The following is a 57671-nucleotide window of genomic DNA, read 5'->3' as shown; positions in this document are numbered from 1 at the left end:
TTTGGATGGCCGTAAAAAGCTTGATGGATACGATGTATTAACATTACTTCAGTATTAAATAGGAACGAGGGCACTCAGCAATTGAGTGCTCTCTTCTTATAGGAATTTAGGGCTACATTTACCAAAATGTTTCGACATTTACGGAAAAATTACGTCAATCTCTTTACATCTTCGTGTTTTTTTTCGATAATAGTAACAATCATTCTAATTTAGGAGCAAGTTTACGAATGATATTTTTATAATAAATGAGAAGAAAAAAAAGGTGATTTTATGGCGAACGATCAAGTGTTAACCGCCGAACAAGTCATCGACAAAACAAGGGCATATTTAAATGATGAGAATGTTGACTTAGTCAAAAGGGCATATGAATATGCGAAACATGCTCATCGTGACCAATATCGAAAATCTGGCGAACCATATATTATTCATCCCATACAGGTAGCTGGCATTCTAGCTGACCTCGAGATGGACCCTGCAACGGTCGCTGCTGGTTTTCTCCACGATGTTGTTGAAGATACTCCTGTAACGTTAAAAGATATGGAGCAGGAATTCAATGATGAAGTGGCCATGCTTGTCGATGGTGTAACAAAGTTGGGGAAAATTAAATATAAATCGCACGAAGAGCAGCAGGCTGAAAATCATCGGAAAATGTTTGTGGCCATGGCTCAGGATATCCGGGTTATTTTAATCAAGCTTGCAGACCGTTTGCATAATATGAGGACGTTAAAACATCTTCCTGCTGAAAAGCAGCGCCGGATTTCAAATGAAACATTAGAAATTTTTGCACCTCTTGCTCATCGACTTGGGATCTCCAAGATCAAATGGGAGCTTGAGGATACCGCCTTACGATATTTAAATCCGCAGCAATATTACCGTATCGTTAACTTAATGAAAAAGAAGCGTGCGGAACGTGAGCAATATTTAGATGATGTCATTGATGAAGTCAAAGGGCGTTTGAATGAGGTATCCATTAAGGCAGATCTTTCTGGGCGGCCAAAGCATATTTACAGCATTTATCGAAAGATGGTGCTGCAAAATAAACAGTTCAGTGAAATTTATGATTTGCTGGCGGTTCGGATTGTTGTAAACAGCATTAAGGACTGTTATGCCGTACTAGGAATCATTCATACTTGCTGGAAGCCAATGCCTGGCCGTTTCAAGGACTATATTGCCATGCCGAAACCCAATATGTATCAGTCCCTTCATACAACGGTAATCGGCCCAAAAGGGGATCCGCTCGAAGTGCAAATTCGAACAACGGAAATGCATCGAATTGCTGAATTCGGGATTGCGGCCCACTGGGCATATAAAGAAGGCAAGTCGTTAAATGACAGTGCCTCCTTTGAACAAAAATTAACTTGGTTCAGAGAAATTCTTGAGTTCCAAAATGACACTGCTAACGCGGAAGAATTTATGGAGTCGTTAAAAATTGATTTGTTCTCTGACATGGTGTTCGTCTTTACGCCAAAAGGTGATGTGATTGAGCTGCCATCCGGTTCCGTTCCGATTGATTTTGCTTATCGAATCCACTCCGAAATCGGTAATAAAACGATTGGTGCAAAAGTGAACGGCAAAATGGTAACCCTCGACTATACACTAAAGACGGGCGATATTGTCGAAATTTTAACTTCCAAACATTCCTATGGACCCAGTCAGGATTGGTTAAAGCTTGCCCAAACCTCACAGGCGAAAAATAAAATTCGTGCATTCTTTAAGAAACAGCGCCGAGATGAGAATGTGGACAAAGGAAAAGAGCTTGTAGAAAAAGAAATTCGGGCAATGGAATTTGATACGAAGGAGATTTTAACTCCTGAGAACCTAAAAAAGGTTGCTGAAAAGTTCAATTTTATGAATGAAGACGATATGTATGCGGCTGTTGGCTATAACGGGGTTACAGCTCTTCAAGTGGCCAATCGTTTAACAGAAAAGTGGCGGAAGAAACGCGACCAAGAGCAATCGGCTAGCATCGCAAATGCTATTACCGATTTGAAATCCTTTCCTTCCTCTAAAAAGCGCGAGTCGGGTGTCCGAGTTCAAGGAATTGATAATCTTTTAATTCGCCTATCAAGATGCTGTAATCCTGTTCCTGGCGATGAAATTGTCGGATTTATCACAAAAGGACGCGGGGTTTCCGTTCATCGCTCTGATTGTACGAACATAGACTCAACCGATGCTCAATCAAGATTGATTCCTGTCGAATGGGAATCCTCCTTGAACGACCGGAAGGAATATAATGTTGATATTGAAATCAGCGGCTATGACCGCCGTGGCCTCCTAAACGAGGTATTGCAGGCAGTAAACGAAACAAAAACGAATATCTCAGCTGTTTCAGGCAGGTCTGACCGCAATAAAATGGCAATGATTAATATGTCAATTGCAATTCACAATGTGAATCATCTGCATAAGGTCGTTGAGCGAATTAAACAAATTCCTGATATTTATTCTGTTCGCAGAATGATGAATTAAAGGGGTATATGTATGCGAGTTGTTGTACAACGCAGTAAAAAAGCAAAAGTGACGGTTAACGGTGAGATTACAGGTCAAATTAGCAGTGGACTTGTATTACTTGTCGGAGTTACGCATGATGACAACGAAGAAGATGCTGCTTATTTAGCCGACAAAGTTGCCAACTTGCGCATTTTTGAGGATGCGGCTGAAAAAATGAATTTATCCTTATTAGATGTTGGCGGGGAAATCCTATCTGTCTCACAGTTCACTTTATATGGGGATTGTCGGAATGGAAGAAGGCCAAGCTTTATTAATGCGGCCCGCCCGGAACAAGCGATTGGTCTATATGAAACCTTTAACAGTTTGTTACGCGATAAAGGAATCCACGTTGAGACAGGCCGTTTTGGAGCGATGATGGAAGTAGAGCTGACAAACGACGGCCCTGTCACTTTAATTGTAGACAGCAAGGCATAGAAAAACCTTGGCACTATATTAGTGCCAAGGTTTTTAGTTATCCTTAAAATAGCGGGTCAGCCCATTATATAGGCCTGTAGCGGCATTTTCTTGGTATTGGTTTGAATTTAAGGTCATTTCTTCTTCAGGGTTGCTTAAGTATCCAAGTTCCATTAAAGCCGCATTTTGACTATTCTCCCGGATGACATGATAATCGCCAAAACGAACTCCTCGATAATTCAGCTTTGTTTGATTAATAGTTGACGAATATAAATATTCAGCAAGCGATTTTTGATAGGTATGATAGTAATAACCAGTCATGCCCCGGACACTACTATTACCATTTGCATCATAATGTATGCTGACAAAGGCATCGGCTTGATAGGTACGTGCAATACTGACTCTTTCAGGGAGAGAAATATAGGTATCGCTATTTCGCGTAAGGATTACGTTCGCACCGCTGGCTGTTAATTTATCATACAAAAGCCTTGCCGTTCGTATGGTCAGATTCTTTTCAAGTGTTCCGCTCGCACCGGTTGTCCCAGTGTCTAATCCACCGTGGCCGGGGTCAAGGACAATTGTTTTATTTCGTAAATCCGAACCTGCTCCTTTTTTCTGAATTGATGGAGAAGTACCGTTAGTGGAAACTAACCAGCCTGCTACATAGCCGATCGAACCATTAGCGAGCTTAATCGCATACCAATCGTTTTCCTCTCTTTTTACGGCAAATGTATCTCCTGCATTTGCTCTTAATAACACATCCGATTGGACATTCGGTCCTTTGCGAATATTGGTTCCATTATTGACTATCGTAACCTTGTTAGCTTTTGCGACTGGCTCGGAACTGACATTCGGTGTCGTTACATCCATATACCAACCAGCTACCCAACCATACCGATTCGGCTCAAATTCAATCTTTATCCAATCATTCTTCTCCCCTAAAATGGAAAAGCTTTGACCTTTATGTACTGAACCAATTATCGTTGCATTTAAGGATGCCTCGCTGCGAATACTAAGGCTGCCTGCTGTTACAGTTCCAATCGTCCCTGACGTGCTTGAAGTCGTGTCATTGCCCTTTTGAGTATTCGTTTGAAAATCAAGAAATTGACTGCTGACCCAGGCAGCCTGTCCGTTAAATTGGATTTGAGTCCAATTATTTTGGGTGCCGTAGACGTTGACTGTCATACCCTTTGATAGTTTTCCTACCGCTGCACTGGCTGACGATGGGGAAGTGCGGACGTTTAAGGACGGTACTGTAACAACACCGACACTTGTTTTGTTGGATGTAACGCTAGTATCATTGTTCGCTTTAGAAACTACCCAATCCGCCACCCAGCCAGTTTGGCCAGCAGATAGTTTTACCTCGATCCAATCGCCTTTTTCCCTAATGATTGAATACTTTTCCCCTTTATTTGCTTGTTTCACCAATGGATAGCTTAATCCGGGACCTTCTCTGATGTTAACAACCGCGGAGGAAATGGTAATTGTTCCACTTGCAGCCATACTATTTCCTTGCGGCAAAAATCCCGCTATCAAAGTAAAACAAAATACGAGAATAATGAATTTTTTGCCCATCTTGTTTCCTCTCTTAATTTTGCACTTTTCTATTATTTTATCGTAAAGGGGAATGGAAATCATTCCTTTCTTGTAAAAAAAGTCCAATATTCCTCTATCAGATGTTGATAATTCTTTCTTTAATCCTGCAATTTTTCTCTATGATTGGTAACAATAGAGAATATAGATGAGGATTCGAGGTGATTGGTTTATGAGAGCAAGTGAAAAAGGAATGAACGTCCAATCGATGGAAGGCCGGATTTTTGGAGTTGATTTTCATGATTTTATTCAAAAAGAGCAGCATGCGGGTACCATTGAACTTGCTTCTGAATTTGGATTGAATATGAGAGATGTCAGAAGGTTAAAAAAACATCTTGGAAGGTCTTAAAACTCACTTGACAATCTTCCTGATGCTCCGTATTATTATATAAATAAAATGTCATATTTAGTGATAACTAATGATGGAGCACAGTAGTTAAGCATAAAGCATGAAAAGAGAGGAAATGCCCCAGGCTGAAAGCATTTCTGCATGAATCTTAATGAAGGAACACTCCGTAGGTTTCTCTCTGAAAAAGGTATACTCTAGTAGGAGAAGAACGTTAACAGGCGTTAACTGTACGAGCGGAAGAGTCCAAATTTGGGCTTTTCAACTAGGGTGGCACCACGGGACTATAACTCTCGTCCCTTGTATTTATACAAGGGATGGGAGTTTTTTATTTATTTTTTTACATATTTGTTAGGAGGAAAATGGAAATGTCGATTAGCATTCCACGGGGAACGCAGGATATTTTACCCGGTGAAATTGAAAAGTGGCAAATGATTGAAGCAAAAGCGCGCGAACTTTGTGAGAAATACCAATACCATGAAATTCGTACACCGATTTTTGAACATACTGATCTCTTTTCAAGAGGTGTGGGTGATACGACCGATATTGTTCAAAAAGAAATGTACACCTTTGAAGACCGAGGCGGACGGAGCATTACACTGAGACCGGAAGGAACTGCTGCGGTTGTAAGGTCTTTTGTTGAGAAAAAAATGTTTGGCTATGCGAATCAGCCAGTAAAGCTTTATTATATGGGCCCGATGTTTCGATATGAGCGCCCGCAGGCCGGACGTTTTCGCCAATTTGTTCAGTTTGGAATTGAAGCACTAGGAAGTAACGATCCCGCAATTGATGCAGAAGTCATTTCTCTAGCAATGAACTTGTATAAAGAAATGGGTTTAAAGAAGCTGAAACTTATCATTAACAGCCTTGGAGATAAAGAAAGCCGGATTGCACATCGGAATGCATTAGTGAATCACTTCCAGCCACGGATTGGTGAGTTTTGCCATGACTGCCAAAACCGTCTTGAAAAAAATCCACTACGGATTCTTGATTGTAAACAAGACCGCGATCACGAGCTGATGAAAACAGCTCCGTCTATTCTTGATTATTTAAATGATTATTCAAAAGCTTATTTTGAAAAGCTGCAGCAATATCTTACACAATTGGATATTCCGTTTGAAGTGGATGCGAACCTGGTCCGCGGCTTGGATTATTATAATCATACTGCATTTGAAATCATGAGTAATGCGGAGGGATTTGGCGCGATTACCACATTATGCGGCGGCGGAAGATACAATGGTTTGGCAGAGGAAATCGGCGGACCTGAAACACCGGGAATTGGCTTTGCCCTTAGTATCGAACGATTCATTGCTGCCCTAAATGCTGAAGGCGTTGACCTCGAGATCAATCAAGGCATTGACTGCTATTTGGCTGCACTTGGCGAAGAGGCAAAGGATTATACGGTAGGACTTTTACAGCAATTAAGAATGGCTGGTTTTTCGGCTGAAAGAGACTATTTGGATCGAAAAATCAAAGCCCAATTTAAAGCAGCTGACCGATTAAATGCCCGCTTTGTTGCCATTCTTGGCGACGATGAGTTAAAAAATAATAAAATCAATGTAAAAAATATGGCGACAGGTGAACAGGTAGAAATAGATTTAGATTCATTTATTCAACACTTTCAAAGGTTGCAACCATAAGGGGGAAAAACAATGTTTGGCAGATCGTATTTTTGCGGAGAGGTTCCGGAAACAGCAGTAGGAGAGAAAGTAACATTAAAAGGATGGGTGCAAACCAGACGCGATTTGGGCGGAGTCATTTTTATCGATCTTCGTGACCGGTCTGGGATTGTACAGGTCGTATTTAATCCGGATTTATCACAGGAAGCACTTGAAATAGCTGAAAAAATCCGTAGTGAATATGTTCTAGATATTCAAGGGACAGTGGTTGCCAGAGAGGCATCGACCATTAATGAAAAAATTAAAACCGGTAAAATTGAAGTACAGGCTGAAAAAGTAACCATTATCAATGAAGCGAAAACACCACCATTTATGATTACTGATACAACAGATGTTTCAGAGGATGTCCGTTTGAAATATCGCTATTTAGATTTCCGTCGTCCGGTTATTTTTGAAACCTTAAAAATGCGCCATCAGGTGACAAAACAAATTAGAGACTTCTTAGATTCCGAAGGTTTCTTAGACATTGAAACACCGATTTTAACAAAAAGCACGCCTGAAGGTGCCCGGGATTATCTAGTACCAAGCCGCGTTCATCCTGGTGAGTTTTATGCGCTGCCACAATCACCGCAGTTGTTTAAGCAATTGTTAATGGTTGGCGGTGTTGAGCGATATTATCAAATCGCCCGCTGTTTCCGTGACGAAGACCTTCGTGCAGACCGTCAGCCTGAGTTTACTCAGGTCGATATTGAAACAAGCTTTTTAAGTCAAGAAGATATTATGGCCTTAATGGAAAAAATGATGACTCAAGTCATGAAAGAAGTTAAAGGTATTGAGATTCCTGCTCCATTCCCGCGGATGACGTATGATGAAGCAATGAGCCGCTTTGGTTCAGATAAACCGGATACCCGTTTTGGTTTAGAGCTTGTTGATCTTTCTGAAATTGTGAAGGATTCAGGCTTCAAAGTCTTTTCAGCTGCTGTGGCAAATGGCGGTCAAGTAAAAGCTATTAATGTAAAAGCTTCTGCGGATAAATATTCTCGTAAAGATATTGATGCCTTAACAGAATTTGTTGCTGTATACGGAGCAAAAGGTCTTGCTTGGTTTAAGGTTGAAGCTGAGGGGATAAATGGTCCAATCACAAAATTCTTCTCTGAAGAAGAAGTAAATGCGATGAAAGCGACGCTTGAAGCTAGTGTTGGTGATTTAATTCTATTTGTTGCTGATAAAAAGAGTGTTGTCGCTGATGCATTAGGTGCACTAAGAATTAAACTTGGTAAAGAATTAGGGTTAATTGACCAAAGCAAGTTTAATTTCCTATGGGTTACAGATTGGCCATTACTTGAGTTTGACGAAGAGGAAGGCCGCTATTTTGCTGCCCATCATCCATTTACAATGCCGTTCAGGGAAGATCTTGAATACTTAGATACGGATCCAGGAAGGGTTCGCGCACAAGCCTATGACATTGTTCTTAACGGCTATGAGCTTGGCGGAGGTTCTTTAAGGATTTTTGAACGGTCCATTCAGGAAAAAATGTTCAAGGTGCTAGGTTTTACACCTGAAGAAGCGAACGAGCAATTCGGATTCCTGATGAATGCCTTTGAATATGGAACACCGCCGCACGGTGGGATTGCCCTTGGCTTAGACCGTTTAGTCATGCTCTTAGCAGGCAGCTCTAACCTTCGTGACACGATTGCTTTTCCGAAAACAGCAAGTGCAAGCGACTTGTTAACGGATGCACCAGGTGAAGTTTCCAAGGCACAATTAAAAGAGCTATATTTAACACTAAATGTAAATAAATAACAATAAAACGCTTTCATGAACCCTTGAATGCCGATTTATTTTATGCTATTATAAAACCAATCCAAAAGAGTCCTGAAGTGTTCGTTGTATTACCTGAAATATTGACCGAACATTATTTCTTCGGGAGTCCAGAGTTTTTCGGCAGCGCAAATGCCTCGGCCCATAGCGGATTAGGGGACTTGCAAAACAGAGAACAGGACACCCACCTGCTAAGTGCGGGATCAATATGAAGGAAGCCAAAAGCGACGGCACGATTGGGACTCTTTTCAAATTGACCTTGATAAACCTCCTATATGGGAGGTTTTTATTTTCCCATATTTTTAATAAATCTTATCTGAATACTTGTTTTTAAATGATGGTATGATATATTTTTATTCGGGAAAAAGATACCTAATGAAATTAACATAACTGGAGTGAAATATATGCTGCATCAATTTTCTCGAAATGAGCTGGCGGTTGGTAAAGAAGGAATGGATATCATGAAAAACAGCACGGTTGCTGTTTTAGGAATCGGGGGAGTCGGTTCTTTTGCCGCCGAGGCGCTTGCTCGTTCCGGTGTCGGCCGTCTTATTTTGATTGACAAAGACGATGTAGACATCACCAATGTCAACCGTCAGCTTATTGCTTTATTATCAACAATTGGCAGACCAAAGGTGGAAATCATGGAGGAGAGGATTAAGGATATTAATCCGGATTGTGAAGTGATTTCACTAAAAATGTTTTATACGGAAGAAACTTATGAAGAAATTTTTAACCACAATATCGATTTTTTTGTAGACGCCTCCGATACGATTATTTATAAAATCCATTTAGCGAAGGAATGTTTAAAGAGAAATATTCCAATCATTTCAAGTATGGGTGCAGCAAATAAAATGGATCCAACCCGTTTCCAAATTGCCGATATCTCTAAAACACATACAGATCCGATTGCAAAAGTGATCCGGACTAAACTCCGTAAGGAAGGAATTCGCAAGGGGATTCCTGTTGTTTTTTCCGATGAGAGCCCGATCGTGATTCGTGAGGATGTCCGTCAGATTGTCGGGAATGACAAAGCGGAGATTCGTAAGGCTAAGATGCCGCCAGCTTCCAATGCCTTTGTTCCGTCTGCCTGCGGTTTAATCATGGCAAGTTATGTGGTAAGAGAATTATTAAAAGATATCAAAATTCAACGCGTGTCAGATGAGAAATAAGCTTAAGGCCCTGAACTTTGTTCAGGGCTTTTGTTTATTTTTAATAAGATTTTATAAAAAAGCGGTGGTGTCTTCTTTTTGAAACACCCTCATCAATTATTTTAACGGTATTGTTAAAACATCTACTTTTGAGCCATCTTTCGCCGAATAAATAAATAGCTCGAATGCTGCCCCTTCTCCTGTTTTTTCAGCAAGTGACTTGTCAAAGGAAATCTCAAAATTTCCCCATGCTGGAGCTCCTTCGGTTTGATAATGGTCTTGTAGAATGGTTTTATTACCGGAAGTTACCGCATATTGAAAGACACCTTCAAATACTCTTGCCTGCCCTTTTACCATGATTTTACCGTCTTTTTCAGATAAGACTACGTTTTTAAAGGAATTGTTTTGGTATACCTTTGGGTCATCCTCCTTAGGAGGCTTCTTGGTCCCGGTAGAAGGCTTATTTGGATCGGCCGGGGGTGTTGTTGTTTCCCCTGAAGGCTTCGATGGAACACTTTTTGGAGGCTTGGTGGTCTCATGTTCGGTTACACTGGGTTTCTGTTTAACATCCACATGGACCCTAACACCCAAACTGTACGCAATAACTCCTAAAATCACGATGATACACAACATTAACAAGTTTGTTAGTTTCATTAGGTTCACCCCCAAAACCGCTTGATTTTTTTCTTCCATCTTACCCCTATTATATTCATCACCCCCTCCCTTTCTACACAATATCGAATCTTTTCGTACGTCGCAGGTCCTAGAATTGACTCATTCTCAAGCCGTTTTAATCAAGAAAGACCTCACATTATAATAAAAATTAGAAGGAATGACATCAAATGCAGGAAAAATTTTCAAATTTAAGTTAAACTGGTAAGGTGGCCTTTTTTCGACAAAAGATAGAGAGAGGAGAAGATGAGTTGGATTCGATTGTAGAATTAAAAGATGTGACGAAAATAATCAAAGGGAGAAAGATCATAGATCAAATTAGTTTCCAGGTAAACAAAGGGGAGGTCTTTGGCTTTTTAGGGCCAAACGGGGCCGGGAAAACTACGACCATCCGGATGATTGTGGGCTTAATGGGCATCACTTCGGGTGACATTACCATTGGAGGAGCCAGTATTAAAAGTAATTTTGAGGATGCTGTCCGCCATATTGGTGCCATTGTTGAAAATCCGGAAATGTATAAATTCTTGAGCGGATATAAAAACCTTGTGCATTATGCAAAAATGTCAAAAGGAATAACGAAAGAGAAAATTGATGAAGTGGTCAAACTGGTCGGGTTAACAGACAGAATCCACGACAAGGTAAAAACGTACTCACTGGGAATGCGGCAAAGATTAGGTTTGGCGCAATGTCTTTTACATGACCCCGAGGTACTTATCCTCGATGAACCCACCAACGGTTTGGACCCGGCTGGAATTCGGGAAATCCGCGACTATTTGCGCCTCCTTGCAAGGGAAAAAAATATGGCTGTCATTGTATCAAGTCATTTGCTTTCAGAAATGGAAATGATGTGTGACCGCATCGGAATTATTCAAAACGGCCGTTTAATAGATGTACAGCTTGTCCAAGAATTTGTGCAAGGTAATGAAGTCACATATGAACTTGAAGTGATTCCAAGTGAAAAGGCACGCTCCATCATCCAAAACCATTATTCAGACGTTAGAGTGTCCCATTCGAGAAATGGCGTATCTTTGGAGCTGGCCAAAGAAGAAATTCCGAATTTAATAAAGTTATTGGTGGAAGGTAACGTTCAGGTCTTTGGAGTTAAAGAAGTGGCAAAAACATTAGAGGACCGCTTCCTTGAGGTTACAGGTGAAAAGGAGGAAGCTAGAATATGATGAATTTAATTCAAAATGAATGGATGAAAATTTTTAAGCGCCCAGGAACGTTTGTCATGATTGCAATTCTTCTTGTCGCAGCGTCGATTGTGGCTGGCTTTTTTAAATATCAGGAGTCAGGAAGTAAAGCCGGCGTTGACCAAAAATGGGAGCAAAACCTGAAGCAGGAGAATGATGCTTTAAAGAAGCAGTATGACCGAAGCGGATCAAAGATCGAAAAACAATTCCTTAAAAGAGAGATAGCCATCAATGATTACCGGATTGAGCATCATATTGCCCCACAGGAAAGCTATGATGTTTGGACCTTTGTAAAGGATGCTTCGCAATTAATATCATTAGCAGGGCTGTTTACGATTATTGTTTCCGCAGGGATTGTTGCAAGTGAATTTAATTGGGGCACGATTAAGTTGTTGTTAATCAGGCCGATTAATCGAACGAAAATTTTACTCTCTAAATATTTAACAGTTTTACTTTTTGCATTATTCCTGCTGGCCGTGCTTTTTGTATATTCAACCGTCATTGGCGCGATTTTATTTGGGATGCCTGACCAGGCTGTGCCATATTTGAATTACAATAATGGTACAGTGACTGAGCAGAATATGGTGGTTCATTTAATGAGTTATTATGGTTTGAGCTCGATTGGAATGATTATGCTGACAACCATGGCATTTATGATTTCGTCTGTGTTTCGAAACAGTTCACTTGCCATTGGTATCTCCATCTTTTTAATGTTTTCCGGAGGAAACTTAACTCAATTATTAGCATTGAAATTTGATTGGGCTAAATATATCTTGTTTGCTAATACGGATCTCATGCAATATTTTGAAGGTTCTCCGATGGTGGAAGGAATGACCTTATCATTTTCCATCATCATGCTAATTGTTTATTTTGTTGTTTTCCAATTTCTGGCCTTCTTTACTTTTAAAAAGAGAGATGTGGCGGCGTAATATTGTTGATACCCGCTAAAAAGTGTTGATAACGGCAGAAAAAAATAGCCTCCGCGTAACGCGAAGGCTATTTTTTTCTGCCTGTTAGTTTTGCATAGACCGTGGCCAGTGCTTGTTCAAACTTTCCAGTCTTTTTTGGTACATAGTATTGTTTATTTTTTAAGCGATTCGGTAAATATTGCTGCGGGACCCAGCCATTTTCATAGTCGTGCGGGTATTTATAGTCAATTCCCCTGCCCAGCTCTTTTGCACCTTTATAATGGGCGTCGCGCAAATGGTCAGGAACTTCTCCAACATTGCCTTTTTGAATATCCTCAAGCGCGGATTGAATCGCAAGCACTGCTGAATTGGATTTTGGTGATAAACATAATTCAATCACTGCGTTAGCAAGCGGGATTCTTGCTTCCGGGAAACCGATTCGTTCTGCTGTTTCAATCGCCGCCAGCGTCCGTGCCCCTGCCTGGGGACTGGCAAGACCGACATCTTCAAAAGCGATGACAAGCAAGCGTCTACTAATGCTTACCAAGTCACCAGCTTCAATTAACCTGCCAAGATAATGAAGTGCAGCATCTACGTCACTGCCGCGAATTGATTTTTGGAAGGCGGAAAGAACATCATAATGGCCGTCCCCATCCTTGTCAGCAGCAAAACTCTTCTTTTGTAAGCATTCTTCTGCTATTGCCAAGTCAATATGAATAACGCCTTCCCCGTCCTTATCGCTCGAAAGGACAGCTAATTCTAGGGCATTTAAGGAACTTCTAACATCACCATTTGATCCGATTGCAAAATGATTTAGAGCTTCATCGGTCAAGACAACCCTTACGTTTCCAAAGCCTCTTTCCGCGTCTTCTAAAGCTCTTGTCAATGCTATTTTTACTTCTTCCGGCTCCAGCGGCTTTAACTCGAAAATTTGACATCGGCTGCGGATCGCCGGATTAATCGCGTGGTATGGATTGCTCGTCGTTGCCCCTATTAAAGTAATTAATCCATTTTCTAAATAAGGGAGCAAATAATCCTGTTTCGCTTTATCGAGGCGATGGACCTCATCCAAAAGAAGAATTACCTTTCCGGACATTTTTGCTTCGGCAACGACAATCTCCATGTCTTTTTTATTATTGGTTACGGCATTTAGGGTGCGGAAAGCATATTTAGTACTTCCGGCAATTGCACTTGCAATCGAGGTTTTGCCAATTCCAGGCGGACCATATAAAATCATCGACGTCAGCTGTTTAGCTTTTACCATTCTGGCAATAATTTTTCCATCGGCAACAAGATGCTGCTGTCCGACAACCTCTTCAATGGTTCTGGGACGCATCCGAAATGCTAGAGGCTTTTGCTGCATAATCATCTCTCCAACTGAATACTGTCTTTTCTTATTGTCTAGCTTCAGCGCCTAGCCCCTCTAGGTCGCTTCGGCCCAGCCGATGAAGTCAAAGAACGACTTCACCGTCTGGGCCTCCAGCGCTTTTCGGGGCTGACCAAGGCGCTTCCGCTTTTCTTATTACGATATCATTTTTTCTGTGAAAAGCATATTAAAGAACAATATGGTATAATAAATAAATGCCTATCAAGTTACTGAGGATTTGATTCCTGTTGACATTATAAAAAATAATTTTAAAATAGAAAAAGTTGAAATGAGGTGCCTTTAAATGAAAATATCGACGAAGGGCAGATATGGTCTGACCATTATGATTGAACTGGCTAAAAAATACGGTGAAGGTCCGATTTCACTAAAAACAATTGCCCAAGCAAATGATTTATCGGAACATTACCTAGAACAATTAATTTCACCGCTTCGCAATGCCGGATTAGTAAAAAGTATTCGTGGAGCATATGGTGGTTACATTCTAGCTGATGATCCTGCAAAAATTACTTCCGGTGATGTGATTCGTGTTCTTGAAGGACCGATTACACCGGTAGAGGGTATTGAGGATGAAGAACCGGCAAAACGTGAGCTTTGGATTCGTATTCGCGATGCGATTAAGGATGTATTGGATAATACAACATTGGAAGATTTAGCCAGCCATAGCGATGATGGTGAGTCAGAAGCTTATATGTTTTATATTTAATGTCAAAGGTAATTGTATAGATTTCATTTGAATGAAGGTGGAATTATGGAACGAATCTATCTCGACCATGCCGCTACAACACCGATGCATCCAAGAGTTATGGAGAAAATGCTTGCAGCCATGAATGAAACCTTCGGGAATCCCTCAAGTATCCATTCTTTTGGAAGAGAAGCTCGGCACAGAATCGACCTCGCACGCGAAAGAATGGCAAAAAGTATCGGTGCAAAAGAGGTAGAGATTATTTTTACAAGCGGTGGAACCGAAGCGGATAATATGGCCCTATTTGGCGTTGCTGAAAGTTATCAAGCGAATGGGAAGCATATTATAACCTCACAAATAGAGCACCATGCAGTACTTCACGCCGGTCATAAATTAGAAAAGATGGGGTATGAGGTTACCTATTTGCCTGTGGATGAAACTGGAAGGGTGTCTGTGGCCGAATTAAAAAATGCATTAAGAGAAGATACTATTCTCGTCTCAATCATGTACGGGAACAATGAGGTAGGGACACTCCAGCCAATTGCTGAAATTGGGGAGCTCTTGAAAGACCATCAAGCAAAATTTCATACCGATGCTGTACAAGCCTACGGTGTTGAAAAAATAGATGTTAACGAATGTAATATTGACTTGTTGTCCGTTACAGCTCATAAAATTAATGGCCCGAAAGGTATCGGCTTTTTATATGCCCGCGAAAATGTTAAACTAGCGCCACGTCAATTTGGCGGAGAGCAAGAGCGAAAAAGACGTGCCGGTACCGAAAATGTTGCCTCAATTGTTGGTTTTCACGAAGCTGTTTTAATTTCGGCGGAAGAACTGTCTGAAAAAAGGAATAGGTACATGGGGTTTAAGGAGACGTTTATTCAAAAACTCCGAGAGCACAGAATCGATTTTGCACTAAACGGAACACTTGAACATTCGCTGCCACATGTATTAAACTTAAGCTTTCCGGGGACAAATGTCGAGCAAATGCTTGTGAATCTCGATTTGGCGGGAATAGCGGTCTCTAGCGGTTCAGCATGTACAGCGGGTTCGATTGAACCTTCTCATGTACTGGTTGCTATGTTTGGAAAAGGATCTGAGCGGTTAATTAATTCGATTCGCTTTAGCTTTGGTTATGATACGACTACAGAGCAAATAGTGAGAGCGGCTGAAGAGACAGCCAGAATTGTAACTCGCTTAAAAAAATAGATGTACGAAACACTTTTATGAGATAGAGAGGTGAAAAAAGATGGAGACTAGAGAGCCAAAAGATATACGAGTGGTGGTGGGCATGTCCGGTGGAGTCGATTCTTCGGTTGCAGCGTTACTTCTAAAACAGCAAGGTTATGATGTTATCGGGATTTTTATGAAAAACTGGGATGATACGGATGAGTTTGGCGTTTGTACGGCGACAGAGGATTATGAAGACGTAATCCGTGTTTGTAACCAGATTGGCATTCCATATTATGCCGTTAATTTTGAAAAACAATATTGGGATAAGGTATTTACCTACTTTTTAGAAGAATATAAGGCGGGCCGAACCCCGAATCCGGATGTCATGTGCAATAAAGAAATTAAGTTTAAGGCTTTTCTTGAGCATGCGGTGAACCTCGGTGCTGATTATCTGGCAACAGGCCATTATGCGCAGGTTGAGTACCGGGATGGAGAATATAAAATGCTCCGTGGTCTCGACGAAAACAAGGACCAAACCTACTTCCTAAACCAATTGACACAGGATCAGCTTAGCAAGGTCATGTTCCCGATTGGTAATCTTGAGAAATCCAGGGTAAGGGAAATTGCCAAGGAAGCTAATCTTGCGACTGCAACGAAAAAGGATAGTACTGGTATTTGCTTTATTGGGGAAAGGAACTTTAAAGAATTCCTAGGCCAATACCTGCCTGCCCAGCCGGGTAATATGGAAACTTTTGACGGAAAAGTTATGGGAAGGCATGAGGGACTTATGTATCACACCATCGGTCAACGTCATGGACTCGGAATTGGTGGTGCCGGTGACCCATGGTTTGCAATTGGAAAGGACCTAAAACGTAATGTCCTTTATGTTGGACAAGGCTTTCATAATGAAATGCTTTATTCCGATTCCATTATTGCGGATGCCGTCAGCTGGGTTTCCAATCAAGAAAAACCTGCTGAATTTGAATGCACTGCAAAATTTCGCTACAGGCAGGAAGACCATAAAGTAACCGTCCATCTTCTTGAAGACAACAAGGCGAAAGTGGTCTTTCATGAGCCAATCCGCGCCGTTACCCCAGGACAAGCCGTCGTCTTCTATAACGGTGACGAATGCCTCGGCGGCGGAACCATCGACGAAGTCTACAAAAATAACGAGCGCCTGACCTACGTCGGCTAAAAAAATCCCTGATTCCCCTTTTGGAATCAGGGATTTTTTCGACAAATTTCGGGCGGTGCCTGTCACCGCCCGAAATTTATCGAATGAACTTACCATAGAAAAAAATATGGTATACTCTCAATAGAATGGAGTTGACTAGTTTGGATAAGAACCAATTGGGTGTTAAATATATGCAGGAGGGTAATTGGGAGGAAGCGGCGAAGGCTTTTAATGAGGCGATTTCTGATAGTCCGCAGGATCCGGTTGCTTATATTAATTTTGGAAATGTGCTTTCTGCTGTTGGGGATGATGAGAAAGCTTTGAAGTTTTATGAGAAGGCGATTGAGCTAGATGAGAATGCTGCAGCAGCTTATTATAGTGCGGGAAACCTCTATTTTAATAAGGAACATTTTGAGCAGGCGAAAAAAATGTTTGAAATGGCGTTGAAAAAAGGGCTTGAATCAAGTGATAACTTTTTTATGCTCGGTATCACCCTTATTCAGCTCGATCAAGGGAAATTTGCACTGCCTTATTTACAAAGAAGTGTGGAATTAAATGAAGAAGATGCTGAGGCACGCTTCCAATATGGATTATGTCTCGCTCAATTACAATTCATTGATGAGTCAATTGTGCAATTGGAAAAATGTTTAGATCTTGATTCCCAGCATGCAGATGCCTGTTATAATTTAGGTGTTGCCTATGGCTTTAAAGAAAATCCAGAAAAAGCAGCAGAAATGTTTGATAAAGCACTTGAAATTCAGCCGGATCATTTGCTTGCCGGCTACGGAAAAAAACTAATTGAGAATGAAAAATAATTATTAACCCTTATGTCTCAAGGCCATGGAAGGAGGGAGTGTAATGGAAAAGCAGGACTCACTTGATTTATTTGCCGAACAAGGAAAGTTCGTGAAGGGGAAGCATCTTGTAACGATTTTTCATAATGAGCAAAATCTATACACCGTCCTGAGAATTCGTGTGGAAGAAACCAATGACCAATATGAGGACAAAGAAGCAGTGGTAACTGGTTATTTTCCGAAAATTCACGAACAGGAAACGTATATTTTTTACGGTGAATTTAAGGAACATCCGAAATTTGGTCTTCAATTTCACACCAATCATTTCCGAAAAGATATTCCTCAAACCGAACAAGGTGTTATTACTTATTTATCAAGTGAAATGTTTAAAGGGATTGGCAAAAAGACGGCGGAGAATATTGTTAAAGTATTAGGAGAAAATGCAATATCAAAAATTCTTAATCAGCCATCATTGCTCGATTCTATTCCAAAGCTGCCTCCTGAGAAGGCGAAAATGCTTTATGATACGTTAATGGAACATCAGGGACTCGAACAAGTCATGGTCGCCTTAAATCAATATGGCTTTGGTCCGCAGCTTTCGATGAGAATTTATCAAGCTTATAAGGAAGAAACCCTTGGTATTATTCAGAAAAATCCTTATAAATTGGTCGAAGATATCGAAGGAATCGGTTTTGGCCGGGCAGACGAACTAGGGTATCAGCTTGGCATCTCCGGAAATCACCCAGACCGAATCAAAGCAGCTTGCCTTTACACGCTTGAAAATGAAAGCATGCAGACAGGACATGTATACATACCTGCCAAAGACTTATTAGAAAAAGTAAAAAACCTTCTAGAAGAAAACAAACGAGATCAAATTGAATTTTTGGATATCTCGAATGAAGTTGTTAAGCTTGAAGAAGAGGGGAAAATAATTGGCGAAGAGCAGCGTGTTTACCTCCCCTCTTTATATTTTGCTGAAAAGGGCCTCGTGACCAATATTCATCGAATCTTAGAGCAATCCGAGTACAAAGAACAATTTCCTGAATCAGAGTTTTTACTTGCACTTGGAAACCTTGAAGAAAGACTCGGCGTGGAATATGCCCCCTCGCAAAAAGAAGCGATCCAAACGGCCTTAATGTCCCCAATGCTTATTTTAACAGGCGGACCAGGCACTGGTAAGACGACCGTCATCAAAGGGATTGTCGAGCTTTATGCCGAACTTCATGGCTGCTCCTTAGAGCCAAAGGATTATCAAAAGAAAGACGAACCCTTTCCTTTTTTACTTGCCGCACCAACGGGCAGAGCGGCGAAAAGGATGAGCGAGTCGACAGGTCTTCCTGCCGTTACAATTCACCGTTTACTTGGTTTTAATGGAACAGAAGGTTTTGACCGAGATGAAACAACACCGCTTGAAGGAAAAATTATTATTGTAGATGAAACGTCCATGCTCGATATTTGGCTGGCCAATCAGTTGTTTAAGGCGCTTCCGGAGCATATACAAGTCATTTTGGTCGGAGATGAAGATCAATTGCCATCTGTCGGGCCAGGACAGGTTTTAAAAGATCTGTTGAACTCAGAAAGAATTCCGACGGTTAGATTAACCGATATCTATCGTCAGGCAGAAGGGTCTTCTATCATTGAACTTGCCCATGATATTAAAAAGGGGTTTATACCGGCTAATGTAACATTCAAACAAGCTGATCGATCCTTTATCCGCTGTTCAACTGCACAGGTTGCGCAGGTTGTGGAAAAAGTCGCATTAAATGCAAAAAACAAAGGATATTCGGCAAAGGATATCCAGGTGTTGGCACCTATGTACCGCGGACCGGCAGGGATTGACCGCTTAAATGTTTTACTACAGGAAATTTTTAATCCCAACCCAGATGGTTCGCGTAAAGAAATTACTTTCGGTGATGTAAAATACCGAATCGGTGACAAAGTGCTTCAGTTGGTCAATCAGCCGGAAAATAATGTTTTTAACGGTGATATTGGCGAAATTATTTCGATCATCTATGCAAAAGAAAATACCGAAAAACAAGATATGATTTACATTTCCTATGAGGGTCATGAGGTAGAATATACAAAGCAGGATTTGACGCAAATTACCCATGCTTATTGCTGCTCAGTCCATAAGTCGCAGGGAAGCGAGTTTCCGATTGTCATTCTCCCAATCACAAGAAGCTACTACCGAATGCTGCGGCGGAATTTAATTTATACAGCGATTACCCGCAGTAAACAATCATTAATTCTCTGTGGTGAAGAAGATGCCTTAAGGATGGGCGTCGAAAGAGCGGATGAATTAAGCAGACTTACGACCCTTTGCCATAAGCTGCAGGAATCCATCCCTGCCAATGGAACCGAAACAAATTCGGAAACACAAATTACCGATGGGTTGACATTAGAGGAAACCTTAATGAAGGTTGATCCAATGATTGGAATGGAAAACCTTACACCTTATGATTTTATGGTTAATAACTGAAACTATAAATGTTCGGAAAGGTGGGACACTTTTTGCGGACATTTTCTTTATTAAAAAATCAACCGGTGTTTGACATCAAATCAGGGACGAAAATCGGTGAAGTAAGTGATTTGTTTATCACAAGCAATGGAGTCGTAAAAGGTTTATTGGTCAAAAAAGGCGTTTTCAAACAAACCGTTTTTTTGGACATTCAGAACATTGCTTCCTTTGGGGCGGATGGTGTCATGATTGAAGATGCTGACCATTTAGAAAAGCTTAAAACACCTCCGGAATATACTTTTTCGCATCAACATCCCTTAAATGGGCACATGATTGTATCAAAGAGCGGAGATTCAATCGGCTTATTAAAGGATGTATATTTTCTGGAAGAATTGGGCACAATCGTAGGGTATGAAATTACGGATGGCTTCTTTTCAGAAATCACTGAGGGGAAACAGGTTATTCAATCCGAAAAGCCCCCGGCGATTGGAAGAGATGCCATCATCGTAGATGTTAACCAAACGTGAGGTGTCTTTTTCATGTTAAAGTGTCCCAATTGCCAGAGTAAGGATATCGGAAAAATTGGTATTAACCAATATTATTGCTGGAATTGTTTTATTGAATTGTCCCTTTCTAAAGGCATTATTAATACCCATCAAGTCGAGGAAGATGGGACTCTTAGTTCCTTAGATGATTTGTTTGAAGAAGAAGAGCGTCGTTACACCATTTAATTTTAATCAGCTAGCACCTGTTCGGAGAATTCCTATCTTAAAGAAGAGGTGATACGTATGAATAAAATGATGACGACTGTTGTTGCTTTTGGGGCGGGAATGGCAGCTTACAACTGGGCACAGCGAAACAATGTTATGTCAGCCCGCAATATGAAAAAAATGCAGAGGAAAGTTAAACGAACGATCTTTTAAACCAAAACCCCCTCCATTAGAGGGGGTTTTTAATGCATAATTCCTACCTCCCCCTCCAACACTAACCAAAAAGGGGTGAGTGGGTTGGATATTCGTATGAAATGGTATTACCGAATTGGGTTCTTGCTCCTTTTATTAGTGGCGATTTATTTGTTTTTTAAAATTCGTTTTGTCTGGCTGCCAATAGTAAAGGTTGTATTTTATATTTTATTACCTTTTCTAATAGCAGGTTTTATTACCTATCTGCTTCATCCGATTATAGAAAAGCTTCATGAAAAAGGACTTCACCGTGGCCTTGCAATATTCCTCATCTACTGCCTATTCTTTGGAGGTCTCGGCTATGCTTTATACAAGGGAATTCCAGCTTTTATCAATCAGTTAAAAGATCTATCGGAAAGTGCTCCACTTTTAGCGGAGCAATACCGTGGCTGGATTCATACTCTTCAATCCCATACACGGGAATGGCCGGATGGACTTCAAGGAAAAATGAATGACGGAATTGATGCATTTGAGGAAAAGTTAAATTCTTTGCTCACTATCATGGTCGAAATTCTCTTAAACTTTCTTAATTCTGCGTTAATCGTGATGATTATTCCATTTATCGCATTCTATATGTTAAAGGATTTCCCCTTAATTAAACGAGTGGTGTGGTATTTAACCCCTCGGAAATGGCGCAGACAGGGAAAACGTTTTTTAAGGGATGTAGACGATTCATTGGGGAGTTACATAAGGGGGCAGCTCCTTGTTTGTGTCATTATTGGCAGTGCTGCATCACTATTATTTTGGGTTTTTCATTTGCGTTACCCGCTCCTTTTAGGATTTATTGTTGGGATAACGGATGTCATCCCTTATTTTGGTCCTATTTTAGGTGCAGTTCCGGCAGTTATTATTGCCGCTACCCTTTCAGTAAAGCTTGTGATTGTTACAATCGTAATTATTTTAGTGCTACAATTTCTTGAAGGGAATATTCTTTCCCCTTATATTGTCGGAAGAAGTCTTCATATGCATCCGCTCCTCATTATGCTCGCCATCACGGCCGGTGGAGAAATTGGCGGTGTTATTGGGCTCATTTTGGCTGTCCCGGTACTTGTTGTCTTAAAGGTGGGAGCTAATCATGCAAAAAATCATTTTATCCAAAAAAATACGAAGGATTCCCCGTCCTAATTGACAAACAATTTTAGAGTGGCTATAATTCGTCATATAGTATGAATAAAAATGTATGTAACATGTTGAAGGATCGAGTATGTTGTAGACCATTTGTAACGCCTAAAGTGCGTGAAGAGAGGAGCTTCCAAGGCTGAAAGAAGCTCTAAATGAAGGATGACAGAAAGCTAATCCAGAGTGCAGCTAATCCCTGCCGTTTTGCCGCGTTAAGGCAGCTGAGAGATGAATACAGCTTTTGTATTCATAATCAGGGTGGTACCGCGAGTCAAGTCCTCGTCCCTGTTTTAGGGATGAGGGCTTTTTTGTATTTTTTTAAATATAGGCTGTGTTAAAGGTCAATGTTGATTTTTTAACCCTATTGATTGGAGCGGAAGGCACGAAGACTCCTCGAAAATGCTAACGCATTTTCTTCGTGCGTGGGCGGATTCAAGGAAGCAATTCAGTGTCCTGTGGGAGTACGGGGCAGGGGAGACCCCGCTTGGAGCAAAGCGACGAGGAGGCTCCCCGGACCGCCCACGAACCGCTTGTGCCTGAGAGCGGAAATCAACAGACAAGTTTAACACACCTAAATATATTAGGAGGTCTAAACAAATGAAAAATTTAACAGGCTCTGAAATCCGCAAAATGTTTTTAGACTTTTTTAAAGAAAAAGGTCATTCCGTTGAACCAAGTGCACCCCTTGTACCGATTGATGATCCATCGCTTCTTTGGATTAACAGCGGGGTTGCAACCTTAAAGAAGTATTTTGACGGCCGGGTCATTCCGGAAAATCCAAGGATTACAAATGCACAAAAATCAATCCGTACCAATGATATTGAAAATGTTGGTCAAACAGCCCGACACCATACATTTTTTGAAATGCTTGGGAATTTCTCCATCGGTGATTATTTCAAAGAAGAAGCGATTATTTGGGCATGGGAGTTTTTAACGGATCAAAAATGGATTAATTTTGATCCAGAATTGCTGTCCGTTACCATCCATCCGGAAGACGAAGAAGCATATGAAATTTGGAACAAAAAGATTGGGATTCCTGAGGAACGCATTATCCGCCTTGAAGGGAACTTCTGGGATATCGGTGAAGGCCCAAGCGGTCCAAACTCAGAGATATTTTATGACCGCGGTCCGGAATATGGTGATGACCCGGCAGATCCAGAGCTTTATCCTGGAGGAGAAAACGAACGATATCTTGAAGTATGGAACCTAGTATTTTCGCAATTTAACCATAATCCAGATGGAACCTACACGCCGCTGCCAAAGAAAAATATTGATACCGGCATGGGCTTAGAAAGAATGGCGTCTGTCGTTCAAAATGTTCCAACAAACTTTGATACGGATTTATTTATGCCAATTATTCGTGCAACAGAAGAAATTTCAGGCGAAAAATATGGTGCAGACAAGGAAAAAGATGTTGCCTTTAAGGTAATTGCCGATCATATTCGGACAGTTGCATTTGCTGTTGGTGATGGTGCATTGCCTTCTAATGAAGGTCGTGGTTATGTATTGCGCCGCTTGCTTCGCCGCGCGGTCCGTTATGCAAAACAAATCAATATAAACCGTCCGTTTATGTATGAACTTGTTTCTGTTGTAGGGGAAGTGATGCATGACTTCTATCCTCAAGTAAAGGAAAAATCAGAGTTTATTCAAAAGGTAATTAAAAATGAGGAAGAGCGTTTCCATGAAACACTTCATGAAGGCTTAGCGATTTTATCAAATGTCATTAAAAAAGAGAAGGAAAAGGGAAGCGACACGATTCCTGGAGCAGATGTTTTCCGACTGTATGACACATACGGATTCCCTGTTGAATTAACGGAGGAATATGCTTTAGAAGACGGGATGAAAATTGATCATGACGGGTTTGAAGAGGAAATGGAACAACAGCGCGAGCGTGCCCGCGCAGCTCGTCAAGATGTTGATTCCATGCAGGTTCAAGGCACTGTGCTTGGAAATCTGAAAGTCGAAAGCCAATTTATTGGCTATGGAAATCTTCAAACAAATGCTAAGGTTGTTGCGATTATTAAAGATGGTGAATTAGTCCAGGAAGCAGCAATTGGCGAAGAAATCCAGTTTATCCTGGATGCTACTCCGTTCTATGCAGAAAGCGGTGGACAAATTGCAGACCATGGTGTACTTCAGGCTGATGGTATTTCTGTAAAAATTAAAGATGTTCATAAGGCTCCAAATGGCCAAAACCTTCATAAGGCTGTGGTTGAAGCGGGAACCCTAAAAACCGGTCAAACGGTTACAGCTGTGGTTGACCAAGTAAACCGTGTGAAAATTACAAAGAACCATACGGCTACCCATTTACTTCATCAAGCATTAAAGGATGTACTTGGAACCCATGTTAACCAGGCAGGATCATTAGTTGAACCTGATCGGCTTCGTTTTGACTTTTCCCATTTTGGACAGGTAAAACCGGAAGAACTTGAGCAGGTTGAGCAAATTGTGAATGAAAAGATTTGGCGAAACATGGAGGTAGATATCAATTTAAAACCAATCGCTGAAGCAAAGGCAATGGGGGCGATGGCCCTATTTGGCGAAAAATACGGTGATATTGTCCGCGTGGTAAAAGTTGGTGATTACAGCCTCGAACTTTGCGGTGGCTGCCATGTTCCGAATACTTCCGTTATTGGTTTATTTAAGATTGTCTCAGAAGGCGGTATTGGTGCCGGGACAAGAAGAATTGAAGCGGTTACTGGTGAAGCGGCATACCTGCTTTTAAATGAACAGGTTGGATTGCTAAAAGAAGCAGCTGAAAAGTTAAAAACTAATCCAAAGGACATCGTATCTCGTATTGAGGGTCTTTCTGCCGAAATTAAGCAGCTGCATCGTGAAAATGAATCATTGGCAGCAAAGCTTGGAAACATTGAAGCAGGAAATCTTGTTTCCAGGGCAAAGGAAATTGATGGTGTTAACGTATTGTTTGCAAAGGTTCAGGCAGCTGATATGAATAACTTAAGGAATATGGCTGATGATTTGAAACAAAAACTTGGATCTGCTGTCATTCTTTTAGGAAGTGTTCATGAAGGAAAAGTGAATTTAATTTCTGCTGTTACAAAGGATTTAAATGAAAAGGGCTATCATGCCGGAAAATTGATAAAAGAAGTGGCAACACGATGCGGCGGCGGTGGCGGCGGTCGCCCTGATATGGCTCAGGCTGGCGGTAAGGATCCTGAAAAACTTGATTCTGCCCTGCAATTCGTCGAAGAATGGGTAAAATCCATTTGATAATGGGACAAAGTAGTGTAAAATGTAGGTAACTGAATTAAAAAGCTCCAGCGACTTATCCAGACACTGGAGCTAGATTAGACAATTTTCTCCTTATCACGAATGCGAGGTGCAATAAAATGAGCTCATTTGACAAAACGATGAGGTTCAGTTTTCCTGAAGAGCCTTTTGAACACGATGTAAACGATGTTCTTTTCCAAGTATACGAAGCCTTACAGGAAAAGGGGTACAATCCAATTAATCAAATTGTCGGCTACCTTTTATCCGGTGATCCTGCGTATATTCCAAGGCATCGGGATGCCCGCAACATTATTCGCAAGCTTGAACGGGACGAAATTATTGAGGAATTGGTTAAATCATATTTAAAACAACAGCGTGAGGTTTAATGAATGCGCATCATGGGATTGGATGTAGGCTCAAAAACAGTCGGGGTGGCCTTAAGTGACGAACTTGGCTGGACTGCACAGGGTTTAAAAACGCTCAAAATCAATGAAGAAAAGAACGAGTTTGGTTTTGATGAAATTGGTCAAATAATAAAAGAGAATCAAGTCAGCCAGGTTGTCATCGGACTCCCAAAAAATATGAACGGCACAATTGGTCCGCGCGGAGAAGCAAGTCAAAATTTTGCAGCGGAGCTTGAAAGACGCTTTGATGTTCCGACCGTTTTGTGGGACGAGCGGCTTTCCACCATGGCCGCCGAGCGCGTGCTTCTTGAAGCAGATGTAAGCCGGAAGAAACGGAAGAAAGTAATCGATAAAATGGCTGCAGTGATGATTTTACAAGGCTATCTAGATAGCAAAAATTAATGAGGTGAAAAAATGGATCACGGCGAAAACAATATTACAGTAGTAGATGAGAATGGAAATGAACAATTATGTGAAGTATTATTTACCTTCGATTCAGAAGAATTCGGTAAATCATATGTTCTTTATTACCCATTAGGTGCGGAGGAAGATGATGCAGATGATATCGAAATCCATGCTTCTGCCTTTATCCCGACTGAGGACGGGGAAGACGGCGAATTAATGCCAATCGAAACCGATGAAGAATGGGATATGATTGAAGAAATGCTCAATACCTTCCTTGAAGAACAAGAGGACGAAGAATAAATGTAAGAAAAATGACCTATTTTATAGGTCTTTTTTTTGCCGAAAATCCTACTTTTTTCTGCAATTTCACTGAAAAATTGACATTTTTCGCTGCGTATGATGAAATTACTACGATATCTTATTATAATATTTTATTTATTATTGGTAATTTTGTGAACGTTTTACTGGCACAGGGGGGAGACTATTGGCAACTGAAAATAAAGGGCCAAATAAAGAAGCAATTAGAAAAAAATTATTGGAACATCAAAGTGAAGCAAAAATTGTCAGACGTATTGTCTTAATCATTTCGATCATCATTATTTTACTCATTGTTGTCATTGGCGGCGGCGGATATTTATACATTCAATCAGCACTCAAACCAGTGGATCCAAAGAGTAAAATATCAAAAAAGGTCGATATTCCAATCGGTTCATCTGTCACAGGAATAGCTGAAAGATTAGAGTCGAATGGAATTATTAAAAATGCAAAAGTATTTAAATACTATGTGAAATTAAAAAACGAGGGCGGATTTATGGCCGGAAATTATGAGCTAAGCCCTTCGATGGATATCCCGGAGATTGTCGGCCGTCTGAAAACAGGGAAGGTTCTCCAGCAGGCAGCCTTTAAGATTACCATTCCGGAAGGAAAGCAATTAAAAGAAATTGCCCATCTTATGGCAAAGGCAATCCATAAAAAAGATCAAGATGTGTTCAATCAATTAAATGATAAAAATTTTGTTAAAGGCATGATGGCGAAATACCCAATGTTATTAACAAATGAAATTCTAAATTACAATATCAAGTATCCACTTGAAGGATACTTGTACCCGGCAACCTATTCCTTTTATAAGAAAAATCCATCTGTCGAAGAAATAGTATCGGCGATGCTCGATAAAACAAAAACAGTATTATCGCAATATACAGCTGAAAGTGAAAAGAAAAAACTTTCAGTTCATCAACTGTTAACAATGGCATCGTTAATTGAAGAAGAGGCTACCGAAAAGGCAGACCGGAAAAAAATATCAAGTGTTTTTTATAATCGGCTAAAAAAGGGAATGCCCCTGCAGACGGACCCGACCGTGCTTTATGCACAGGGGAAACATAAGAAGAAAGTCTATTATGCAGATTTAGAAGTGAGTTCACCTTATAATACGTATAAAAATACCGGTTTACCTCCAGGTCCCATCTCGAATGCTGGGAAAATCTCCATAGAGGCCGCACTTCGCCCTGAAAAAACAGATTATTATTATTTTCTTGCTACAGCTGATGGGTCGGTTATTTTTACAAAAACACTTGCTGAGCACAATCAGGAAAAAGCCAAGCATATTTCCAATAAAAAATAGGTATAATTTAAGGGGGGAAATTAGCATTCCCCTTTTTTTTATGATAAAATAATTCAAGTGTTTTAATAAAGCAACCCATAGCGTTTCTGTGAACGCTATTTTTTCATGTCTAAAGAGAGCATTATGCTTTTATAGGATTGAGGTGAGTAGCTTGCATTACGAAAAGCTACATTCTTATATAGAAAATTTAATTTTGGATCGAATTCCATTGCTGCAGGAAATGGAAGAATTTGCAAAGAATCACCATGTCCCGATCATGGAACTGGCAGGAATCGAAGCGATGCTGCAACTTCTCAGGATACAGGATTCAAAAAAAATCCTCGAGGTTGGTACTGCGATTGGCTACTCGGCACTGCGCATGGCTTATACCTTACCCGATGCCAAAATTGCCACCATTGAACGAGATGAGGAGCGCTTTGCATTAGCAGAGGCCTTTATCAACCGTTCCGGAAAGAGTGAGCAAATTTCCCTTATTAAGGGGGATGCGCTGGAAGTCGAAGGCCTTGTGGCTGGCCATGCTCCATTTGATGCGATTTTCATTGATGCCGCAAAGGGCCAATATAAGAGGTTTTTTGATATTTATTCAAAGTTCCTTTCTTCAGGTGGAATGATTATCACGGATAATGTCCTATTTAAAGGACTTGTTTGTGAATCAGAAATCGAATCGAAACGAACAAGAAATCTTGTAAGAAAAATAGATGATTTTAATCGCTGGCTTATGGCCCATCCTGACTATGATACGATCATACTCCCTGTTGGTGATGGTGTGGCTATTAGTAAAAGAAGAGGTGAAAAAGAATGAAAAATCCAGAAATTTTAGTGACTCCTTTATCTGTAGAGGATATTCTGCCACTTGCAGAAGCCGGTGCAGATGCATTTGTAGTTGGAGAACAACGATATGGTTTGCGGTTAGCCGGTGAATTCAACCGTGAACAGGTTCAAAAAGCGATTGAACTTGCCCATTCTAAAGGAAAAAAAGTATATGTAGCCATGAATGCCATTTTTCATAATGAAAAAGTGGCGGAATTAAATGATTATATCCGTTTTGCTGAGGAGGCTAATGCGGATGCAATTATTTTCGGTGATCCTGCAGTATTATTGGCTGCTCGGGAAACTGCCCCAAACATGAAGTTACATTGGAGCACAGAGACAACCGGAACAAACTGGTATACCTGTAATTATTGGGGGAGAAAGGGCGCAAACCGGGCCGTTCTCGCACGTGAAGTAAATATGGATGCAATCGTTGAAATCAAGGAAAAAGCGGAAGTGGAAATTGAAGTTCTTGTTCATGGAATGAGCTGCATGTTCCAATCGAAGCGTTCCTTACTTGGTAACTATTATGAGTACCAAGGAAAAGTCATGGAAATCGAAAATCGTAAAATGCAAAAGAATATGTTCCTGCATGACAAAGAACGTGAAAATAAATATCCGATTTTTGAGGATGAAAACGGTACGCATATTATGAGTCCAAATGATATTTGTATCATTGATGAATTGCAGGATATGTTAGAGGCTGGCGTCGATTCTTTTAAAATTGACGGAATTCTGAAAAGCTCTGAATATATCCTTGAAGTGACAAAGGCATATCGAGAAGCCATTGATTTATATTTTAAAGATGAAGAGCTTTATGAAGATAAAAAAGAAGAATTATTAGCGGCCATTGAAGAAATTCAACCGCCTAATCGTCCTTTAGATACAGGGTTCTTTTTCAAAGAAACGGTTTATTAAAAGGAGGGAAATTGAATATGAGTATTGTTAAAGATAAAATATCAGAGATTATTGATGGTAAGCGCGTGATTGTTAAAAAACCCGAGCTGCTTGCACCTGCAGGAAATCTTGAAAAATTAAAAATCGCTGTTCAATATGGGGCTGACGCCGTATTTATCGGTGGCCAGGAATACGGCCTCCGCTCGAATGCCGATAACTTTACATTTGAGGAAATGAAAGAGGGCGTGGAATTTGCTAAAAAGTATGACGCAAAAATCTACGTAACCACTAATATTTATGCCCATAATGAAAATATTGATGGATTAGAAGAATATTTAATGGGCTTAAAAGAAGCTGGTGTAGCCGGAATTATCGTAGCAGACCCGTTGATTATTGAAACATGTAAAAGAGTGGCACCGGGTATTGAAATCCATCTTAGTACGCAACAATCTCTTTCTAACTGGAAAGCTGTCCAATTTTGGAAGGAAGAAGGCTTGGAGCGGGTGGTATTAGCACGCGAAACAAGTGCGGAAGAGATTAAAGAAATGAAAGAAAAAGTGGATATCGAAATTGAAACCTTTATCCATGGCGCCATGTGTATTGCCTATTCAGGACGTTGTACGTTAAGTAATCATATGACAGCACGGGATTCCAACCGCGGCGGCTGCTGTCAATCATGCCGCTGGGATTATGATTTATATCAACTCGAAGGCGAACAAACGGAAGCTCCGCAATTTGCTGAGAATGATGCGCCATTTGCGATGAGTCCGAAAGACCTAAATTTGATCAAAGCCATACCGCAAATGATTGAAATAGGAATCGACAGCTTGAAAATTGAAGGACGGATGAAATCGATTCACTATATTGCCACAGTTGTTAGTGTATATCGTAAAGTCATCGATGCCTACTGTGCAGATCCTGAGAATTTTGTCATCAAGCGTGAATGGTTAGAAGAGCTTGATAAATGCGCAAACCGTGAAACGGCACCGGCATTTTTTGAAGGCGTTCCAGGGTATAAAGAGCAAATGTTTGGTAATCATAGCAAGAAGACAACGTTTGAATTTGTCGGCCTTGTGTTGGATTATAACGAGGAGACGCAAATGGTTACCCTTCAGCAGCGTAATCATTTTAAACCGGGAGATGAAGTCGAATTCTTCGGTCCGGAAGTTCAAAACTTTACGCATGTCATTGATAAAATATGGGATGAAAAGGGTCAAGAGTTGGATGCTGCAAGACATCCGCTTCAAATTGTACAATTTAAATTGGACAAACCGGTTTACCCTAACAACATGATGCGAAAGGAGAACTAAAATGCGCAAACCGGTTGTTATTGGTGTAACCGGCGGCTCCGGCTCCGGAAAAACCAGTGTAACAAAAGCTATTTACGATAGCTTTAAAGGACATTCCATCCTTATGCTTGAGCAGGATTATTACTATAAGGATCAAAGCGAGCTCCCTTTTGAGGAACGGCTGAAAACGAATTATGATCATCCGCTTGCATTTGATAATGATTTGCTAATTGACCATATTGAAAGGCTTTTGCGCTATGAACCGATTGAAAAGCCAGTATATGATTACGCGCTTCATACCCGTTCAGATAAAATTATTCCTGTTGAACCAAAAGATGTTATAATCTTAGAAGGAATCATGGTTCTCGAGGACGAACGTCTTCGGAATTTAATGGATATTAAACTCTACGTGGATACTGATGCCGATTTAAGAATTATCCGCCGAATGCAGCGTGATATTAAAGAACGGGGCCGGACATTGGATTCAGTCATTGATCAATATGTGAACGTTGTACGGCCTATGCATAATCAATTTATCGAACCTTCGAAACGGTATGCGGATGTTATTATTCCTGAAGGCGGACACAATCATGTAGCAATTGATTTAATGGTCACAAAAATTCAAACAATTCTTGAACAAAAGTCATTTTTATGAAACAATAACAAATAATAGCCTAATTGATTCCAATTTGGAAAAATATTATTGCGGCGCGCCCTGATAAAAGGACGCGCTCCTATGCATTTACAAAAGATGCATACAACCTACATATATCTCAAACACAATCTTTTGGGGGATTGTGATACTAGAAGGAGTGAGAAGTTTTGGCAGCAGAAAAAGTATTTCCAATGACACAGGCTGGTAAAGAAAAACTTGAACAGGAACTTGAATACCTAAAATCCGTTAAGCGGAAAGAGGTAGTGGAGCGGATTAAAATTGCCAGAAGTTTTGGTGACTTATCTGAGAACTCTGAGTATGATTCAGCGAAAGAAGAGCAAGCATTTGTCGAAGGCCGTATTACCACATTAGAAAACATGATTCGAAATGCAAAGATCATCGAAGAAGGCGAAATGGCAAGTGATTCCGTAACCCTAGGAAGATCGGTAACATTTATTGAACTTCCTGATGGTGAAGAAGAAACCTATACGATTGTCGGCAGCGCCGAAGCAGATCCATTCGAAGGGAAAATCTCGAATGATTCACCAATCGCGAGAAGCCTTATAGGTAAAAAGGTTGGAGACGAAGTCTCTGTACAAACTCCAGGCGGCGAAATGAGCGTTAGAATTATTACCATTAAATAATAAAACAGAATAAATTGTTTGAAATTTCCAAACCTCGTCAAAACTTTTGACGAGGTGTTTTTTATGTGGAGAAGACGAGCAAAAGGATGGCTTTTCATCTGTATTTTCTTTTTAACGTTTTTATTATTCCGGCTTATGCAGATTCAATTAATGGATACAGAGTCTTTCTCCAAGCATCATATTAATTTGTTGGAGGAAAGCGTTAAACAGCGAACTCAGGAATTAGTGATTGACAATGGCAGAGGGGATTTTCTAGACCGGAATGGAAATATGCTGGCCTATAAAAAGGAATCAGTTCTTGTGCTTTTTCCTTTTTTAAAAAAAATGAATTGGGATGTTGAGAAGGTTTCGTCCATTACTGGTATTCCTCAAGAATCTCTTCAGCATGCGGTTGAAACAGCTAAAAAACCATTTGCCTATGGGAATCCAGAACCCTTGGAATTAACCCATTCACAGGTGGAAAGAATTAATGCACTGGAAATTCCAGGTGTCTTTGCGATTGATAAAAAGTTTGAAAGGGCAACTGTTCCCGCTGAGCAATTAATTGGTCTTACAGGTGAGAATCTAAAGGTAATGATGGAGCGTTATCCAAAAAAGGATCTTCCAAGGGAAACCTTAATCGGAGTGTCCGGCTTAGAGAAAAGCTTTGATGAATTTCTGCTTCCTGAAGGGAAATCAAAGCTTGTTTATCATGTTGATGGTGATGGTGCTCCGCTATTCGGGATAAATGTAAAGTATGTTGACCCTGCCAACCCGTTTTATCCTGTTAATGTAAAAACCACTATTGATAAAAAAATCCAGAAAAAGGCAGAAGAAATCGTCGATAAATATAAAATTAAAAAGGGCGGTTTAGTGCTTTTAGATATTAAAGATAACAGTATTTTAGCAATGGTATCCCGTCCTCATGTAAATAAACAGGATCCATACAATGGTTCAGGAGTCGCAAATCGAATGTTGAAGCAGCAAATTATGGGGTCCGTTTTTAAAACTGTGGTAGCTGCTGCTGCTATTGATCAAAATCTAGATAATCCGGCAAGGTTATTTAATTGCAGTAAGAAAATTAATGGTGAGCCTGAGGTGAAATATGATTACGGAGAATTGAATTTTTCCGAAAGCTTTGCCAGAAGCTGTAATCGTACTTTCGGTGAACTCGCAAAAGAATTACAGAAAATCGATCCAAGTCTATTAGAACAATACGCAGCTAAATTATCATTAATTGGCCCTGTTGGCTGGACGGGGGATGTCTATCATACGAACGATTTTAAACAGCTCGGTGAAGAGGAGAAAGGCCGGGTGTTTCTGTCTGATGCAGCTAGAAAGGACCCTAATTATGTTTCGATGTCCGGTATTGGCCAGCATGAGGTAAGATCCACCCCGTTAGCTGTTGCCAACATGATGGCCACTATTGCTAGAGGCGGTAAAAATGAAATGGTCAGGGCAGTGTCTAAGATTCAATATAAAAATGGGACAACAATGGTGAATTTTCCTCTGCAGGAATTGCCAGGTGATACGATTTCCCCTTATACCGCTATGAAATTGCAAAAATTGTTAAGGGAAGTTGTAATAAACCCAAATGGTACCGGAAAATGGTTTCAGGACCTGCGCTATGAGGTTGCCGGGAAATCAGGTACTGCTGAAACGGGTAAGTTTCAGGACGGAAAGCAGCTTCATAATAAATGGTTTGCAGGGTATTTTCCTTATGAGAGCCCTAAATATGCGCTGGTAGCTGTAAATTTAGATGTGTATGACAATGAGGGCGGGGTTAATTTATTATTTGCTGACATGGTCAAAATGCTTTATGCCTATGATCAGGAGAGTGAATAGTCTTTTCGATTGGTTTTGAGTGATATCTCTTCAAGTTCACGGAGAATCATGGTAGAATGTTGACAGCCTTATTTTTAGGAGGAGAGTAACTTGAATAACGATTTTGATTCTCGTTCGGGATACAGAGCAAAACGTAAAAAGACAAATTTAATATTAAATGGTTTGATTGTCGTTGTAATCGTCTTAATAGTTTTCGTTGCTTACAGAATCTTTGCGTCAGGTGATAGCAGCGCGTCACCGAAAAATGATGTTCAACATACAACTGAAAAACAAACAACACAAAATAAGAATCAAACTGATTCAGCTGAGGAAACCAATGCATCTGTAGCAGATGAAAATGCTTCCTCTGATACTGCAACAGACGGTACATCAGTAGAGGATCAAGAAGGCAGTACAAATGATTCCCAGGAAGAAGCTACAGACAAAGAAAGTACCGCCAATGACGAAAAAACTACTGAAAACAAAGATTGGAAACCAGTAGGGACTACGCAAACAGGTGAACATACCCCAGTATATGACACCAGCTCGGCAGATTGGCAGGAGATGCTTAATGCTATATCCTATGCAACGGGCTTAGACCAAAATAATATGATTGTATGGCATCTTGGCAGGGACCGAAGCAAACAGAATGCTTCGATTGGTACGGTATCATCAAAAGATAAAAAACAAAATTATACAGTCTATATTGAATGGGTTGACGGTCAAGGCTGGAAGCCGACAAAAGTAGATAAAAACTAAGGATGGGCCTAGCGGCTTCATCCTTTTTTAGGCTTGTGCTATTCCATGTTGGCTTTTAAACAAAGTAATTGGAACGGAAATCAAAAACCAGGTTTAACCATATATATTGAGTAAAAAAATGTATTATGGTAACATAGTATTCGTCTAATCCATAGTATGCTTATAGGAATTATATGTTTGCATCAGGAGTGTGGAAATAATGGGCAGAGAATTTTTAGATCTATTTGAACAATGGGCAGATTCATATGATGATACAGTCATTGGCCGTGATCAAGAATATAAAGAAGTATTTTCCGGATATGAGGAAATTTTAGAGTTAACAGCTTTCCAGTCTTCTGGTCATGTGGTAGAGTTTGGGGTTGGAACTGGAAATCTGACTAAAAAGCTACTAGCACGTGGTTTAATCGTAACAGGGATTGAGCCTTCCTCGTCCATGAGGGAAATTGCTCTCCAAAAACTAAATAACCAAGTCGTGGTTCTTGATGGCGATTTTCTAGAGTTTCCAGAGATCAAAAACATCGACACATTTGTAAGCACCTATGCCTTCCATCACCTGACAGATGATGAAAAAGCCTTTGCAGTTGAAAAATATAGCAAGCTGCTTTCAAAAGGTGGTAAAATAGTGTTCGCGGATACGATGTATGAATCCGAGGAAGATTACTATCATGCAATAGAAAAAGCAAAAAGCGAAGGCTTTCATAATCTGGCAAACGATTTGGAAACTGAATACTATACAACAATTCCCGTTTTAAAAGATATATTGGAAAATAACGGATTTAGTGTTTCATTTAAAAAGTGCAACGAGTTTGTCTGGTTAATGGAAGGAATAAAACGCTAAGAAAAGCAAAAGCGCCTAGGTGCAGTAGCTGGACTGGAAAGAGGTTAAGGAATGAAAATCGCAATCATTGGAGCTATGGAAGAAGAAGTAACTTTACTAAGAGATCATATCGAGGGAAGAAGTCAAGAAACAGTGGCAGGCTGTGAATTTACATTTGGCCAAATGCATGGGGTAGAAGTGATTTTGCTTCGTTCCGGAATTGGAAAAGTAAATGCTGCCATGTCAACGACTATTCTCCTTGAAAAATATAAGCCTGACTATATTATTAATACGGGATCTGCAGGAGGCTTTAACCCATCACTTAACGTAGGGGATGCGGTGATATCAACTGAGGTTCGTCATCACGATGTAGATGTAACGGCTTTTGGCTATGAATATGGGCAGGTTCCCCAGCTCCCTGCTGCATTTACCGCAGATGAAAAATTAATTTCCATTGCAGAAGAAGCTGCAAAAGAGCTAGAAAATTTCCAAATTGTAAAAGGCTTAATCGCCACAGGAGATTCCTTCATGGAAGATCCTGCACGGGTTGATTTTGTCCGTTCTAAATTTAATGACCTGCAGGCTGTTGAAATGGAAGCTGCTGCAATTGCACAAGTATCCCATCAATTCGGTGTTCCATTTGTCATCATTCGTTCCCTTTCAGATATTGCAGGTAAAGAATCAGAAGTTTCCTTTGACCAGTTTATTGATCAGGCAGCACGGCATTCAGCTACTTTAGTAATGAAGATGGTAGCAGCATTAAGATAGACTTTGAAAGTGGTGGGAAAATGAATGTTTACAATAATGTTCATGAATTAATTGGTCATACACCTATTGTAGAAATTACGCAGTTTCCATTACCTACGGGTGTTCGTTTATTTGCAAAGCTGGAGTTCATGAATCCGGGTGGCAGTGTAAAGGACCGGCTCGGTGTTGAATTACTAAACGATGCCATTAAGAGTGGAAAAATACGTGAAGGCAGTACCGTCATCGAACCAACCGCAGGGAATACGGGGATTGGCCTGGCACTTGCAGCCATCAATAAAGGCATCCAGATCATTTTATGTGTACCGGAAAAATTCAGTATTGAAAAACAGGAGTTAGTGAAGGCGCTTGGCGCAAAAATTGTTCACACTCCAACGGAAAAAGGAATGAAGGGCGCTATTGCAAGAGCGGAGGAACTTCTTAAGGAAATTCCAAATTCTTATTGCCCACAGCAATTTGGTAATCCGGCAAACCCTGAGACGTATTATAAAACACTCGGCCCGGAAATTTGGGAGCAACTGGATGGCCAGGTGGATGTTTTTATAGCTGGAGCAGGAACCGGCGGAACTTTTATGGGAACGGCCCGGTATTTAAAGGACCAGAAAAAAGAAGTAAAAACAGTTATCGTAGAACCGGAGGGGTCCATCTTAAACGGAGGAGAATCCGGTCCGCATAAAACGGAAGGAATTGGAATGGAGTTTCTTCCAGGATATATGGACCCAGCCTATTTTGATTCGATTTATACGGTTTCCGATGACGATGCATTTGCCCTTGTAAAGGAATTAGCGGCAAAAGAGGGCTTACTTGTCGGAAGCTCTACAGGTGCGGCATTTTATGCTGCCTTAAAAGAGGCAGAAATAGCAAAACCAGGGACAAATATTGTTGTCATCTTCCCTGATGGCAGTGAACGATACTTGAGTAAAAAGATTTTTGAAGGGGGACTTTAGGGTGAAAAGGAAAACAAAATTAATACATGGCGGCATTAGTGAAGACCCGGCAACAGGTGCGGTATCATTTCCAATTTATCAAGTAAGTACGTATAAACAAGAGGGGGTAGGAGGCCATAAAGGCTTTGAGTATTCTCGAACCGGGAATCCAACCAGACACGCACTTGAAGAGCTGATTAAAGATATTGAGGGTGGTAAGGCAGGTTTTGCCTTTGGCTCTGGTATGGCGGCGATTACTGCCGTTTTCATGCTGTTTAACAGCGGTGATCATGTCATTCTAACAGATGATGTATATGGCGGTACCTTCCGTGTGATGACCAAGGTCTTAAACAGAGTCGGGATCGATTCCACTTTTGTTGATACAAGTAATTTAGAAAATATTAAAAAGGAAATTAGACCAAACACAAAAGCCATTTACTTAGAAACACCAACCAATCCGCTTTTAAAGGTAACCGATATTGAAGCAGCGGCTATGATGGCAAAAGAACATAATCTGTTAACGATTGTTGATAATACCTTCTCAACACCATATTGGCAAAACCCTCTTGAGTTTGGAGTAGATATTGTCCTTCATAGTGCGACTAAATATATTGGTGGGCATAGTGATGTCGTTGCAGGTCTAGTTGTTGTGAACGACGACCAGCTTGCCGAAGACCTTCATTTTGTTCAAAATTCCACTGGCGGAATTTTAGGGCCTCAGGACTCATGGCTTCTGATTAGAGGGATAAAAACATTAGGAATTCGCATGGAAGAAACGGAAGCAAATACAAAGGAAATTGTTGAATTTTTGCAATCACACCCTAATGTGAAAAAGGTCTATTATCCTGGGCTTGAAACCCATCCAAATCATGCTATTGCGAAAAAACAAGCCCGCGGTTTTGGCGGTATGGTTTCATTTGATGTTGGCAGTGCGGAAAATGCCGACAAATTATTAAGCAGGGTAAAATACTTTACGTTAGCTGAAAGTCTCGGCGCTGTAGAAAGTTTAATTTCTGTACCGGCTAGAATGACCCATGCATCAATCCCTGCCGAGCGTCGTGCGGAATTAGGAATTGTAGATGGTTTGGTCCGTATTTCCGTTGGACTCGAGGATGTTGAAGATTTAATCGATGATTTGAAACAAGCGTTAAAATAAATCTCTTGACCCGGCTCAGATGCAGCCGGGTTTTTCAGTTCACTTTTTCTAAAATTTACATCCGCTTTCCATTTGGTTTCTATGTTAAAGTAGGTTAGTAGATTTTAAGAAAAGCAGGTGAACAGCATTGAAAATACAAACAAAATATCTTTTTGAGAAGATGGTGGACTTTAAACGGTTTGCAACTGTCTTATTAGCTGTCGGTGTCTTTTTTACTTAGGCGTAATCATTCCATCCGGGTCAAAGGATCCAACGGATTTAAATATTATGATGCTTGTATCAGCAAGTTTTTTAGCTGTTTCCATTTTATTTTTTGCTCAGTCGAAAATTTACAAATTGAAATTAATGGAAATAGAAGATGACCATGAACATAACTCAAATTAATTAGCGTTCCAAAAAGTGACGTTCAGATTGTCGAGAAAGGTAATTTTTCTCGGCAATTTTTAATTTTGTTAAATGATCTTTATTAAAAGGTTGTCCATGCTAATGGGCCTGTTGATTTCCGCTCCAGGTGCTTCGCTTTCCGCGGGCGTGCCGGGGAGCCTCCTCGGCGCTTTGGCGCCCGTGGGGTCTCCCCTGCCCCGTACTCCCGCAGGACACTGAATTGCTTCCTTGAATCCGCCCACGCACGAAGAAAATGCGTTAGCATTTTCGAGGAGTCTTCGCACCTTCCGCTCCAATCAACAGGGAGCTTTTTCCTAGTACTCCTCCCATATATGTCGTGTTAGGGCTAATAACTTATTTTTCAGATAAGGGGCCTGTTGATTCGGACTCAATCATCTTTGAAATCAACATCCCTGTGGATTATGACTCCATTCAACTCAATCGGCTTTGAAATCAACATCCCTGTCTGAATTAGGGCTCCATCCGGACTTGACCGTCTTTGAAAATAGCATCCCCTGTCTGAATCAGAGCCCCATTCGGACTTGGCCGTCTTCAAAATCAGCATCCTTGTCTGAATTAGGGTTCCATTTGGACACGATCATCTTCGAAATTAACATCCCTGTCTGAATCAGGGCTCGATTCGGACTCAATCATCTTCGAAATCAACAATCCTGTCTGAAGCAGGGCTCCATTCGGACACGACCGGCTTAGAAATCCACAACCATGTCTAAATCAAGGCTTCATTCGGACTCATCGTCTTGGAATCATCAAATTTGTACAATAGTATTTTTGCGAGTAAATTTAGTAAGAGAGCAACAAAGTTTACGAAAATAGCCTTTTAAAAAAAATATGGGGAACAAATGGGCATCATTATCCTCGTTGGGAATGAAAATTTTATCCATTACGGAGAAAAAACTATATATTTGTCAATCAGGCGAAAAGGTGGTTGTCCGGAACTTATACATCAATAAAAACAAATTCAAATTCCCTTTAGCTAGGCTCTTTTGGCTTAAAAAATAAATTTAACACTTATTTTTATTAATTTATTGAGAGTTGTAGAATTTTTAAATCAACAGACCAGTTGAACAGCCTATATATTATGCTTTTTATATAAATTAACGCAGTGAATTGTTAAAGTAAGTGAATGAAATAAAAGGCTATGAAAGTTGTTCGCGCCTTCGAAAAGGGACGCTTATTTTTTTGCCTATTTTGAAAAAATTGCTAAAAAAAGGTTTACAAAGTAATTTGATGTGGATATAATTACCGTAGTTAGTAAAAAATTCTAAAAGGAGGTCGAATCAAATGATGATGTTATTAATTCCATCAGCAGCGAAATTTAATAAACTAAATAATGTGCATTCGACCAGACTGGAATGGATTGCTTAACGTATTTTACAATACATATCCATGCCGCAGGGAGAATGACGCCTTGCGGTATTTTTGTGCCTAAAATTAGCTAATGCTAAAAAGCCGCAGGAGGAGTTGCTTCTTGCGGCCTTTTTGTGCCCTTTTTATAGTCCCTTTGGATATGTACTGCATAATGTGTAGAGGTTGTATAAATTTCTTTAAAGGAGGTGAACCAATATGACCCTGAATATTTTATTCTTTTCAATTACGATCAAAAAACGAAAAATGAGCCTTGAAGAAGCTGTTCAGCAGGAAATGGTTGAAAAGCTATATGAGCAAACAAAAGATCGTCAAAGCTCCATGTATCACATATTCTAATTGCTGCTTGAAAAATAAATCTGTTTTAGGAGGTGAAATCTAATGACCCTGAATATTTTATTCCTTTCGATTACGATTAAGAAACGCCGGATCAGTGTTGAGGAAGCAATGCATCAAGAAATGGTAGAGAAGCTTTACGAGGAAAATAGAGATCGGCAAATTTCAATGCATCATTGGATGTAAGTTCCAAAAATTCGCTAACAAAGAAAGGTGGTTTTATATATGATTTATTTCATTCAAGGAAGAAAAGCTAGTTTGTGGGTTATGAAAGATACCACCTAACGAACGTTAAATAGGAGGTTATGGTAATGCCGTTGCATGTTGTTTTATTATCACTTTTCCTAAGGGGTAAGAAAAAGAAGTCATCATGAATCTGTTTATCATATACTTTGATCGTTAACAAAATGTTCACAACCCTTGAAGATAGATACTGTGAAAATATGATAAATTCTAATTAGACATAGCAGAATCATTCTTAAAGGGGTGGGGAATATGTTGTTTATGGTTGCACTTTCTCTTGTCATTACAGGAGCGATTGCCTGTTATATCGCCGCAGAGGTAGCAGCATAATGATTAAACTCAAGCACCAACCGTTCCAATGGTTGGTGCTTATTTTATTCGACTTCGAGAATTTGTCCAGCTCCAGCGCCTAGCCCTCGAGATTGCTTCGGCCCTGCCAATGAAGTCAAAGAACGACTTCACCGTCAGGTCCTCCAGCACTTGGCTGCAGAAAGCTAACGCTTTCTGTACGCATTAAGTGCGACTAAGTCTTTGGCTTCGCTACGCTCGCCAACCGACTAGTCTTACTATATCGGGGCTGGACAAGGCGCTTCCGCTTTTCTTATAAGAAATAAAAAATAATGGACAGACACAATCTCCCTGTTTTCTACATAGGAATTAGTTATAGGCACTAGTCTAATATGGCTCGGGGGTGGAGATGCATGTCTGGAATTTTTACGGCTCTCGGTTATTTAGTAAAGGAATTTCTTTTTCTTGTTTCCTATGTAAAAAATAATGCCTTTCCACAGCCCTTGTCTGCTGCTGAGGAAAGAAAATATCTTCGTTTAATGGCAGAAGGGGATCCACATGCACGCAATATGCTGATTGAACATAATCTTCGTCTTGTCGCCCATATCGTCAAAAAGTTTGAAAATACTGGTGAGGATTCAGAGGATTTAATTTCAATCGGAACCATTGGACTGATTAAAGCAATCGAGAGCTATTCTGAAGGAAAAGGAACAAAGCTTGCCACTTATGCCGCAAGATGTATTGAAAATGAAATTCTCATGCACTTAAGGGCCCTGAAGAAAACAAAAAAAGATGTTTCCCTTCACGACCCGATTGGGCAGGACAAAGAAGGAAACGAAATTTCTCTCATTGATGTACTCAAATCAGAATCAGAGGATGTTATCGACACCATTCAATTAAATATGGAACTTGAAAAAATCAGAAAATACATTGATGTCCTTGATGATCGGGAAAAAGAAGTCATTATTGGCCGCTTTGGACTGGATTTGCAAAAAGAAAAAACCCAACGGGAAATTGCAAAAGAACTTGGGATTTCAAGAAGTTATGTATCGAGGATTGAAAAGCGAGCCCTTATGAAAATGTTCCATGAATTTTATCGAGCGGAGAAAGATCGAAAGAAAAATCGCTAATGAAAAAATGGAGCGGGATTAATCCTGCTCCATTTTTCCATTCTTTAAGAGAACCTTCCAATTCTTACCGCCATCGGTTGTTTCATATACATCATTCTTATAGGTTGTGAAAGCAATTTCCTTCTTGTTTTTCGGATTAACTGCTAAATACGTAATCGGATTGTCATAATCCAAGAAAGGGATTTTCCAATTTTTTTGGCTTTCATTTTTAGGGTTAATGGTTTTTAATAAGATGTTTCCATCTTCAACACTTGAATATAAAAGGTCATTATCCATAAATGTTAAGGCTGTTACCATAACAGGATTTGTAATCAACTTCATTGTATTTCCATTGTCTTCTGAGTAATAAATACCTGACCTCGTTGACATGGCCATTAAATCACCATTAATAGGGTGAACGGCAATCATACCGAGCGAATCAGCGGTAAAATCTTTGAATTCACTCTTCTTCCAGCTCATCCCGTTATCCTTTGAATAATTGACACCGGGTGCTAGTTTGTCGCTTTGTTCTTCATTAATGACATAAATGCCATTTCCTGAAAAGCTTGCGGCCATGAAATGAAAATCCTTTTGACCGTAAAAAGCCAATTGATCGATTGTTTTGCCTTTATCTATGCTTTGAACTAATCCAAGCGGATTCTTTAAATCCGTTCCTTTTTGCGGATGACCGCTTGCCAGAAATCCCTTTTCGGTTGCTTGAAATCCCATATAGTCATGGAGATTGGCGGTTGTTTCAAACCATTTTGAATCCTTATACATTTTCAAGCCATCATGCGCGGCAATATAAAGCTTATTGTCATTGCCGGGATAACCAATCCCATGGATATGATCCACTTTTAAAGTCTTTGCCTCGATAATCTTATAGGAAATGTTAGTTTTAGAATTTTTTGTTTCTTCTTGTGGTTTCTGGCTTTGACCTTTATTTGAGCAGCCGGCGGCAACCATCATTAATCCTAATAAAATAGTAAAAGTAATCTTTTGAATCTTCACTTCTTCTCCTCCTGAACGAACCAAAAATCATAATCCTTCACGGATCTCTTACTGAATCCTTTTCCTTCCACTTATACCCCAGTCTCTGCAAAGTTGTCAAATTTCTAATTACTTTTCCTAAAAATAGAATTCTTTGAAATATAAACATATAATAAATTTGTACATATATAAAGGAGGGAAAAACATTGACAGCCGTTACATATTCAGATGTTTGGGATCTAGATGTGATTTTTAAAGGTGGGAGTGATTCTCCTGAATTTACTACTCACTTACAAAAAGCAGAACATTTAATTCAGCTGTTTCACACAAAGGTTAATCAGTGGACACCAAAAAATAATCTGGAGGATACGATCTATTTACATGAGTTATTAGTAGATTTTGAGAGCGTTGCCAAAAAGCTGCGTCAAGCCGGGGCGTTTGTTGGCTGCCTGCAGGCACAAAACACGGAGGATCAAAAGGCAAACCAACTTGATTCGAAAGTAACGAGTTTAAGTGCTGTTTTTCAGACAGCTCTTGCAGGCTTTGACAACCTACTAACTTCAATTGGCGATTCCATTTGGGGACAAATGCTAAAGGATGAATCATTGATTGACCTTTCTTTTGTGTTAAATGAACGCCGGGAACGGGCGAAGGATAAATTATCGAAGGAAGAAGAGGCATTAATCAATGCCCTTGGGGTAGATGGCTACCATGGATGGGGACAGTTATATGACTTAGTAGTAGGGAAAATTAAAATTCCATTTACAGAAAATAGCGAAGAAAAGCGGCTGTCAGTCGGTCAGGCATTTAATAAATTTTCAAGCCCTAATCGAGAGATTCGCGCCGAAGTATTTAAAAATTGGGAGCAAGCCTGGGGAGAGCAGGCAGATCTTTTAGCTAAAACATTGAATCACCTCGCAGGCTTTCGTTTAAGTGTTTACGAAAAAAGAGGCTGGGAAGATGTGCTAAAGGAACCGCTTACCATCAGCCGCATGGAAAAAGCAACACTTGAAACGATGTGGGCCGTCATAACAGAAAGTAAGGAATTGCTTGTCCAATATTTAAACCGAAAAGCAAAACTGCTGGGATTAGAAAAATTAAGCTGGTTTGATTTAGATGCCCCATATGGCAAGACGGAATCTAAAGTTTCCTATCAGGAAGGTGCAGAATTTATCCAACAGCAGTTTTCACATTTTGGCGAAAAAATGGCGGCATTTGCCCGAAAGGCTTTTGAAGAACAGTGGATTGAAGGCGAGGATCGTCCTGGAAAAGCACCAGGTGGTTTTTGTACCTTTTTTCCGGAAAGTAATCAATCACGAATTTTCATGACCTATTCCGGGACTCCATCCAATGTCTCCACTCTTGCGCATGAATTAGGGCACGGCTTCCACACATTTGCAATGAAAGGTGTCCACTATTTAAATCGAAATTACGCAATGAATGTTGCGGAAACAGCCTCTACCTTTGCTGAAATGATTGTTGCTGATGCCGCCGTAAAAAATGCAAAAAATGAAGAAGAAAAGCTTGTTCTCCTGGATGATAAAATTCAAAGAACGGTTGCCCTATTAATGAATATTCACGCGAGGTTCTTGTTCGAAACAAGCTTTTATGAAGAAAGAAAACAAGGTCCTGTGTCGTCAACAAGGTTAAATGAACTGATGCTCTCAGCGCAAAAAGAAGCGTATTGTGATGCCTTAGATGAATACCATCCATTATTTTGGGCCTCAAAGCTTCATTTCTTTATTACAGGGGTGCCGTTTTATAACTTCCCGTATACTTTTGGTTATTTATTCTCATTGGGGATTTATGCAAAGGCTCTTGCGGAAGGAAAAGGATATGAAGAAAAGTATATTGCTTTGTTGAGGGATACGGCTTCCATGACCGTAGAGGATCTGGCAGAGAAGCATCTGCAGGTAGATTTGACACAAAAGGATTTCTGGGAACAGGCCGTAAAACCTTGCTTGGATGATATTTTCGAATTCCTTGAATTAACGAAGGATAAGTAAGAACAATAAGCGAAAAGCCCGGCAAAAAGGATCGCCGGGCTTTTTCGATTAAATTATACTTTTTTAAGTTTAAAGGAACTGACCATAAGAAATGATAAAATAATAATGATGAATAAGAAGGTTTGAGGCGGCAGATAGGGAATTGCAAGAAAGCTTAGGGTGACTAAACAGCCTGCTGCTGTAATGGGTAATCCTGTAAAATACCCATTGCTTTCGGTAATGTTAAAACGTGCTAATCTAAAAGCACCACATCCGATGTAAAATACAGTAAAAAACGATCCGGGACCGCCAAAATCGTTTAAGATTCCTTGATACAATAATAGTGCCGGTGCGACTCCGAATGATATAATATCACTCATGGAATCCAATTGTTTACCTAGCTCTGATTCAATGTTGAATTTTCTGGCAATCATTCCGTCAAATCGATCGGCTAATGCTGCAATAAAGATTAATAACAGGCTTAATCTTAGGTTTCCGTGAATTCCTAAAACAATTGCAAAACCGCCTAATGATAGGTTTGTTAAGGTGATAACATTCGCTGTTTGGCTTTTAAGTTTTTTTATTGTTTGATCAACAACGTCCGATAAAAACATTTCCGCTCACTCCTTTTTAATTAAACGGGAGAGAATCAATTTTTCTAAGTATTTACTCTATAATATTTAATATTAAGGGTTTTATGACTAATCGTAAAGAGTATTTTTACACTATTTGGGGGGAATTCAATGCTACAGCCTTTTTATCGGCTACTAATCGAATTAACAAATGGAAGGTGGACATCGTTCCTGTTAAAACGGTTTGCCCGTTCTCGAATCAGCCGTATTGCTGTCCCGTCCTTTGCAAGGGTTTATCGATTAAATCAGGAGGATATCGAAAATTCTTTTCAAGATTTTCCTACACTTCATGATCTTTTTATTCGAAAGCTGCGGAAAGATGCGAGACCGGTGGATCTAAGTTCAAATGCAGTTGTAAGCCCGGTAGATGCCGTAATTGAAGATATTGGACCCATTAAAGAAACCAGCGAAATTGTGGTTAAGGGTAAAATCTATTCAATAGAAGAGATGCTGGGAGATCGTTCAGTGTTAGAAAAGTATTTAAATGGGAAGTACATTATTCTTTATTTGAGTCCAAGTCATTATCATCGCATTCATAGTCCCGTTGATGGCACCATTACAAAACAATGGACTTTAGGAAGGAAATCCTATCCGGTGAACAAATGGGGCCTGAAATATGGTGTAAGAACCCTTGCAAAAAACTTCCGGGTGATCACGGAGCTTGAAACTCAATTTGGACATGCGGCTGTTGTAAAAGTGGGGGCAATGTTTGTTAATTCGATTGAAACCACCCACAATGGAAGTCAATTAAAAAAAGGCGAAGAAATGGCTTATTTTAGTTTTGGTTCTACCGTGGTCTTACTATTTGAAAAAGGGATGTTCGAAATGGACTCCTCTATCCATCCGCCAAAAGAAATTAAGGTTGGAGAGAAAATTGGAAAAATTGGTAAATGAACCTGCGATCACGGCACTTAAATGTGCCGTTTTCAAATGCAAAGAAAAAAGCCCGTAATCGGGCGTATTCAAAAATGGTTAGGAAGAAATTTTAATTTTATTAAATAGAGAACGCCGGTGAATTTCCGTTTCAATGAGGCGAATAAAATCAGTACTTAAATTTAATTCTCTAGCTTTATAATAGGATTCAATCAATAATTCATCTGAAAGTTTACGCATGGCAGAATTCACCTCCAATTTAATGGTTCTATAAAGATAAAAACAAACATATAATGTAGATTCATTTGCTGTAACCTAAATCTACCAAATATATTAAATTAGAACAACCGTTCCAGTTATCCACATAAATGGGTGGATAACTTGTGATTAATTTGTTTATAAATTTTCAAAATCTGGATATTTCAATGGGTATAATGTTAATAATGTTATCCACAAAAGCCTAAAAAGGAGGATTTTGTCGAAAAATATTTTTAAATAAATAATATACTTTGAAACAAAGGGTAAAATTGGTTATGATGATACAAGGAAAAGCAGAGCAGCTTGATTTGGTGCTTAAGCTAGACAATTCTTAAAGTCCTATTTAATGAGGTGTAAGCTTCGTGTTAAAGCAATTTTTACCGGATGAACATGTGAAGAGCATTCTAGACATAAATCCAAATGAATTAAAAAAACGAGGGATTAAGGGAATTATTACCGATTTAGATAATACCCTTGTCGAGTGGGACCGTCCCAATGCAACCCCTCAATTAATTTCTTGGTTTGATGAAATGAAAAAACATAATATTCTTGTCACGATTGTTTCAAATAATAATGAAGATCGTGTGAAGGCATTTTCTGACCCACTGAGAATTCCGTTTATCTTTCGAGCACGTAAGCCGATGGGACCTGCTTTCCAGAAGGCGATTTCCCAAATGGGCATTAAAAAAGAAGAAACAGTGGTAATTGGGGATCAGCTATTAACAGATGTACTAGGCGGGAATCGGAGCGGATTATATACCATCCTTGTCGTTCCTGTTGCGCAAACCGATGGGTTTTTTACTAAATTCAACCGTTTTGCCGAACGAAGAATTATGAATTGGTTTCGTAAAAGAGGCTTAATTCAATGGGAGGATTAATGTGTGAGTGAACAGCAAAATATTTGCCTGGGCTGCGGTGTTAAGGTTCAGACGGATGACCCAAGTGAATTGGGTTACGCACCGAAAGCTGCATTAGAAAAAGAAATCTTAATTTGTCAAAGATGTTTTCGGTTAAAGCATTATAATGAAGTTCAAGATGTCAGCTTAACCGATGATGACTTTTTAAAAATATTAAATGGACTTGGCAGCACAGATGCCCTGATTGTTATGCTGGTCGATATCTTTGATTTTAATGGCAGCTGGCTGCCTGGTTTACACAGGTTTGTTGGTAATAATAAGGTACTTCTTGTTGGAAATAAGGTGGATTTATTACCGAAGTCGGTAAAGCATCATAAATTAATCAACTGGATGAAACAGGAATCAAGAGAACTAGGCTTAAGACCGGAGGAAATTCTTCTCGTTAGTGCGGCCAAAGGGCAGTATATTAAAGAGGCAGCAGCCGTTATCGATGAAATGCGTGACGGAAAGGATGTATATGTGGTCGGTTGTACCAATGTAGGAAAATCGACTTTTATTAATCGAATTATTAAAGAAGTAACCGGGGAAGAGGATGTTATCACCACATCACATTTTCCTGGTACTACCTTGGATATTATTCAAATCCCGCTTGATGATGGGAATTCCTTAACTGACACACCTGGAATTATTAATCACCATCAAATGGCCCATTTTGTTGATAAACGTGATTTAAAAGTGATTACACCGAAAAAAGAAATCAAGCCAAAGGTGTTCCAATTAAATGAGGGACAAACTTTATTTTTTGGCGGACTGGCTAGATTTGATTATGTCAGCGGGGGTCGAAAATCTTTTGTATGTTACGTTTCAAATGAATTAAATATTCACCGCACTAAGACAGAAAACGCGGAAGATCTTTATCAAAATCATGTTGGCGAAATGCTGACCCCTCCACGACAGGAGCAGCTGGATACGTTTCCGGAGCTTGTCAAACAAGAATATGTGATTAAAGAAGGAAAAACAGATGTTGTTTTTTCCGGACTCGGCTGGGTAACCGTTAACGAACCCGGTGCAACCGTTGTTGCATACGTACCAAAAGGCGTACAAACCTTATTAAGGAAATCATTAATATAAAGAGAGAATGGGGAGAAACAGGTGAAAAAGCTTTTTGCAGTGTTGGGAGATCCGATTGGGCACTCGATGTCCCCAGTCATGCATAATGACTTATTTTCTTTTTATAATATCGATGCGCATTATCTTCCTTTTCAAGTGAAACCAGAGAATTTAGGGGATGCCGTAAAAGGCTTAAAGGCCATCGGTGCCGGGGGATTTAATGTTACTATACCGCATAAAAGTGCAATCATCCCTTTTTTGGATGAAGTGGATGAATTAGCTCTTCAGATTGGGGCAGTTAATACAGTTGTAAATAAAAACGGCAAATTCATTGGCTATAATACAGATGGATTAGGGTTTTTAAAAGGCTTGGCTGATGACGGTCTTTCAATAACCGAAAGCAAAGTATTAATTATTGGCGCTGGCGGGGCAGCAAGGGGGATTTACTTTACGATTGCAAAAAGCGGACCAAAAGCTGTCGATATTGCCAATCGGACGGTTGAAAAGGCTGCGAAATTGGTTGAGGAATGTCCATTCCAAATCCCTTCAAAAGCGATTTCGTTATCCGAAGCAGCTGAAACAATGGGAGAATATGACTTAATTATTCAAACGACCATGAGTGGGATGTCCCCGAATCTTGATGAGCAGCCAGTAAGCATGGAAAATATTCAAGATCAGGCACTTGTTTGTGATATCATATACAATCCGCTTGAAACAAAGCTTTTACGAGAAGCAAAACAAAAAGGTGCCAGGATTCAAATTGGAATAGAGATGTTTGTGTATCAAGGGGCACTTGCATTTGAAAAATGGACAGGTATTTTCCCTGATGCTAAAAGAATGAGAGAGAATGTTTTACAACAGCTGGGAGGCACATCAAATGTTAACAGGTAAACAAAAAAGGTTTTTACGATCAAAAGCGCATCACCTAGACCCTATTTTTCAAGTAGGCAAGGGTGGCGTAAATGAAAATATGATTAAACAAATTTCGGATGCCCTAGAGGCAAGGGAATTGTTTAAGATCAGCATTTTGCAAAACTGCGATGAGGATAAAAATGTAGTGGCTGAGCAGCTTGCTGAAGGCACAGGGGCTGAAATTGTCCAAATTATTGGTCATACAATTGTCCTCTATAAGGAATCTCTCGAAAAAAAGCAAATTGTACTACCATAAGAAACTAGGGAGGCGCTTTTCATGAAGAAGGTTGGAATATTGGGAGGAACATTTGATCCACCACATTACGGGCATCTTTTAATTGCAAATGAGGTCCTTTCCGTACTTCAGCTTGATGAGATTCGGTTTATGCCGAATCAAGAGCCTCCTCACAAGAAGAAAACACAATCAGTTGATAATCATGATCGAATAAATATGCTGAATCTAGCCATTGAAGGAAACAGCGCTTTTAAAATTGAAACGATAGAGCTTGATAGAACAGGTCCTTCCTATACCATTGATACGATAAAAATCTTAAATTCACGGGATTCTGATGATCAATTTTACTTTATTATCGGCGCTGACATGATTGAATATCTGCCGAAATGGAATAAAATTGACGAACTGATTAAGCTCGTAAAATTCGTTGGTGTTGAGAGACCTAACTATAATCATTTGACAGAATATCCGATTCAATATGTAGATGTACCTGCTGTTGATGTTTCGTCAAGTATGATTCGAGAGCGTCTCGAGAATGGCAGGACGATTCGTTATTTATTGCCTGACTCGGTAATTCGTTATATTGAGGAGAAACAGCTATATGGAACGAAATGAGGCACTTAAAGTCGTAAAGGAACAATTGACAGACCATCGCTATCAGCATACGCTTGGGGTAATGGAAACAGCAATAATCCTTGCTAAACAGGTTGGTGCAGATGAAAAAAAAGCAGAATTGGCAGCAATTTTTCACGATTATGCAAAATTCCGACCGAAGGAAGAAATGAGAGAAATTATTCTCACTCAAGGGTTTCCACAAGATTTATTGGAATATAATGCAGAATTATGGCATGCGCCAGCAGGAGCTTATTTAGTGGAAAAAGAAGCAGGGATTACTGACACTGATGTCCTAACAGCCATACGCTATCATACTTCCGGCAGACCAGGAATGTCTTTACTTGAGAAGGTAATCTATTTAGCGGATTATATTGAACCTGGAAGACACTTTCCCGGCGTAGAAGAAGTAAGAGAGATGGCAAAAGAAAATTTGGATAAAGCTCTAATTAAATCGATTCAGAATACAATCAGCTTTTTATTGAAAAAAAATCAACCAATTTACCCTGAAACATTTCAAACCTATAATGATCTTGTCAAAAAACTGGAGGATTGATGAATGAACAATCAAGAATTGCTTAAAATTGCGGTTAAAGCTGCCGATGACAAAAGAGCGGAAGAGATTATTGCCCTGAATATGAAGGGAATTTCCTTAATTGCTGATTACTTTATTATTTGCCATGGAAATTCAGATAAGCAAGTACAAGCTATTGCTAAAGAAATGAAGGAAAAGGCAGAAGAACACGGTTATGATGTAAGAAGAGTAGAAGGCTTTGATGAGGCAAGATGGGTCTTGATTGATCTCGGCGATGTGGTTGCCCATGTATTCCATCGAGAAGAACGCAGCTATTATAACCTCGAACGTTTATGGGGAGATGCTCCGCATGAAGATGTTCTCAGTGAGTTAAATTCATGAGTTACGAACAATTTGCCTATCTATATGATGAACTGATGAAGGATGCTCCCTATGAAAAGTGGGTCAGATTTGTTCAAGATAGGCTGAAAGAAAACGGTGATAGTGGTATTCGTTTTCTTGATTTAGCGTGCGGGACTGGCGAACTGTCCATTCGATTCGCCAAGGAGGGTTTTGATGTTACAGGAGTCGATTTATCAGAGGATATGCTCGCTGTAGCTCAAGCAAAGTCTGAAGAACAGGGGATGTCTATTTCATTTTATCAGCAAGATATGACCAGGTTGGAGGGACATGGTTCATTTGATGTTATTGGGATCTTTTGTGACTCGCTTAATTACCTGAAAACCGAAGAGGACGTTCTTCAAACCTTTTCATCGGTATATCAGCATTTGAAACCAGGTGGAATATTCATTTTCGATGTTCATTCGATTTTCAAAATATCTCAAATTTTTATCAATCAAACCTTTGCATTAAATGATGAACATGTCTCTTATATATGGAATAGCTTTCCGGGTGAGTTTCCAAATAGTGTCGAGCATGACCTCAGTTTTTTCGTTTTAGATGAAAAGTCGGGGATGTATGACCGATTTGATGAACTTCACTTTCAACGAACCTATCCTGTGGAAGACTATAAAAATTGGTTGCATCAAGCTGGTTTTGGTTTTGAAGAAATCAAAATATGTGCAGATTTTGAAAATACAGCTCCATTGCCACAATCCGAAAGAATCTTTTTTGTGGTCAGTAAAAAATAAAAGCCATCTTTTTTAAAAAGATGGCTTTTTATAGAGGAATTTGTCTTTTAATGGCGAATTAATGATTAAAGAACTGCAGCCCGACCTTCTCGAGATCCTCGTCAAACTTTGCGTGTGTGGCTTGAAATACATGCTCGAAAACTTCACCTATTTCTTTTTCCAGCACCTTGATCCCCTCACCTGTTATGCCGCCCTTTACACAAACCTTTTCTTGTAATGATGGTAATGTATAATGCCCTTGTTTAATTAGCTCTCCTAAACCAACAATCATTTCACTTGCTAGTATGGTTGCCGTTTCTTCATCAATTTCCGTTTCTTTAACCGCTGCTACGACAAAGCGCTGGAGTAAATAGCTAAAAAATGCAGGGCCGCAGCTGACGATATCGGAGGCAACTCTTGTTATCTTCTCATCGATAAAAACCGGAACAGAAATCTTCGAAAACAGATTCTCCACTTTTCTCTTCCAAACATTATTACAATGGTCTCCATAGGTGATTAATGAAACTCCCGACAGCGCCCGGTTCGTTATGCTTGGAATCACCCGGGCAGTTGAACAAGTAACCTTCTGTTCTATTTGGATGGTACTAATAGGGCTTGTAATTGAGATCACGCATTTGTCTTCATTTAAATAGGGATTGATTTCTTCGAGAATTTTGTACACATCAAGTGGCTTTACACAAATAAACACGAGATCGGATTCAACCGCCACCTCTGCTGCATTGTTCCCAACCCTTAGTTTTTTATATTTATCTTTAAGCAGCATCGCTTTTGATTTTGTTCTGTTTGTGATCAACGTTGAAGAAGGGGAAATGGCTTTTCCATCGATTAAGGCTTCCACTAAAATCCTCCCCATATTTCCGGTGCCGATGAAACCTATATTCATTGTTCCGACCCTCCTTTGCATACAAGTTTCTCTTTTAACAATATGAAAATCAATAGCGAAATATACCTTTAGAAAGGATGGTTCTTTGTGAAAGATTGGTTTATGGAACATAAGCTCTTTGTAGTTATTGCTGTATTAATTTCTATAGGTGGAATTTATTATTTTTTTATTTATCAAGAGAATCCTACCTCTGTAACCGCGCCACAACTGAATAGCACGGAAAGTGAGTTTCAAGGAGAGAACACGGCCAAGCAACCGGAAGAACCGGCAAAGAAAGAACAAAAAGCAGAAGCGATTATGGTGGATGTGAAAGGACAAATTAGGCACCCTGGAGTATATCCTGCTACAACAGGAGAACGGGTGATTGATTTGATTGAGCGTGCAGGTGGTTTAGCGAATAAAGCAGACGAAAGCCAAGTAAACTTTGCTGAACATGTTCAGGATGAAATGGTTATTTATATTCCTGCGAAAGGGGAAACAGATTCTCCTCCTGCCGCTATTGCGGGAAGCGGCCAAATGGGTTCTACCGGAGGCACTCCTGCCAACGTAAAAGTGGATTTGAATAAAGCCGACGCTACTCAATTACAAACCTTACCGGGGATTGGACCTGCAAAAGCTGCTGCAATCCTTGAATATCGTGAAACATCTGGTGGGTTTAAAACGGTTGAAGATTTAAAAAACATCAGTGGAATTGGAGATAAGACATTCGAAAAACTGAAGGATTTGGTAGAAGTTCACTGATTTCTTTAGTTTGACCAAATGAAATATCCCCATTACACTTAAATCAGTGATTAATGAAGTTTTGGGGGAGTAGAGAATGGAAAGAATTTCGTGGGATCAATATTTTATGGCACAGAGCCATTTGCTTGCTTTAAGAAGTACATGCAGCCGCCTAATGGTAGGGGCAACGATTGTTCGCGATAAACGGATTATTGCCGGGGGTTACAATGGTTCAATTGCGGGAGGTGACCACTGTATCGATAAGGGGTGCTATGTCATTGACAATCATTGTGTGAGGACAATTCACGCTGAAATGAATGCATTGCTTCAGTGTGCGAAATTTGGTGTCCCTACTGCAGATGCAGAAATATATGTGACTCATTTTCCTTGTCTGCAATGTTGTAAGTCAATCATTCAGGCAGGCATTAAAACTGTTTATTATGCTGAGGATTATAAAAATCACCCCTATGCAATCGAGCTTTTTCAAGAGGCGAAGGTTCATGTCGAAAAAGTAGAATTAAAGGAACAAAGCATTGATTTTAGCACGCTAAATCAATAAGGAATTATATTAGCGCCGGCAATCCCAACCGACCGGCGTTTTTGTTTCTTTAATTCAGAAATGGAGAAATATCATGGAAGGAAAATATTTTTATTTTGCTATTTCTGCCTTACTGGGTGTTTTATCTTCGCTCAATATAGCCGTTCCATTTATTTTCGCTGCAATTGTTTTCTTTTCTTTAGTGTTTACATATAAAAAGTATTCTTCCCCGCAGTTATTCCTCCTGTTTGGTGTTTTCCTGGTGTTTTTCCTGTCTGCCCAGAATGTCAAAATTAACAGCCAAACGGTTATTCCATCGAGTACGAAGGTTTTTTACCTAGAGTTTATGGATGATACGAAAATAGATGGTGATTTATTGCAGGTAATGGCAAAGGAAAAAGCGTACAAAGAAAAACTCTTAATTCGTTACCGGATTCATTCGGAGGCTGAAAAGGGAGCTATGAAAAATAAAAGTTTTTATGGAAGGTTATGTAAGGTCTCAGGAGAATTGTCTAAACCTTCAATTGCTAAAAATCCGAATGCCTTTAACTACCGTGCGTATTTAGCGAATAAAAAAATTTATTGGATCGTTGAAACCCAGAAAAATCCTTTGCAAACCTGTATCCCCCAAAAATTGACACCGGTTGTTTTTATTAAAGAGCTCCGTTTTTATGGTATCCATTACCTTGAAACTCATTTTCCACCAGAAATCTCCTCGCTTTCAGCTGCCTTAATCTTTGGGGATCGAAGCCTGCTTGGTCCTGAGGCTTTAGTTGATTATCAAAAAACGGGAATTGTTCACCTGCTCGCTATATCCGGTTTACATGTATCTCTTTTAATTGGAATGGTTTATTATCTTGGGATTCGAAGTGGTCTTACAAGAGAATTTATGACGCAATTTCTGCTTTTTTTACTGCCAATCTATGCTATTTTAACTGGCGGGTCCCCGTCCGTCATTCGTGCCGTTTTAATGATTTTTCTTGTCCTTATAACGGTAAAGTGGAAAAATAAAATAAAACTGATCCCAATTGATGCAATCAGCATTGCCTTTATCCTCTATTTACTCATAAACCCCATGGTCGTTTATGATGTCGGTTTTCAGCTATCATTTACAGTAAGCTTTGCGATTATCGTATCCGCCAAAATCATCCTCAAGAAATATCGAAATAGCTTAGCTAAAATGCTGGTAACATCGATTATCTCCCAATTAGCTTCACTACCATTATTGCTTTACCATTATTTTGGGGTTTCATTGATCAGTATTGCAGCCAACCTGCTGTACATCCCTTTATTTTCATTTGTTTTTCTTCCTGGTTTATATTTTTTATTTTTTATTCAAATTATTTTTCAAACAACTCCTTCCATCCTGCTTGCTTTTTTTATAAAAACCATTACGCTTTCCAATCAACTAATCCATTATCTTTCTGATTTTTCTATCGCCCTTTTTGTTCCAGGCAGACCCGGAATTCTTTTCCTCATTCTGTATATGGCAGCCATTCTTGCTGTTTTTTTTGTATGGGAAACTCCTTCCTATGTAAAAAAGCAACTTCATATTGTTGTCTTAACCGGCTTTTTAGTAAGTTTTCAGATCGTTTGGAATTGGCTGAATCCAGTTGGAGAGGTGACAATGATTGATGTTGGGCAAGGGGACAGTATTTTGATTCATCTCCCATCTGGGAAAGGAAATTATCTGATTGATACAGGCGGGACTGTCTCCTTTACAGAAGAAAACTGGAGGAGGAGGGAACGGCCTTATGAAATAGGAAGAGATGTCGTTATCCCATTTTTAAAAGGAAGGGGAATTACGAAAATTGACAAGCTTATTTTGACCCATGGGGACATGGACCATATTGGCGGTACATTCGCGATCCTTAAGGAAATGGAAATTGAACAAATTCTAATGCCTTCTGTTAAGGAACCATCACAAACTGAATTGGAAATTATTCATGAAGCGGAGAAAAAGGGCATTTCAGTCATGAAGGTTTCAGGAGGTATGAAATGGAAAACTAAGAACTATTTATTTTATGTCCTGTCTCCTGAAAAAAATTTTGAAGGAGAGCGGAACAGTGGGTCTATTACCATATTTGCTAAAATTGGCGGCCTTACCTGGTTCTTTGGCGGTGATCTTGACAAAGAAGGAGAAGAAAGGATCATTCATCACTATCCCGAATTAACCGTCGATATATTAAAGGCGGGGCATCATGGAAGTAAAACCTCGAGTTCTGAAGACTTTATTCAACAAATAAAGCCAAAAGTGGCCCTCATTTCGGCCGGTGAAAAAAATCGATTTGGTCACCCGCATAAGGAAACATTAGATATTTTACAAAAGTATCATGTGTTTATTTATCGTACGGATCAACAGGGAGCCATTACCTACCGTTTTTATAATGGACATGGAACCTTTTCAACCTTTCTGCCATAGGATAAAACATATTCAAAATAAATTTTTTCCAGAAAAAACGGCAAAGAGACTGCAGTACACTGCAGTCTCCTGAAAAATAAGTATGTAGCTAATTTATTAGGATCCAATTAACTTAATGACTGTTGCAATAATAAACATAATGGCAAAAAAACCAAATGAAACCCCAAAGCCTACTCCAGAATCAATAGCATCGTTCCGTTTACTTTGAACATCTTTCTCGAATTCATTCACAGTCTACCCCTCCTATTTCAACATATAGTATATGATATTTAAGTAAAAAAATCCAGCGTACTTAGAATTTTGCTCCACAGTGCAATGCTTAAAAAAATGGCGATTTACTTTCCTAAACTGACAAGAGTTAACACAAATAGTTTGTCCCGTCCCGTTCAAAATAATAGTACAAAAGAAACTCCGCCGAGCGATGATGGTTCCTAGGGCTAATGTTGCAGGCGTTCAATATAGATCGGGAATTGGTACTATCCAAAAAGCTGCCAATTCCCTTTAACTACTTGTCAAATCGTCCAAGCTTCTTTACGATAGGAAAGGAGATTTTTTTTTCGGGGAGCGTAAAGTGATGGTATTGGATATTTGGAAGAGAATAAAAAAAGGGGATTTTGCTCCCGTTTATTTATTGTACGGGAAAGAGGCTTTTTTAATAAATGAAACAAAACAGCTGTTACTCGACCGGCTTTTAAAAGAGGATGAGAAGGATTTTAATTACACTGCCTATGATTTAGAAGAAACACCAATCGAGGTCGCCTTAGAGGATGCCGAAACCTTTCCTTTTTTAGGTGATAAAAAAGTAATTTTTCTACATAACCCGCAATTTTTAACCTCTGAAAAAATAAAAGAAAAGATTGACCATAATTTATCCCGGTTTGAAACCTATCTAAAGGAGCCGGCGCCTTATACGGTGTTGGTCATTTCCGCACCGTATGAAAAGCTGGATGAGCGGAAAAAAATTACGAAGGAATTAAAACGAACGGCAGAGGTCGTCGAAGCAAAGAAACTGAATGAACACGAATTAAAATCATGGGTGAAAGAACGTGCAAGAGGGTATGGAATTGATATCGAACCGAGTGCTCTTGAGTTATTACT

Annotated in this window: 58 protein-coding genes, 1 other RNA gene, 2 pseudogenes and 1 other annotated feature (2 of these 62 running past the window's edge); of the genes and pseudogenes, 53 read left to right on the top strand and 8 right to left on the bottom strand. The window is 39.8% G+C overall.

Features of this window, described 5'->3' with window-relative positions; genetic code table 11:
• From RCG21_RS26140 to dtd, 3 genes are all read left to right on the top strand, one after another.
• A protein-coding gene (locus RCG21_RS26140) for an adenine phosphoribosyltransferase (protein ID WP_133334447.1) crosses the window boundary here: on the top strand, positions 1 to 58 show its 3' portion. The gene continues 455 nt to the left of window position 1, outside the view; the window shows 58 of its 513 coding nt (coding positions 456-513); the start codon falls outside the window, past its left edge; the stop codon is at positions 56 to 58.
• 212 nt (positions 59 to 270) lie between these two features.
• Positions 271 to 2466, top strand: a complete 2196-nt coding sequence (locus RCG21_RS26135; protein ID WP_133334448.1) for a RelA/SpoT family protein — start codon at positions 271 to 273, stop codon at positions 2464 to 2466.
• A 12-nt stretch (positions 2467 to 2478) separates the two neighbouring features.
• A complete protein-coding gene (gene dtd / locus RCG21_RS26130; RefSeq protein WP_133334449.1) occupies positions 2479 to 2922 on the top strand; it encodes a D-aminoacyl-tRNA deacylase in 444 nt (147 codons plus the stop codon).
• Positions 2923 to 2955: 33 nt separating this feature from the next.
• Here the strand turns inward: dtd and RCG21_RS26125 are convergent, their stop codons facing one another.
• A complete protein-coding gene (locus RCG21_RS26125; RefSeq protein WP_133334450.1) occupies positions 2956 to 4476 on the bottom strand; it encodes an N-acetylmuramoyl-L-alanine amidase family protein in 1521 nt (506 codons plus the stop codon).
• A 190-nt stretch (positions 4477 to 4666) separates the two neighbouring features.
• Here RCG21_RS26125 and RCG21_RS26120 point away from each other — a divergent pair, with 190 nt between their 5' ends.
• The 5 genes from RCG21_RS26120 (at position 4667) to RCG21_RS26100 (ending at position 9452) form a co-directional block, all read left to right on the top strand.
• A complete protein-coding gene (locus RCG21_RS26120; protein ID WP_165976247.1) occupies positions 4667 to 4843 on the top strand; it encodes a hypothetical protein in 177 nt (58 codons plus the stop codon).
• 61 nt (positions 4844 to 4904) lie between these two features.
• Positions 4905 to 5144 (top strand) — a binding site (T-box leader).
• A gap of 64 nt (positions 5145 to 5208) precedes the next feature.
• A complete protein-coding gene (gene hisS / locus RCG21_RS26115; RefSeq protein WP_133334452.1) occupies positions 5209 to 6480 on the top strand; it encodes a histidine--tRNA ligase in 1272 nt (423 codons plus the stop codon).
• Positions 6481 to 6492: 12 nt separating this feature from the next.
• A complete protein-coding gene (gene aspS / locus RCG21_RS26110) occupies positions 6493 to 8262 on the top strand; it encodes an aspartate--tRNA ligase (protein ID WP_133334453.1) in 1770 nt (589 codons plus the stop codon).
• A gap of 66 nt (positions 8263 to 8328) precedes the next feature.
• Positions 8329 to 8527: non-coding RNA, 6S RNA (gene ssrS / locus RCG21_RS26105), on the top strand.
• Positions 8528 to 8684: 157 nt separating this feature from the next.
• Positions 8685 to 9452: a tRNA threonylcarbamoyladenosine dehydratase gene (locus tag RCG21_RS26100; RefSeq protein ID WP_133334454.1), complete on the top strand. Its 768-nt coding sequence runs from the start codon at positions 8685 to 8687 to the stop codon at positions 9450 to 9452.
• 96 nt (positions 9453 to 9548) lie between these two features.
• Here the strand turns inward: RCG21_RS26100 and RCG21_RS26095 are convergent, their stop codons facing one another.
• Positions 9549 to 10085, bottom strand: a complete 537-nt coding sequence (locus RCG21_RS26095) for a Gmad2 immunoglobulin-like domain-containing protein (protein WP_165976248.1) — start codon at positions 10083 to 10085, stop codon at positions 9549 to 9551.
• Positions 10086 to 10354: 269 nt separating this feature from the next.
• Between RCG21_RS26095 and RCG21_RS26090 the strand changes: the two genes are divergently transcribed.
• Positions 10355 to 11278 carry an ABC transporter ATP-binding protein gene (locus RCG21_RS26090; RefSeq protein ID WP_133334456.1) on the top strand — a complete coding sequence of 308 codons (924 nt, stop codon included), beginning with the start codon at positions 10355 to 10357 and terminating at the stop codon, positions 11276 to 11278.
• Positions 11275 to 12225, top strand: a complete 951-nt coding sequence (locus RCG21_RS26085) for an ABC transporter permease (RefSeq protein WP_133334457.1) — start codon at positions 11275 to 11277, stop codon at positions 12223 to 12225. Before RCG21_RS26090 ends, RCG21_RS26085 begins: the two co-directional genes overlap by 4 nt.
• Before the next feature lie 67 nt (positions 12226 to 12292).
• On the opposite strand, the gene RCG21_RS26080 is transcribed toward RCG21_RS26085, so the two are convergent.
• Positions 12293 to 13567: a replication-associated recombination protein A gene (locus tag RCG21_RS26080; RefSeq protein WP_133334458.1), complete on the bottom strand. Its 1275-nt coding sequence runs from the start codon at positions 13565 to 13567 to the stop codon at positions 12293 to 12295.
• A 307-nt stretch (positions 13568 to 13874) separates the two neighbouring features.
• Between RCG21_RS26080 and cymR the strand changes: the two genes are divergently transcribed.
• The 29 genes and pseudogenes from cymR (at position 13875) to sigK (ending at position 41902) form a co-directional block, all read left to right on the top strand.
• Entirely contained in the window at positions 13875 to 14294 is a 420-nt protein-coding gene (cymR, locus tag RCG21_RS26075) for a cysteine metabolism transcriptional regulator CymR (RefSeq protein WP_133334459.1), read from the top strand.
• A gap of 45 nt (positions 14295 to 14339) precedes the next feature.
• Positions 14340 to 15482, top strand: a complete 1143-nt coding sequence (locus RCG21_RS26070; protein WP_133334460.1) for a cysteine desulfurase family protein — start codon at positions 14340 to 14342, stop codon at positions 15480 to 15482.
• 40 nt (positions 15483 to 15522) lie between these two features.
• Positions 15523 to 16641: a tRNA 2-thiouridine(34) synthase MnmA gene (gene mnmA / locus RCG21_RS26065; RefSeq protein WP_133334461.1), complete on the top strand. Its 1119-nt coding sequence runs from the start codon at positions 15523 to 15525 to the stop codon at positions 16639 to 16641.
• 140 nt (positions 16642 to 16781) lie between these two features.
• Entirely contained in the window at positions 16782 to 17435 is a 654-nt protein-coding gene (locus RCG21_RS26060; RefSeq protein ID WP_133334462.1) for a tetratricopeptide repeat protein, read from the top strand.
• A 43-nt stretch (positions 17436 to 17478) separates the two neighbouring features.
• On the top strand, positions 17479 to 19893 hold the full coding sequence (gene recD2 / locus RCG21_RS26055) for an SF1B family DNA helicase RecD2 (RefSeq protein ID WP_133334463.1): 2415 nt from the start codon (positions 17479 to 17481) through the stop codon (positions 19891 to 19893).
• Between the two features lie 32 nt (positions 19894 to 19925).
• Positions 19926 to 20399, top strand: coding sequence for a PRC-barrel domain-containing protein (locus RCG21_RS26050; protein WP_133334464.1), 474 nt, complete (start codon positions 19926 to 19928; stop codon positions 20397 to 20399).
• Positions 20400 to 20411: 12 nt separating this feature from the next.
• Positions 20412 to 20603 (top strand): YrzR-like zinc ribbon domain, encoded by a 192-nt coding sequence (locus RCG21_RS26045; RefSeq protein WP_026572354.1) that lies wholly within the window; start codon positions 20412 to 20414, stop codon positions 20601 to 20603.
• A gap of 57 nt (positions 20604 to 20660) precedes the next feature.
• Positions 20661 to 20795 carry a YrzQ family protein gene (locus tag RCG21_RS26040; protein WP_133334465.1) on the top strand — a complete coding sequence of 45 codons (135 nt, stop codon included), beginning with the start codon at positions 20661 to 20663 and terminating at the stop codon, positions 20793 to 20795.
• Positions 20796 to 20879: 84 nt separating this feature from the next.
• Positions 20880 to 21959: an AI-2E family transporter gene (locus RCG21_RS26035; RefSeq protein WP_133334466.1), complete on the top strand. Its 1080-nt coding sequence runs from the start codon at positions 20880 to 20882 to the stop codon at positions 21957 to 21959.
• Between the two features lie 591 nt (positions 21960 to 22550).
• Positions 22551 to 25184 carry an alanine--tRNA ligase gene (alaS, locus tag RCG21_RS26030; protein WP_308913893.1) on the top strand — a complete coding sequence of 878 codons (2634 nt, stop codon included), beginning with the start codon at positions 22551 to 22553 and terminating at the stop codon, positions 25182 to 25184.
• Between the two features lie 119 nt (positions 25185 to 25303).
• Complete coding sequence (locus RCG21_RS26025; protein WP_026572357.1) at positions 25304 to 25570, top strand: IreB family regulatory phosphoprotein; 267 nt, start codon at positions 25304 to 25306, stop codon at positions 25568 to 25570.
• Positions 25571 to 25573: 3 nt separating this feature from the next.
• Positions 25574 to 25990, top strand: coding sequence for a Holliday junction resolvase RuvX (ruvX, locus tag RCG21_RS26020; protein WP_133334468.1), 417 nt, complete (start codon positions 25574 to 25576; stop codon positions 25988 to 25990).
• A 12-nt stretch (positions 25991 to 26002) separates the two neighbouring features.
• The gene (locus RCG21_RS26015) at positions 26003 to 26293 is read left to right on the top strand and encodes a DUF1292 domain-containing protein (RefSeq protein ID WP_026572359.1); all 291 of its coding nucleotides are present in this window, start codon (positions 26003 to 26005) and stop codon (positions 26291 to 26293) included.
• 184 nt (positions 26294 to 26477) lie between these two features.
• Positions 26478 to 27614, top strand: coding sequence for an endolytic transglycosylase MltG (gene mltG / locus RCG21_RS26010; protein WP_133334469.1), 1137 nt, complete (start codon positions 26478 to 26480; stop codon positions 27612 to 27614).
• A gap of 151 nt (positions 27615 to 27765) precedes the next feature.
• Positions 27766 to 28416, top strand: a complete 651-nt coding sequence (locus tag RCG21_RS26005) for an O-methyltransferase (protein WP_133334470.1) — start codon at positions 27766 to 27768, stop codon at positions 28414 to 28416.
• On the top strand, positions 28413 to 29342 hold the full coding sequence (locus tag RCG21_RS26000) for a peptidase U32 family protein (protein ID WP_133334471.1): 930 nt from the start codon (positions 28413 to 28415) through the stop codon (positions 29340 to 29342). Before RCG21_RS26005 ends, RCG21_RS26000 begins: the two co-directional genes overlap by 4 nt.
• Before the next feature lie 17 nt (positions 29343 to 29359).
• Positions 29360 to 30631, top strand: coding sequence for a peptidase U32 family protein (locus RCG21_RS25995; protein WP_133334472.1), 1272 nt, complete (start codon positions 29360 to 29362; stop codon positions 30629 to 30631).
• 1 nt (position 30632) lies between these two features.
• A complete protein-coding gene (udk, locus tag RCG21_RS25990) occupies positions 30633 to 31265 on the top strand; it encodes a uridine kinase (RefSeq protein ID WP_133334473.1) in 633 nt (210 codons plus the stop codon).
• A 167-nt stretch (positions 31266 to 31432) separates the two neighbouring features.
• On the top strand, positions 31433 to 31909 hold the full coding sequence (greA, locus tag RCG21_RS25985; protein ID WP_133334474.1) for a transcription elongation factor GreA: 477 nt from the start codon (positions 31433 to 31435) through the stop codon (positions 31907 to 31909).
• Between the two features lie 63 nt (positions 31910 to 31972).
• The gene (locus RCG21_RS25980; RefSeq protein WP_133334475.1) at positions 31973 to 33733 is read left to right on the top strand and encodes a peptidoglycan D,D-transpeptidase FtsI family protein; all 1761 of its coding nucleotides are present in this window, start codon (positions 31973 to 31975) and stop codon (positions 33731 to 33733) included.
• 90 nt (positions 33734 to 33823) lie between these two features.
• Positions 33824 to 34471 carry a YrrS family protein gene (locus tag RCG21_RS25975; RefSeq protein WP_133334476.1) on the top strand — a complete coding sequence of 216 codons (648 nt, stop codon included), beginning with the start codon at positions 33824 to 33826 and terminating at the stop codon, positions 34469 to 34471.
• 199 nt (positions 34472 to 34670) lie between these two features.
• A complete protein-coding gene (locus RCG21_RS25970) occupies positions 34671 to 35309 on the top strand; it encodes a class I SAM-dependent DNA methyltransferase (protein ID WP_133334477.1) in 639 nt (212 codons plus the stop codon).
• Between the two features lie 51 nt (positions 35310 to 35360).
• Complete coding sequence (gene mtnN, locus RCG21_RS25965) at positions 35361 to 36056, top strand: 5'-methylthioadenosine/S-adenosylhomocysteine nucleosidase (RefSeq protein ID WP_133334478.1); 696 nt, start codon at positions 35361 to 35363, stop codon at positions 36054 to 36056.
• Positions 36057 to 36076: 20 nt separating this feature from the next.
• Positions 36077 to 37000, top strand: a complete 924-nt coding sequence (gene cysK, locus RCG21_RS25960) for a cysteine synthase A (RefSeq protein WP_133334479.1) — start codon at positions 36077 to 36079, stop codon at positions 36998 to 37000.
• A 1-nt stretch (position 37001) separates the two neighbouring features.
• Complete coding sequence (locus RCG21_RS25955; RefSeq protein WP_133334480.1) at positions 37002 to 38135, top strand: bifunctional cystathionine gamma-lyase/homocysteine desulfhydrase; 1134 nt, start codon at positions 37002 to 37004, stop codon at positions 38133 to 38135.
• Positions 38136 to 38295: 160 nt separating this feature from the next.
• Positions 38296 to 38519, top strand: a pseudogene (locus tag RCG21_RS25945) (YrhC family protein).
• 1584 nt (positions 38520 to 40103) lie between these two features.
• Entirely contained in the window at positions 40104 to 40244 is a 141-nt protein-coding gene (locus tag RCG21_RS25940) for a YrzI family small protein (protein WP_081810617.1), read from the top strand.
• 42 nt (positions 40245 to 40286) lie between these two features.
• On the top strand, positions 40287 to 40427 hold the full coding sequence (locus RCG21_RS25935; RefSeq protein WP_308913891.1) for a YrzI family small protein: 141 nt from the start codon (positions 40287 to 40289) through the stop codon (positions 40425 to 40427).
• A gap of 758 nt (positions 40428 to 41185) precedes the next feature.
• The gene (gene sigK, locus RCG21_RS25930; protein WP_133334483.1) at positions 41186 to 41902 is read left to right on the top strand and encodes an RNA polymerase sporulation sigma factor SigK; all 717 of its coding nucleotides are present in this window, start codon (positions 41186 to 41188) and stop codon (positions 41900 to 41902) included.
• Between the two features lie 18 nt (positions 41903 to 41920).
• On the opposite strand, the gene RCG21_RS25925 is transcribed toward sigK, so the two are convergent.
• Positions 41921 to 42892 (bottom strand): F510_1955 family glycosylhydrolase, encoded by a 972-nt coding sequence (locus tag RCG21_RS25925; protein WP_133334484.1) that lies wholly within the window; start codon positions 42890 to 42892, stop codon positions 41921 to 41923.
• Positions 42893 to 43077: 185 nt separating this feature from the next.
• Here RCG21_RS25925 and RCG21_RS25920 point away from each other — a divergent pair, with 185 nt between their 5' ends.
• On the top strand, positions 43078 to 44877 hold the full coding sequence (locus RCG21_RS25920; protein ID WP_133334485.1) for a M3 family oligoendopeptidase: 1800 nt from the start codon (positions 43078 to 43080) through the stop codon (positions 44875 to 44877).
• Positions 44878 to 44930: 53 nt separating this feature from the next.
• Here the strand turns inward: RCG21_RS25920 and pssA are convergent, their stop codons facing one another.
• Positions 44931 to 45470, bottom strand: coding sequence for a CDP-diacylglycerol--serine O-phosphatidyltransferase (gene pssA / locus RCG21_RS25915; RefSeq protein ID WP_026572376.1), 540 nt, complete (start codon positions 45468 to 45470; stop codon positions 44931 to 44933).
• A 129-nt stretch (positions 45471 to 45599) separates the two neighbouring features.
• Here pssA and RCG21_RS25910 point away from each other — a divergent pair, with 129 nt between their 5' ends.
• A complete protein-coding gene (locus tag RCG21_RS25910; protein WP_133334486.1) occupies positions 45600 to 46382 on the top strand; it encodes a phosphatidylserine decarboxylase in 783 nt (260 codons plus the stop codon).
• A 78-nt stretch (positions 46383 to 46460) separates the two neighbouring features.
• Here RCG21_RS25910 and RCG21_RS25905 read toward each other — a convergent pair whose 3' ends face one another.
• Positions 46461 to 46601 (bottom strand): sporulation histidine kinase inhibitor Sda, encoded by a 141-nt coding sequence (locus RCG21_RS25905; RefSeq protein ID WP_133334487.1) that lies wholly within the window; start codon positions 46599 to 46601, stop codon positions 46461 to 46463.
• A gap of 380 nt (positions 46602 to 46981) precedes the next feature.
• Between RCG21_RS25905 and RCG21_RS25900 the strand changes: the two genes are divergently transcribed.
• Genes RCG21_RS25900 through RCG21_RS25865 form a run of 8 tightly spaced genes read left to right on the top strand, consistent with a single transcriptional unit; the run spans position 46982 to position 52010 of the window.
• Positions 46982 to 47497: a YqeG family HAD IIIA-type phosphatase gene (locus tag RCG21_RS25900; protein ID WP_133334488.1), complete on the top strand. Its 516-nt coding sequence runs from the start codon at positions 46982 to 46984 to the stop codon at positions 47495 to 47497.
• Positions 47498 to 47500: 3 nt separating this feature from the next.
• The gene (yqeH, locus tag RCG21_RS25895; RefSeq protein WP_308913890.1) at positions 47501 to 48607 is read left to right on the top strand and encodes a ribosome biogenesis GTPase YqeH; all 1107 of its coding nucleotides are present in this window, start codon (positions 47501 to 47503) and stop codon (positions 48605 to 48607) included.
• A gap of 21 nt (positions 48608 to 48628) precedes the next feature.
• Positions 48629 to 49477 carry a shikimate dehydrogenase gene (aroE, locus tag RCG21_RS25890; RefSeq protein ID WP_133334490.1) on the top strand — a complete coding sequence of 283 codons (849 nt, stop codon included), beginning with the start codon at positions 48629 to 48631 and terminating at the stop codon, positions 49475 to 49477.
• Entirely contained in the window at positions 49464 to 49754 is a 291-nt protein-coding gene (yhbY, locus tag RCG21_RS25885; protein WP_026572382.1) for a ribosome assembly RNA-binding protein YhbY, read from the top strand. Before aroE ends, yhbY begins: the two co-directional genes overlap by 14 nt.
• A 21-nt stretch (positions 49755 to 49775) precedes the next feature.
• On the top strand, positions 49776 to 50348 hold the full coding sequence (locus tag RCG21_RS25880; protein ID WP_133334491.1) for a nicotinate-nucleotide adenylyltransferase: 573 nt from the start codon (positions 49776 to 49778) through the stop codon (positions 50346 to 50348).
• A complete protein-coding gene (gene yqeK / locus RCG21_RS25875) occupies positions 50335 to 50901 on the top strand; it encodes a bis(5'-nucleosyl)-tetraphosphatase (symmetrical) YqeK (protein WP_133334492.1) in 567 nt (188 codons plus the stop codon). Before RCG21_RS25880 ends, yqeK begins: the two co-directional genes overlap by 14 nt.
• Positions 50902 to 50904: 3 nt before the next feature.
• Entirely contained in the window at positions 50905 to 51261 is a 357-nt protein-coding gene (gene rsfS, locus RCG21_RS25870) for a ribosome silencing factor (RefSeq protein ID WP_026572385.1), read from the top strand.
• The gene (locus tag RCG21_RS25865) at positions 51258 to 52010 is read left to right on the top strand and encodes a class I SAM-dependent DNA methyltransferase (protein WP_133334493.1); all 753 of its coding nucleotides are present in this window, start codon (positions 51258 to 51260) and stop codon (positions 52008 to 52010) included. The genes rsfS and RCG21_RS25865 overlap by 4 nt, the downstream gene beginning before the upstream one ends.
• Positions 52011 to 52068: 58 nt before the next feature.
• Here RCG21_RS25865 and comER read toward each other — a convergent pair whose 3' ends face one another.
• Positions 52069 to 52893, bottom strand: a complete 825-nt coding sequence (comER, locus tag RCG21_RS25860) for a late competence protein ComER (protein WP_133334494.1) — start codon at positions 52891 to 52893, stop codon at positions 52069 to 52071.
• An 87-nt stretch (positions 52894 to 52980) separates the two neighbouring features.
• Here comER and RCG21_RS25855 point away from each other — a divergent pair, with 87 nt between their 5' ends.
• The 3 genes and pseudogenes from RCG21_RS25855 to RCG21_RS25845 all read left to right on the top strand — a co-directional run bounded on the left by RCG21_RS25855 (position 52981) and on the right by RCG21_RS25845 (position 56573).
• Positions 52981 to 53634, top strand: a complete 654-nt coding sequence (locus RCG21_RS25855) for a helix-hairpin-helix domain-containing protein (RefSeq protein ID WP_235824792.1) — start codon at positions 52981 to 52983, stop codon at positions 53632 to 53634.
• A gap of 76 nt (positions 53635 to 53710) precedes the next feature.
• Positions 53711 to 54151, top strand: a pseudogene (locus tag RCG21_RS25850) (ComE operon protein 2); the annotation flags it as partial.
• A gap of 94 nt (positions 54152 to 54245) precedes the next feature.
• Positions 54246 to 56573 carry a DNA internalization-related competence protein ComEC/Rec2 gene (locus RCG21_RS25845; RefSeq protein ID WP_133334495.1) on the top strand — a complete coding sequence of 776 codons (2328 nt, stop codon included), beginning with the start codon at positions 54246 to 54248 and terminating at the stop codon, positions 56571 to 56573.
• 96 nt (positions 56574 to 56669) lie between these two features.
• Here RCG21_RS25845 and RCG21_RS25840 read toward each other — a convergent pair whose 3' ends face one another.
• Positions 56670 to 56804, bottom strand: a complete 135-nt coding sequence (locus RCG21_RS25840; protein ID WP_026572391.1) for a YqzM family protein — start codon at positions 56802 to 56804, stop codon at positions 56670 to 56672.
• 343 nt (positions 56805 to 57147) lie between these two features.
• Between RCG21_RS25840 and holA the strand changes: the two genes are divergently transcribed.
• On the top strand, positions 57148 to 57671 hold the 5' portion of the coding sequence (gene holA, locus RCG21_RS25835) for a DNA polymerase III subunit delta (protein ID WP_133334719.1). Its footprint extends 493 nt past the window's final position; the window shows 524 of its 1017 coding nt (coding positions 1-524); its start codon is at positions 57148 to 57150; its stop codon lies off the right edge, out of view.

Origin of the sequence: Bacillus salipaludis, assembly GCF_030938565.1 — a bacterium.
Classification (GTDB): Bacteria; Bacillota; Bacilli; order Bacillales; family Cytobacillaceae; genus Neobacillus; species Neobacillus salipaludis_A.
The sequence above is the reverse complement of the archived record's forward strand: the minus strand, read 5'-3'. Positions and strand labels throughout refer to the sequence as shown.

Excerpts from the sequence above, each read along its gene's own strand:
- yhbY (WP_026572382.1), top strand. The coding sequence starts at position 49,464 with ATGTTAACAGGTAAACAAAAAAGGTTTTTACGATCAAAAGCGCATCAC.
- RCG21_RS25940 (WP_081810617.1), top strand. The coding sequence starts at position 40,104 with ATGACCCTGAATATTTTATTCTTTTCAATTACGATCAAAAAACGAAAA.
- yqeK (WP_133334492.1), top strand. The coding sequence starts at position 50,335 with ATGGAACGAAATGAGGCACTTAAAGTCGTAAAGGAACAATTGACAGAC.
- RCG21_RS26045 (WP_026572354.1), top strand. The coding sequence starts at position 20,412 with ATGTTAAAGTGTCCCAATTGCCAGAGTAAGGATATCGGAAAAATTGGT.
- RCG21_RS25845 (WP_133334495.1), top strand. The coding sequence starts at position 54,246 with ATGGAAGGAAAATATTTTTATTTTGCTATTTCTGCCTTACTGGGTGTT.
- udk (WP_133334473.1), top strand. The coding sequence starts at position 30,633 with ATGCGCAAACCGGTTGTTATTGGTGTAACCGGCGGCTCCGGCTCCGGA.
- RCG21_RS25980 (WP_133334475.1), top strand. The coding sequence starts at position 31,973 with ATGTGGAGAAGACGAGCAAAAGGATGGCTTTTCATCTGTATTTTCTTT.
- RCG21_RS26120 (WP_165976247.1), top strand. The coding sequence starts at position 4,667 with ATGAGAGCAAGTGAAAAAGGAATGAACGTCCAATCGATGGAAGGCCGG.
- dtd (WP_133334449.1), top strand. The coding sequence starts at position 2,479 with ATGCGAGTTGTTGTACAACGCAGTAAAAAAGCAAAAGTGACGGTTAAC.
- recD2 (WP_133334463.1), top strand. The coding sequence starts at position 17,479 with ATGGAAAAGCAGGACTCACTTGATTTATTTGCCGAACAAGGAAAGTTC.
- RCG21_RS26095 (WP_165976248.1), bottom strand. The coding sequence starts at position 10,085 with ATGAAACTAACAAACTTGTTAATGTTGTGTATCATCGTGATTTTAGGA.
- cymR (WP_133334459.1), top strand. The coding sequence starts at position 13,875 with ATGAAAATATCGACGAAGGGCAGATATGGTCTGACCATTATGATTGAA.
- RCG21_RS26080 (WP_133334458.1), bottom strand. The coding sequence starts at position 13,567 with ATGCAGCAAAAGCCTCTAGCATTTCGGATGCGTCCCAGAACCATTGAA.
- sigK (WP_133334483.1), top strand. The coding sequence starts at position 41,186 with ATGTCTGGAATTTTTACGGCTCTCGGTTATTTAGTAAAGGAATTTCTT.
- RCG21_RS26100 (WP_133334454.1), top strand. The coding sequence starts at position 8,685 with ATGCTGCATCAATTTTCTCGAAATGAGCTGGCGGTTGGTAAAGAAGGA.
- RCG21_RS25865 (WP_133334493.1), top strand. The coding sequence starts at position 51,258 with ATGAGTTACGAACAATTTGCCTATCTATATGATGAACTGATGAAGGAT.
- RCG21_RS25970 (WP_133334477.1), top strand. The coding sequence starts at position 34,671 with ATGGGCAGAGAATTTTTAGATCTATTTGAACAATGGGCAGATTCATAT.
- RCG21_RS25995 (WP_133334472.1), top strand. The coding sequence starts at position 29,360 with ATGAGTATTGTTAAAGATAAAATATCAGAGATTATTGATGGTAAGCGC.
- RCG21_RS25935 (WP_308913891.1), top strand. The coding sequence starts at position 40,287 with ATGACCCTGAATATTTTATTCCTTTCGATTACGATTAAGAAACGCCGG.
- RCG21_RS26025 (WP_026572357.1), top strand. The coding sequence starts at position 25,304 with ATGAGCTCATTTGACAAAACGATGAGGTTCAGTTTTCCTGAAGAGCCT.
- cysK (WP_133334479.1), top strand. The coding sequence starts at position 36,077 with ATGAATGTTTACAATAATGTTCATGAATTAATTGGTCATACACCTATT.
- RCG21_RS26000 (WP_133334471.1), top strand. The coding sequence starts at position 28,413 with ATGAAAAATCCAGAAATTTTAGTGACTCCTTTATCTGTAGAGGATATT.
- comER (WP_133334494.1), bottom strand. The coding sequence starts at position 52,893 with ATGAATATAGGTTTCATCGGCACCGGAAATATGGGGAGGATTTTAGTG.
- RCG21_RS25880 (WP_133334491.1), top strand. The coding sequence starts at position 49,776 with ATGAAGAAGGTTGGAATATTGGGAGGAACATTTGATCCACCACATTAC.
- RCG21_RS26070 (WP_133334460.1), top strand. The coding sequence starts at position 14,340 with ATGGAACGAATCTATCTCGACCATGCCGCTACAACACCGATGCATCCA.
- ruvX (WP_133334468.1), top strand. The coding sequence starts at position 25,574 with ATGCGCATCATGGGATTGGATGTAGGCTCAAAAACAGTCGGGGTGGCC.
- pssA (WP_026572376.1), bottom strand. The coding sequence starts at position 45,470 with ATGTTTTTATCGGACGTTGTTGATCAAACAATAAAAAAACTTAAAAGC.
- RCG21_RS26135 (WP_133334448.1), top strand. The coding sequence starts at position 271 with ATGGCGAACGATCAAGTGTTAACCGCCGAACAAGTCATCGACAAAACA.
- RCG21_RS26085 (WP_133334457.1), top strand. The coding sequence starts at position 11,275 with ATGATGAATTTAATTCAAAATGAATGGATGAAAATTTTTAAGCGCCCA.
- mtnN (WP_133334478.1), top strand. The coding sequence starts at position 35,361 with ATGAAAATCGCAATCATTGGAGCTATGGAAGAAGAAGTAACTTTACTA.
- RCG21_RS26015 (WP_026572359.1), top strand. The coding sequence starts at position 26,003 with ATGGATCACGGCGAAAACAATATTACAGTAGTAGATGAGAATGGAAAT.
- RCG21_RS25910 (WP_133334486.1), top strand. The coding sequence starts at position 45,600 with ATGCTACAGCCTTTTTATCGGCTACTAATCGAATTAACAAATGGAAGG.
- hisS (WP_133334452.1), top strand. The coding sequence starts at position 5,209 with ATGTCGATTAGCATTCCACGGGGAACGCAGGATATTTTACCCGGTGAA.
- RCG21_RS26125 (WP_133334450.1), bottom strand. The coding sequence starts at position 4,476 with ATGGGCAAAAAATTCATTATTCTCGTATTTTGTTTTACTTTGATAGCG.
- rsfS (WP_026572385.1), top strand. The coding sequence starts at position 50,905 with ATGAACAATCAAGAATTGCTTAAAATTGCGGTTAAAGCTGCCGATGAC.
- RCG21_RS26040 (WP_133334465.1), top strand. The coding sequence starts at position 20,661 with ATGAATAAAATGATGACGACTGTTGTTGCTTTTGGGGCGGGAATGGCA.
- alaS (WP_308913893.1), top strand. The coding sequence starts at position 22,551 with ATGAAAAATTTAACAGGCTCTGAAATCCGCAAAATGTTTTTAGACTTT.
- RCG21_RS25905 (WP_133334487.1), bottom strand. The coding sequence starts at position 46,601 with ATGCGTAAACTTTCAGATGAATTATTGATTGAATCCTATTATAAAGCT.
- mnmA (WP_133334461.1), top strand. The coding sequence starts at position 15,523 with ATGGAGACTAGAGAGCCAAAAGATATACGAGTGGTGGTGGGCATGTCC.
- aspS (WP_133334453.1), top strand. The coding sequence starts at position 6,493 with ATGTTTGGCAGATCGTATTTTTGCGGAGAGGTTCCGGAAACAGCAGTA.